55 protein-coding genes (2 of these 55 cut by a window edge) are annotated in these 55,033 nt (G+C 66.2%); 25 read left to right on the top strand and 30 right to left on the bottom strand.

The features are described 5' to 3' along the window. The 3 genes from tilS to glmM form a co-directional block, all read left to right on the top strand. Positions 1-930 carry the 3' portion of a tRNA lysidine(34) synthetase TilS gene (gene tilS / locus FQV39_RS25990; RefSeq protein WP_248313145.1) on the top strand. Its footprint begins 129 nt before the window's first position, so the window shows 930 of its 1,059 coding nt (coding positions 130-1,059); the start codon falls outside the window, past its left edge; its stop codon occupies positions 928-930. Positions 931-1,039: 109 nt separating this feature from the next. Continuing rightward, entirely contained in the window at positions 1,040-2,965 is a 1,926-nt protein-coding gene (ftsH, locus tag FQV39_RS25995; RefSeq protein WP_149132925.1) for an ATP-dependent zinc metalloprotease FtsH, read from the top strand. Between the two features lie 322 nt (positions 2,966-3,287). After that, positions 3,288-4,631 (top strand): phosphoglucosamine mutase, encoded by a 1,344-nt coding sequence (glmM, locus tag FQV39_RS26000; RefSeq protein WP_149132926.1) that lies wholly within the window; start codon positions 3,288-3,290, stop codon positions 4,629-4,631. Positions 4,632-4,751: 120 nt separating this feature from the next. Here the strand turns inward: glmM and FQV39_RS26005 are convergent, their stop codons facing one another. Then, a complete protein-coding gene (locus FQV39_RS26005; RefSeq protein ID WP_149132927.1) occupies positions 4,752-5,519 on the bottom strand; it encodes an SDR family NAD(P)-dependent oxidoreductase in 768 nt (255 codons plus the stop codon). A gap of 130 nt (positions 5,520-5,649) precedes the next feature. Here FQV39_RS26005 and FQV39_RS26010 point away from each other — a divergent pair, with 130 nt between their 5' ends. Next, positions 5,650-6,687 carry an L-idonate 5-dehydrogenase gene (locus FQV39_RS26010; RefSeq protein WP_149132928.1) on the top strand — a complete coding sequence of 346 codons (1,038 nt, stop codon included), beginning with the start codon at positions 5,650-5,652 and terminating at the stop codon, positions 6,685-6,687. A gap of 163 nt (positions 6,688-6,850) precedes the next feature. Here FQV39_RS26010 and FQV39_RS26015 read toward each other — a convergent pair whose 3' ends face one another. The 4 genes from FQV39_RS26015 to FQV39_RS26030 all read right to left on the bottom strand — a co-directional run bounded on the left by FQV39_RS26015 (position 6,851) and on the right by FQV39_RS26030 (position 11,476). Beyond that, positions 6,851-7,996: an alpha-D-ribose 1-methylphosphonate 5-triphosphate diphosphatase gene (locus tag FQV39_RS26015; RefSeq protein ID WP_149132929.1), complete on the bottom strand. Its 1,146-nt coding sequence runs from the start codon at positions 7,994-7,996 to the stop codon at positions 6,851-6,853. Positions 7,997-8,080: 84 nt separating this feature from the next. Beyond that, positions 8,081-9,754, bottom strand: coding sequence for a formate--tetrahydrofolate ligase (locus FQV39_RS26020; protein WP_149132930.1), 1,674 nt, complete (start codon positions 9,752-9,754; stop codon positions 8,081-8,083). Between the two features lie 266 nt (positions 9,755-10,020). Further along, positions 10,021-10,707: a glutathione S-transferase family protein gene (locus FQV39_RS26025; protein WP_149132931.1), complete on the bottom strand. Its 687-nt coding sequence runs from the start codon at positions 10,705-10,707 to the stop codon at positions 10,021-10,023. 19 nt (positions 10,708-10,726) lie between these two features. Then, positions 10,727-11,476 (bottom strand): haloacid dehalogenase type II, encoded by a 750-nt coding sequence (locus FQV39_RS26030; RefSeq protein WP_149132932.1) that lies wholly within the window; start codon positions 11,474-11,476, stop codon positions 10,727-10,729. A gap of 116 nt (positions 11,477-11,592) precedes the next feature. Here FQV39_RS26030 and gpmI point away from each other — a divergent pair, with 116 nt between their 5' ends. Beyond that, positions 11,593-13,107, top strand: coding sequence for a 2,3-bisphosphoglycerate-independent phosphoglycerate mutase (gene gpmI / locus FQV39_RS26035; RefSeq protein ID WP_210251143.1), 1,515 nt, complete (start codon positions 11,593-11,595; stop codon positions 13,105-13,107). Positions 13,108-13,327: 220 nt separating this feature from the next. On the opposite strand, the gene FQV39_RS26040 is transcribed toward gpmI, so the two are convergent. Beyond that, positions 13,328-14,176: an outer membrane protein gene (locus FQV39_RS26040; RefSeq protein ID WP_149132933.1), complete on the bottom strand. Its 849-nt coding sequence runs from the start codon at positions 14,174-14,176 to the stop codon at positions 13,328-13,330. A gap of 135 nt (positions 14,177-14,311) precedes the next feature. Here FQV39_RS26040 and FQV39_RS26045 point away from each other — a divergent pair, with 135 nt between their 5' ends. Beyond that, positions 14,312-14,674 (top strand): hypothetical protein, encoded by a 363-nt coding sequence (locus FQV39_RS26045; protein ID WP_149132934.1) that lies wholly within the window; start codon positions 14,312-14,314, stop codon positions 14,672-14,674. A gap of 130 nt (positions 14,675-14,804) precedes the next feature. Here FQV39_RS26045 and FQV39_RS26050 read toward each other — a convergent pair whose 3' ends face one another. The 7 genes from FQV39_RS26050 to FQV39_RS26080 form a co-directional block, all read right to left on the bottom strand. Continuing rightward, positions 14,805-15,233: a low affinity iron permease family protein gene (locus FQV39_RS26050; protein WP_149132935.1), complete on the bottom strand. Its 429-nt coding sequence runs from the start codon at positions 15,231-15,233 to the stop codon at positions 14,805-14,807. Positions 15,234-15,525: 292 nt separating this feature from the next. Then, positions 15,526-16,362, bottom strand: a complete 837-nt coding sequence (gene fghA, locus FQV39_RS26055) for an S-formylglutathione hydrolase (protein WP_149134047.1) — start codon at positions 16,360-16,362, stop codon at positions 15,526-15,528. Between the two features lie 208 nt (positions 16,363-16,570). After that, entirely contained in the window at positions 16,571-17,683 is a 1,113-nt protein-coding gene (locus FQV39_RS26060; protein WP_149132936.1) for an S-(hydroxymethyl)glutathione dehydrogenase/class III alcohol dehydrogenase, read from the bottom strand. Between the two features lie 25 nt (positions 17,684-17,708). Then, the gene (locus FQV39_RS26065; protein ID WP_149132937.1) at positions 17,709-17,993 is read right to left on the bottom strand and encodes a metal-sensing transcriptional repressor; all 285 of its coding nucleotides are present in this window, start codon (positions 17,991-17,993) and stop codon (positions 17,709-17,711) included. 249 nt (positions 17,994-18,242) lie between these two features. Further along, complete coding sequence (locus FQV39_RS26070; protein ID WP_149132938.1) at positions 18,243-19,142, bottom strand: hypothetical protein; 900 nt, start codon at positions 19,140-19,142, stop codon at positions 18,243-18,245. Positions 19,143-19,299: 157 nt separating this feature from the next. Next, complete coding sequence (locus FQV39_RS26075; RefSeq protein WP_149132939.1) at positions 19,300-19,860, bottom strand: NUDIX hydrolase; 561 nt, start codon at positions 19,858-19,860, stop codon at positions 19,300-19,302. A 5-nt stretch (positions 19,861-19,865) separates the two neighbouring features. Continuing rightward, on the bottom strand, positions 19,866-20,912 hold the full coding sequence (locus FQV39_RS26080; protein WP_149132940.1) for a DUF3616 domain-containing protein: 1,047 nt from the start codon (positions 20,910-20,912) through the stop codon (positions 19,866-19,868). 172 nt (positions 20,913-21,084) lie between these two features. On the opposite strand from FQV39_RS26080, the gene FQV39_RS26085 reads away from it, so the two are divergent. Genes FQV39_RS26085 through FQV39_RS33325 form a run of 3 tightly spaced genes read left to right on the top strand, consistent with a single transcriptional unit; the run spans position 21,085 to position 22,459 of the window. Next, entirely contained in the window at positions 21,085-21,297 is a 213-nt protein-coding gene (locus FQV39_RS26085) for a hypothetical protein (protein ID WP_149132941.1), read from the top strand. Positions 21,298-21,305: 8 nt separating this feature from the next. Beyond that, on the top strand, positions 21,306-22,250 hold the full coding sequence (locus tag FQV39_RS26090; RefSeq protein WP_149132942.1) for a dihydrodipicolinate synthase family protein: 945 nt from the start codon (positions 21,306-21,308) through the stop codon (positions 22,248-22,250). Positions 22,251-22,297: 47 nt separating this feature from the next. Continuing rightward, positions 22,298-22,459, top strand: a complete 162-nt coding sequence (locus FQV39_RS33325) for a hypothetical protein (protein ID WP_187640066.1) — start codon at positions 22,298-22,300, stop codon at positions 22,457-22,459. Between the two features lie 71 nt (positions 22,460-22,530). Here the strand turns inward: FQV39_RS33325 and aceB are convergent, their stop codons facing one another. Further along, on the bottom strand, positions 22,531-24,138 hold the full coding sequence (gene aceB / locus FQV39_RS26095) for a malate synthase A (RefSeq protein ID WP_149132943.1): 1,608 nt from the start codon (positions 24,136-24,138) through the stop codon (positions 22,531-22,533). 254 nt (positions 24,139-24,392) lie between these two features. Between aceB and FQV39_RS26100 the strand changes: the two genes are divergently transcribed. Next, positions 24,393-25,673: a TadE/TadG family type IV pilus assembly protein gene (locus FQV39_RS26100; protein ID WP_187640067.1), complete on the top strand. Its 1,281-nt coding sequence runs from the start codon at positions 24,393-24,395 to the stop codon at positions 25,671-25,673. Here the strand turns inward: FQV39_RS26100 and FQV39_RS26105 are convergent. The 3 genes from FQV39_RS26105 to ygfZ are packed head-to-tail and all read right to left on the bottom strand — an operon-like array spanning position 25,648 to position 27,814. Continuing rightward, entirely contained in the window at positions 25,648-26,274 is a 627-nt protein-coding gene (locus FQV39_RS26105) for a YfbR-like 5'-deoxynucleotidase (RefSeq protein ID WP_149132945.1), read from the bottom strand. The two genes, FQV39_RS26100 and FQV39_RS26105, sit on opposite strands and share 26 nt — an antisense overlap. Next, a complete protein-coding gene (locus tag FQV39_RS26110; RefSeq protein ID WP_149132946.1) occupies positions 26,274-26,918 on the bottom strand; it encodes a DNA-3-methyladenine glycosylase I in 645 nt (214 codons plus the stop codon). Before FQV39_RS26110 ends, FQV39_RS26105 begins: the two co-directional genes overlap by 1 nt. Next, a complete protein-coding gene (gene ygfZ, locus FQV39_RS26115; RefSeq protein ID WP_149132947.1) occupies positions 26,915-27,814 on the bottom strand; it encodes a CAF17-like 4Fe-4S cluster assembly/insertion protein YgfZ in 900 nt (299 codons plus the stop codon). Before ygfZ ends, FQV39_RS26110 begins: the two co-directional genes overlap by 4 nt. Positions 27,815-27,964: 150 nt before the next feature. Here ygfZ and FQV39_RS26120 point away from each other — a divergent pair, with 150 nt between their 5' ends. The 5 genes from FQV39_RS26120 (at position 27,965) to FQV39_RS26140 (ending at position 32,727) form a co-directional block, all read left to right on the top strand. Beyond that, on the top strand, positions 27,965-29,305 hold the full coding sequence (locus FQV39_RS26120) for a dihydroorotase (RefSeq protein WP_149132948.1): 1,341 nt from the start codon (positions 27,965-27,967) through the stop codon (positions 29,303-29,305). A gap of 130 nt (positions 29,306-29,435) precedes the next feature. Further along, on the top strand, positions 29,436-30,101 hold the full coding sequence (locus tag FQV39_RS26125; RefSeq protein ID WP_149132949.1) for a dihydrofolate reductase family protein: 666 nt from the start codon (positions 29,436-29,438) through the stop codon (positions 30,099-30,101). A 107-nt stretch (positions 30,102-30,208) separates the two neighbouring features. Next, a complete protein-coding gene (locus tag FQV39_RS26130) occupies positions 30,209-30,631 on the top strand; it encodes a YciI family protein (protein ID WP_149132950.1) in 423 nt (140 codons plus the stop codon). A 79-nt stretch (positions 30,632-30,710) separates the two neighbouring features. Next, positions 30,711-31,136 (top strand): YciI family protein, encoded by a 426-nt coding sequence (locus tag FQV39_RS26135; protein WP_149132951.1) that lies wholly within the window; start codon positions 30,711-30,713, stop codon positions 31,134-31,136. 319 nt (positions 31,137-31,455) lie between these two features. After that, positions 31,456-32,727, top strand: a complete 1,272-nt coding sequence (locus FQV39_RS26140) for an RNA polymerase sigma factor (RefSeq protein WP_149132952.1) — start codon at positions 31,456-31,458, stop codon at positions 32,725-32,727. Between the two features lie 291 nt (positions 32,728-33,018). Here FQV39_RS26140 and FQV39_RS26145 read toward each other — a convergent pair whose 3' ends face one another. From FQV39_RS26145 to pdxH, 5 genes are all read right to left on the bottom strand, one after another. Further along, the gene (locus tag FQV39_RS26145) at positions 33,019-33,288 is read right to left on the bottom strand and encodes a hypothetical protein (protein WP_248313146.1); all 270 of its coding nucleotides are present in this window, start codon (positions 33,286-33,288) and stop codon (positions 33,019-33,021) included. 183 nt (positions 33,289-33,471) lie between these two features. Then, the gene (locus FQV39_RS26150; RefSeq protein WP_149132953.1) at positions 33,472-33,915 is read right to left on the bottom strand and encodes a TIGR02301 family protein; all 444 of its coding nucleotides are present in this window, start codon (positions 33,913-33,915) and stop codon (positions 33,472-33,474) included. Further along, positions 33,912-34,391 (bottom strand): NUDIX hydrolase, encoded by a 480-nt coding sequence (locus FQV39_RS26155; RefSeq protein ID WP_149132954.1) that lies wholly within the window; start codon positions 34,389-34,391, stop codon positions 33,912-33,914. The genes FQV39_RS26150 and FQV39_RS26155 overlap by 4 nt, the downstream gene beginning before the upstream one ends. Positions 34,392-34,404: 13 nt before the next feature. Next, a complete protein-coding gene (locus tag FQV39_RS26160; RefSeq protein WP_472840609.1) occupies positions 34,405-35,181 on the bottom strand; it encodes an SDR family NAD(P)-dependent oxidoreductase in 777 nt (258 codons plus the stop codon). A 13-nt stretch (positions 35,182-35,194) separates the two neighbouring features. Then, complete coding sequence (pdxH, locus tag FQV39_RS26165) at positions 35,195-35,809, bottom strand: pyridoxamine 5'-phosphate oxidase (protein WP_149132955.1); 615 nt, start codon at positions 35,807-35,809, stop codon at positions 35,195-35,197. A 124-nt stretch (positions 35,810-35,933) separates the two neighbouring features. Here pdxH and FQV39_RS26170 point away from each other — a divergent pair, with 124 nt between their 5' ends. The 5 genes from FQV39_RS26170 to FQV39_RS26190 all read left to right on the top strand — a co-directional run bounded on the left by FQV39_RS26170 (position 35,934) and on the right by FQV39_RS26190 (position 39,542). Continuing rightward, the gene (locus tag FQV39_RS26170) at positions 35,934-36,389 is read left to right on the top strand and encodes an RT0821/Lpp0805 family surface protein (RefSeq protein WP_149132956.1); all 456 of its coding nucleotides are present in this window, start codon (positions 35,934-35,936) and stop codon (positions 36,387-36,389) included. Between the two features lie 415 nt (positions 36,390-36,804). Beyond that, complete coding sequence (locus FQV39_RS26175; RefSeq protein ID WP_149132957.1) at positions 36,805-37,740, top strand: DnaJ C-terminal domain-containing protein; 936 nt, start codon at positions 36,805-36,807, stop codon at positions 37,738-37,740. 316 nt (positions 37,741-38,056) lie between these two features. Further along, on the top strand, positions 38,057-38,896 hold the full coding sequence (gene fabI, locus FQV39_RS26180; RefSeq protein WP_149132958.1) for an enoyl-ACP reductase FabI: 840 nt from the start codon (positions 38,057-38,059) through the stop codon (positions 38,894-38,896). Between the two features lie 77 nt (positions 38,897-38,973). Beyond that, entirely contained in the window at positions 38,974-39,228 is a 255-nt protein-coding gene (locus FQV39_RS26185; RefSeq protein WP_149132959.1) for an AbrB/MazE/SpoVT family DNA-binding domain-containing protein, read from the top strand. Beyond that, positions 39,222-39,542 carry a type II toxin-antitoxin system PemK/MazF family toxin gene (locus FQV39_RS26190; RefSeq protein WP_149132960.1) on the top strand — a complete coding sequence of 107 codons (321 nt, stop codon included), beginning with the start codon at positions 39,222-39,224 and terminating at the stop codon, positions 39,540-39,542. Before FQV39_RS26185 ends, FQV39_RS26190 begins: the two co-directional genes overlap by 7 nt. A 9-nt stretch (positions 39,543-39,551) precedes the next feature. Here the strand turns inward: FQV39_RS26190 and folK are convergent, their stop codons facing one another. From folK to folP, 3 genes are read right to left on the bottom strand one after another with little or no spacing between them, the layout of a single operon-like run. Then, positions 39,552-40,067: a 2-amino-4-hydroxy-6-hydroxymethyldihydropteridine diphosphokinase gene (folK, locus tag FQV39_RS26195; protein WP_149132961.1), complete on the bottom strand. Its 516-nt coding sequence runs from the start codon at positions 40,065-40,067 to the stop codon at positions 39,552-39,554. Next, entirely contained in the window at positions 40,057-40,431 is a 375-nt protein-coding gene (gene folB, locus FQV39_RS26200; protein ID WP_149132962.1) for a dihydroneopterin aldolase, read from the bottom strand. The genes folK and folB overlap by 11 nt, the downstream gene beginning before the upstream one ends. Continuing rightward, positions 40,428-41,270, bottom strand: coding sequence for a dihydropteroate synthase (folP, locus tag FQV39_RS26205; protein ID WP_149132963.1), 843 nt, complete (start codon positions 41,268-41,270; stop codon positions 40,428-40,430). Before folP ends, folB begins: the two co-directional genes overlap by 4 nt. 151 nt (positions 41,271-41,421) lie before the next feature. On the opposite strand from folP, the gene FQV39_RS26210 reads away from it, so the two are divergent. Together FQV39_RS26210 and FQV39_RS26215 are read left to right on the top strand one after the other, a co-directional pair. Then, on the top strand, positions 41,422-42,018 hold the full coding sequence (locus FQV39_RS26210) for a histidine phosphatase family protein (RefSeq protein ID WP_149132964.1): 597 nt from the start codon (positions 41,422-41,424) through the stop codon (positions 42,016-42,018). Between the two features lie 243 nt (positions 42,019-42,261). Next, positions 42,262-46,281, top strand: coding sequence for a Pls/PosA family non-ribosomal peptide synthetase (locus FQV39_RS26215; protein ID WP_149132965.1), 4,020 nt, complete (start codon positions 42,262-42,264; stop codon positions 46,279-46,281). Between the two features lie 12 nt (positions 46,282-46,293). Here FQV39_RS26215 and FQV39_RS26220 read toward each other — a convergent pair whose 3' ends face one another. Beyond that, positions 46,294-47,082 carry a pseudouridine synthase gene (locus FQV39_RS26220; protein ID WP_149132966.1) on the bottom strand — a complete coding sequence of 263 codons (789 nt, stop codon included), beginning with the start codon at positions 47,080-47,082 and terminating at the stop codon, positions 46,294-46,296. 399 nt (positions 47,083-47,481) lie between these two features. Here FQV39_RS26220 and aroC point away from each other — a divergent pair, with 399 nt between their 5' ends. Together aroC and ribB are read left to right on the top strand one after the other, a co-directional pair. Next, positions 47,482-48,600, top strand: a complete 1,119-nt coding sequence (gene aroC, locus FQV39_RS26225; protein ID WP_149132967.1) for a chorismate synthase — start codon at positions 47,482-47,484, stop codon at positions 48,598-48,600. Between the two features lie 192 nt (positions 48,601-48,792). After that, the gene (gene ribB, locus FQV39_RS26230) at positions 48,793-50,070 is read left to right on the top strand and encodes a 3,4-dihydroxy-2-butanone-4-phosphate synthase (protein WP_149132968.1); all 1,278 of its coding nucleotides are present in this window, start codon (positions 48,793-48,795) and stop codon (positions 50,068-50,070) included. Between the two features lie 7 nt (positions 50,071-50,077). Here ribB and FQV39_RS26235 read toward each other — a convergent pair whose 3' ends face one another. Beyond that, positions 50,078-51,007 carry a histone deacetylase family protein gene (locus tag FQV39_RS26235; protein ID WP_149132969.1) on the bottom strand — a complete coding sequence of 310 codons (930 nt, stop codon included), beginning with the start codon at positions 51,005-51,007 and terminating at the stop codon, positions 50,078-50,080. A gap of 222 nt (positions 51,008-51,229) precedes the next feature. Here FQV39_RS26235 and FQV39_RS26240 point away from each other — a divergent pair, with 222 nt between their 5' ends. Continuing rightward, positions 51,230-51,826: a L,D-transpeptidase gene (locus FQV39_RS26240; RefSeq protein ID WP_149132970.1), complete on the top strand. Its 597-nt coding sequence runs from the start codon at positions 51,230-51,232 to the stop codon at positions 51,824-51,826. A gap of 135 nt (positions 51,827-51,961) precedes the next feature. On the opposite strand, the gene FQV39_RS26245 is transcribed toward FQV39_RS26240, so the two are convergent. The 3 genes from FQV39_RS26245 to FQV39_RS26255 form a co-directional block, all read right to left on the bottom strand. Continuing rightward, entirely contained in the window at positions 51,962-52,171 is a 210-nt protein-coding gene (locus FQV39_RS26245; protein WP_149132971.1) for a hypothetical protein, read from the bottom strand. Between the two features lie 206 nt (positions 52,172-52,377). After that, positions 52,378-53,754, bottom strand: a complete 1,377-nt coding sequence (locus FQV39_RS26250; RefSeq protein WP_149132972.1) for an aspartate aminotransferase family protein — start codon at positions 53,752-53,754, stop codon at positions 52,378-52,380. Positions 53,755-53,891: 137 nt separating this feature from the next. After that, positions 53,892-55,033, bottom strand: the 3' portion of a protein-coding gene (locus FQV39_RS26255; RefSeq protein ID WP_149132973.1) for an amidase. The gene runs 325 nt beyond the window's last position; only the last 1,142 of its 1,467 coding nucleotides appear in the window; its start codon lies beyond the right edge, outside the window; it ends in the stop codon at positions 53,892-53,894.

Genomic DNA, 55,033 nt, shown 5'->3' on the forward strand with positions numbered 1-55,033 from the left:
GCATTGCTGGGGCTGCTGGCCGATTGGGTGCGCACACCCGGCCGGCCGCTGCTCCATGCCGCGACCGTCGACCACGGCCTGAGGCCGGAAGCCGCCCAGGAGGCTGCCGCTGTCGCCGCACTCTGTGCGCGGCTCGGCGTGGCGCATGCGATCCTGCGCTGGGAAGGCGAGAAGCCGGCGAGGGGTATCCAGGCCGCGGCCCGGCACGCCCGTTACGCGCTGCTGGCGGGAGAGGCGAAGCGGCTCGGCGGCGCCGCGCTGGTGACTGCCCATACGCTCGACGATCAGGCCGAGACCATGCTGATGCGGCTCGCCCACGGCTCCGGCCCGTCCGGTCTCGTCGGGATGCGCGCGCGAACCGTGAAGGACGGTGTCGTGCTCCTGCGTCCTTTGCTCGGCATTCCGAAGGCACGGCTCGTTGCGACTGCCCGGGCGCGCGGACTTCCTTTTGTCAGCGATCCGAGCAATGCCGACCCACGCTTCGAGCGCGTTCGCTGGCGCGAGATCATGCCGGCTCTGGCGGAAGAGGGGCTGACGGCCGAGCGTTTCGGACGGATGGCGGAGCGTATGGCGCGTCTTGAAGACGCGGTGAGGCAGCGCGCGCTGGCCGTGTTTGCAGTGGTCGGCTTGCCGCGAGAGGTGGGTGAGGACCGGGTGCGGCTCGATTTTTCGGCGCTGATGGCTGAGCCGGACGAGATCGTTCTGCGCGTGGTCGGGCTGGCGCTTGACGCCGTTGCTGCCACCAGCGACCGCTATGCTCGGCTCGAACGGCTGGAGGATTGCGTGGCGGCGCTGCGTGTCGCTGCGAAGGCCGGATCTGCCTTGAGACGGACATTGTCCGGCTGCATGGTCAGGCTCGGAGGCGACGGCGTGCTGCTCCTCGAACGGGAGCCGCCACGTCGACGCGGCGTTCATCCTGCGACATCTTAGTGCCCTTGCGTCTTCTGTTTCCCTTGGCAAGGGCGAACGCCGCACCTAGATTAGTCGAGGAAACCCTTGGCCTTATCCGGTTGGTCCGGCAGGCCCGATCGGACTGGTGATGAATCCGAATTTTCGAAATTTCGCCCTCTGGGTGGTGATTTTCCTGCTTGTTCTGGCGCTGGTGACCCTGTTCCAGAGCCCGAGCCAGCGCGCCAGCAGCAACGAGATCCCCTATAGCCAGCTGATCAACGAGGCTGAAGCCGGGCGCGTCTCCAATGTCGTGGTCGCCGGACAGGAGATCTCCGGCAGCTTCTCCGACGGCCGCAATTTCGTGACCTATGCGCCGTACGGCGATCCCAACCTGCTGAAGACCATGGCGCAGAAGGGCGTGCAGGTGTCGGCCCGTGCACCGTCCGAAGGCACGCCCTGGTTCATGGCGCTGCTGGTCAACTCTCTGCCCTTCGTCATCTTCATCGGTCTGTGGATCTTCATGTCCCGCCAGATGCAGAACGGCGCCGGCCGGGCGATGGGCTTCGGCAAGTCGAAGGCCAAGCTGCTCACCGAGGCCCATGGCCGCGTCACCTTCGAGGATGTCGCGGGCATCGACGAAGCCAAGGAAGACCTGCAGGAGATCGTCGAATTCCTGCGCGATCCGCAGAAGTTCCAGCGGCTGGGCGGGCGCATCCCGCGCGGCGTGCTGCTCGTCGGCCCTCCGGGCACCGGCAAGACGCTGACGGCGCGCGCCGTCGCCGGCGAAGCGAACGTGCCGTTCTTCACCATCTCGGGCTCCGACTTCGTCGAGATGTTCGTCGGCGTCGGCGCGAGCCGTGTGCGCGACATGTTCGAGCAGGCCAAGAAGAATGCGCCCTGCATCATCTTCATCGACGAGATCGACGCGGTCGGCCGTCATCGCGGCGCCGGCCTCGGCGGCGGCAATGACGAGCGCGAGCAGACGCTGAACCAGCTCCTCGTCGAGATGGACGGCTTCGAGCCGAACGAGGGCGTGATCATCATCGCCGCGACCAACCGTCCGGACGTGCTCGACCCGGCGCTGCTGCGCCCGGGCCGTTTCGATCGCCAGATCGTCGTCCCGAACCCGGACGTCGCCGGCCGCGAGAAGATCCTGAAGGTCCATGTCCGCAAGGTGCCGATGGCGCCGGATGTCGACCTCAAGATCCTGGCCCGCGGCACGCCCGGCTTCTCCGGCGCCGACCTGATGAACCTCGTCAACGAGGCGGCGCTGCTGGCGGCCCGCCGCGGTAAGCGCATGGTGACCCATGCCGAGTTCGAGGACGCCAAGGACAAGGTCATGATGGGCGCCGAGCGCAAGTCGATGGCCATGTCCGAGGAGGAGAAGAAGCTGACCGCCTATCACGAGGCCGGTCACGCCATCGTCGGCCTGTATGTGCCGGCCGGCATCCCGGTCCACAAGGCGACGATCATCCCGCGCGGACGTGCGCTCGGCATGGTCAAGTTCCTGCCGGAGGGCGATCGTTACTCGATGAAGTTCAAGGAGTTCACCTCGCAGCTCGCGGTGGCCATGGGTGGTCGCGTGGCGGAGGAAATGACCTTCGGACGTGAGAACGTGACTTCGGGCGCCACCGGCGACATCCAGCAGGCGACCAAGATGGCCAAGGCCATGGTCACCCAGATGGGCTACTCCGACGAGCTCGGCATGGTCGCCTATGGCGACAATCAGGAAGAAGTCTTCCTCGGCATGTCGATGGGCCGCAGCCAGGCGGTCTCCGAGGCGACTGCCCAGAAGATCGACGCCGAGGTCAAGCGCCTCGTCGATCAGGGTTATGCCGACGCCAAGACGATCCTCACCGAGCACCACGACGAGTTCGTGCAGGTGGCCGAGGCGCTGCTCGAGTTCGAGACGCTGACGGGCGAGGAGATCCGCGATCTGATCGCGGGAAAACGCCCCTCGCGCGATCTCGACGACACGCCGCACGCCCCGCGCGGTTCGGCAGTGCCGAGCGCCGGCAAGGGCCGCAAGCGCGGCGAGCCGGATGCGGGCATGGAGCCGCAGCCGCAGGTGTGAGGCATCATCCGACAGAAAGCGAAAGGGCGGCCTCCGGGCCGCCCTTTTTCATGGGCCTGTCAGCCACGCCGTCATTGCGAGCGCAGCGAAGCAATCCAGGGGGACTGGGCTGAGCGTCTCACCCAGTCCCTCTGGATTGCTTCGTCGCTTCGCTCCTCGCAATGACGGCGTGGTTCGGAGCTGGAAGATCAGCGGCTGCCCTTGGGATCGGGCGCCACTGCCCACCTGTCACCTTCCGTCATAATTTGTGAGAAGGCGGAAAGGTTTTTTGGCTATAGAACGCGCATAATCGGGCGTTTCAGCCCCTCGGAATCAAAACGCAATGACGCGCAAATATTTTGGAACTGACGGCATTCGTGGGCGGGCGAACGGCGTCATTACGCCCGATCTTGCCTTGAAGGTCGGCCAGGCTACCGGCCTCGCCTTTCGCCGCGGCGAATATCGCCATCGGGTCGTGATCGGCAAGGATACCCGCCTCTCCGGCTACATGATCGAATATGCCTTGGTCGCCGGCTTCACCTCGGTCGGAATGGATGTGATGCTGCTCGGCCCGATGCCGACGCCGGCCGTCGCCATGCTGACGCGCTCGATGCGCGCCGATCTCGGCGTGATGATCTCGGCCTCGCACAACGCCTATGAGGACAACGGCATCAAGCTGTTCGGGCCCGATGGCTACAAGCTCAACGACGAGGTCGAGCGGGAGATCGAGGCGCTGATCGATGCCGATCTCGGCCCGCGCCTGTCGACTTCGCCGATGCTCGGCCGGGCCAAGCGCATCGACAGCGCCGATGCGCGCTATGTCGAGTTCGCCAAGCGGACGCTGCCGCGCAATTTGAGCCTTGAAGGCCTGCGCATCGTGCTCGATTGCGCCAATGGTGCCGCCTACAAGGTCGCGCCGCAGGCGCTCTGGGAGCTGGGCGCCGAAGTCATCACCATCGGCGTCGAGCCCGACGGCTTCAACATCAACCGCGAGATCGGCTCGACCCATCCTTCGACGCTGATCGAGAAGGTCAAGGAGCTGCGCGCCGATGTCGGCATCGCGCTCGATGGCGACGCCGACCGCGTGCTCGTCGTCGACGAGCACGGCCATATCGTCGATGGCGACCAGCTCATGGCCGTGATCGCGCGCAGCTGGATGGAAGACGGTCGTCTCTCGGCTCCCGGCATCGTCGCGACCGTGATGTCCAATCTCGGGCTGGAGCGTTATCTGGCGGGGCTCGGCCTGTCGCTGGCGCGCACGGCGGTCGGTGACCGCTATGTGCTGGAGCATATGCGCAACCACGGCTTCAACCTCGGCGGCGAGCAGTCCGGCCATATCATCCTGTCGGATTTCGGCACGACCGGCGACGGCCTCGTCGCGGCGCTGCAGCTGCTCGCAGTGGTCCAGCGGATGGACAAGCCGGTCTCGGAGGTCTGCCACTGCTTCGAGCCGCTGCCACAGATCCTCAAGAATGTGCGCTACAAGGCCGGCAAGCCGCTGGAGCAGCAGCCCGTCATCAGCGCCATCGAGGCGGCGAAGCAGTTGCTGGGCGACAGTGGCCGCCTGGTGATCCGCCCGTCGGGAACCGAGCCGGTGATCCGCGTCATGGCGGAGGGCGACGACCGCGACCTGGTCGAGCGCGCGGTGGACGATGTCGTCGAGGCGGTGACGAAGGCTGCGGCCTGACGGGCACCGTCATGCTCGGGCTCGCCCCGAGCATCTCCAGCCGGAAGAGGCTCCGCCACGATCCCGTCCAGAGATTCTCGGGTCAGCTGACGCTGCCCGAGAATGACGGCGGTGTGCTTCTCACACCACGGCGGTCAGGCCGCCATCGACCATCAGCAGGTGGCCGTTGACGTAGTCCGACGCCGCTGAGGACAGGAAGATCGCGGCGCCGACCAGCTCCTTGGTCTCGCCCCAGCGGTTGGCGGGCGTGCGGCTGCAGAGCCAGTTCGAAAAGGCCTCGTCCGCCATCAGGGCGGCGTTGAGCTCGGTGGCGAAGTAGCCGGGGCCGATGGCGTTGGCCTGGATGTTGTGCTTGCCGAGCTCGGCGGCCAAGCCCCGCGTCATCATCTTCACCGCGCCCTTCGAGGCGGTGTAGGGGATGATGGTGGCGCGGCCGAGCTCGCTCTGCACCGAGCCGATATTGATGATCTTGCCACGCTTGCGCGGCACCATCCGTTTCGCCACCGCCTGGGTGACGTAGAACACCGAATGCAGGTTGGTGTTCATCACCTCGTGCCAGCCCTCGACCGGAAATTCGGTGATCGGCGCGCGCTTCTGCATGCCGGCATTGTTGATCAGGATGTCGATCGGTCCGATGTCGGCCTCGATCGCCGCGACACCGGCCTCGACCGCCTTCTGGTCGGTGACATCGAAGGGAGCGATGGAGGCCTTGCGGCCGGCCGCAGTGAGCGCCTGCTGCGCCCGCTCGAGCTTGGCCTTGTCGCGGCCGTTCAGCACGACATGGGCGCCCGCGTCCGACAGGCCTTCCGCGAGTGCAAGCCCGATGCCCTGGCCGGAGCCGGTGACGAGCGCGATCTTGCCTTCGAGACTGAACAGCGACAGCGACATGGCGTATCCTCGCAGCGTTCTGGTGTGAGCAAATTCGGTTTGCGTAAAGCCTGCATCCTTGGGTAAGCAGGTTTCAATCGATTAGACAATGGCTGCGGGCAGGATTCCGCGGCTAAACCGGGAGCGAGAGATGCGGGCCGTCGTCATTCATGCCGAGAAGGATCTGCGTGTCGAGCCGACCACGGCGCCAGCGCTGGGACCACGCGACGTCCGCGTGCGGATCGAGGCCGGCGGCATCTGCGGCTCGGATCTGCACTATTATCTCCATGGCGGCTTCGGCACGATCCGCGTCCGCGAACCGATGATCCTCGGTCATGAGATAGCCGGCCGGGTCGAAGCGGTCGGCGGCGACGTTTCGCGGGTGAAGCCGGGCGACCGGGTTGCGGTCAATCCGAGCCGGGCCTGCGGCCATTGCCGCTATTGCCAGATGGGCCTGCAGCAGCACTGCTCGGACATGCTGTTCTACGGTTCGGCGATGCGCTTCCCGCATGTGCAGGGCGGCTTCCGCGACGTGCTCGTCGTCGAGGAGCGGCAGGCGGTGAAGGTGGCGCCTCATGTCACCGCCGCCGAGGCTGCCTTCGCCGAACCGCTCTCGGTCTGCCTGCACGCCGCCAAGCGCGCCGGCCCGCTGCTCGGCAAGCGCGTGCTGGTGACAGGGGCGGGGCCGATCGGTGCGCTCACCATCGTGGCGGCGAAGGCGGCGGGCGCCGCCGAGATCGTCGCGACCGATGTGGTCGACGGGCCGCTGCCGATTGCGCGCAGGATGGGCGCGACCGCGACCGTCAATGTCGCGGCCGAGCCCGAGCGGCTGAAAGATGATTACGGCGCGGAGAAGGGCGCCTTCGACGTGATGTTCGAGGCCTCCGGCAACCAGCATGCGCTGACCGGCGCCTTTGATGTGGTGCGGCCGGGCGGCGTCATCGTTCAGATCGGCGTCGGCGGGCAGTTCACGCTGCCGATGAATGTTCTGGTCGCCAAGGAATTCGACCTGCGCGGCTCCTTCCGCTTCCATGAGGAGTTCGATTGGGCGGTGGCGATGATCGGTTCGGGTAATATCGATCTCTCGCCGTTGCTGACGGCGACGATTCCGGTCGACCGCGCGGTCGAGGCCTTCGATCTGGCCGCAGACAAGTCGAGGGCGATCAAGGTGCAACTCGATTTTGCTTGAGTCCCGCGGCTCTTTTGTCTTGTTTGGAAACGCGCCGTCATTCCGGGCGGAGCGAAGCGGAGACCCGGAATCCATCATAGAGCGCGGAGCCTTACGATGGATTCCGGATCGGCGCAGCTTCGCCGCTTGTCCGGAATGACGGGCGTAGTTCTGCCCGAATGCCTCAGCCAGCGAGCAGGTCCGGATCGGCGAGATGGACGAGCCGACCGCCTGCGATCGTTGCCATCACGCGCGGCGTGGGCTCCGGCCTGACGATGACGAGGTCGGCCCTCAAGCCCGACGCGATCCGGCCGCGGTCGGTCAATCCCAGCGCTGTCGCCGGGTTCTCCGAGACCAGTTTCCAAGTTGCGGCGAAGGAGGCGGTGCCGCGCTCGGTGAGCAGGAAGGGCGCGAGCGGCAGCGCCGGATAGTAGTAGTCGGAGGCCAGGATGGTGCAGAGCCCCTGCCGCACCATCTCCTCGGCGGCCGGGCAGCCCGTATGCGAGCCGCCCCGCACCACGTTCGGTGCGCCGAAGACGACCGCTTCCCCAACTGAGGCCGCTTCGTGCGCCGTCGCCTCATTGATCGGGAACTCGGCGATGGCGATGCCGAGCGCGCGGTGTTCTCGCCGCATCTCAGGGCTCATATCGTCATGGGATAGGGTCGGCACGCCGGCCTTGCGCGCCGCCTCGGCCAGCCGCGCGATCGAGCCCGCGACCTCGCCCTTGCGGGCATAGACGCGATCGACCAGTTCCATGAACGCGTCGTGGCTCAGGCCGGTACGCTCGACCATCTTGCCGATCTTGTCCGGCCGGTGGCGGGATTTCAGCGTGCCTTCGGTGTGATCGTTGAAGGCGAGGACACCGATGCGCCCCTCGATCAGCCATGCGGCGATCTCTTCCTCGGCATCGAGGTTGAAGGTCTCGTGGCGCATGTGGAAGCGGGTATCGGCGCCCAGCTCCGGCTTGAGCGCAGCGATGCGCTCGACCAGCCGGCGGGCATTCTCCGCGCCGCGCAGGCCCGGCTCCCAGGACCAGGTGACGCCGTGGAAGGCGGTGGTGATGCCGCTCGCCAGCAGGGCGCGGTCGGCGTCGCGTAGCGCCAGGTCGATATCAAAGGCAACGCCCGGACGCGGCATGATGTGACGCTCGAAGGCGTCGCCATGGCAGTCGACGATACCCGGCAGGACCAAGCAGCCTTCGGCGTGGAGCACAAGATTCGCCGTCTGCGAGGCTCCGCCCAGCGAGGCGATCCGGCCTCCTTCGATCGAGACGTCCGTCGCTACGAGTTCGTCGAGGAGCGCCTGGGCGCCCGTGATCTTCGTGCTCATCTTCGCCGTCCCGCTGTCGATACCGAGGCGGGGCGCTTCGGTGAGTCATGTGACGAAGGCGTGACGGCTCCCATGGGTGGGCCGTCAGAACAACCCTTCGATCCGCCCCTGCGCGTCGATATGGATGCGCTCGGCAGCCGGCTGGCGCGGCAGGCCGGGCATCGTCATGATGTCCCCGCAGATCGCGACGACGAAGCCGGCGCCGGCCGAAAGCCTGAGCTCGCGCAGCGGCACGATGTGGCCGGAAGGCGCGCCTCGCAGCGCCGGGTCGGCCGAGAAGGAATATTGGGTCTTGGCGACGCAGACCGGCAGGTTACCGAAGCCGGCCGCCTCCAGCTCGGCGAAACGGTCGCGCAGCCTGACGTCGACGCTGACGCCAGCCGCCCCGTAGATCTCGCGGGCGATTGTCTCCAGCTTCTCGCGCAGCGGCATCTCGTCGGGGTAGAGCGGGGCGAAATCGGCCTCGTCCTCGTCGGTCAGCGCGGCAACCTTGCGGGCGAGTTCCTCTGCGCCGGCGCCTCCTTGGGCCCAGTGCCGGCAGATGATCGCCTCGGCGCCGAGATGGTTGCGGCAGTAGTGGCGGATGAGATCGTGCTCGGCCGCGGTATCGGTGGCGAAGTGGTTGATCGCGACGATCGGCGGCACGCCGAATTTGCGGATGTTTTCGACATGGCGCGCGAGGTTGGCCATGCCAGCTTCCAGCGCCTTGAGGTTCTCCTGGCTGAGCTGGTCCTTGGCGACGCCACCATGCATCTTGAGGGCGCGCACCGTAGCGACGACGACAGCCGCGGCGGGCTTGAGCCCGGCCTTGCGGCATTTGATGTCGAAGAACTTCTCGGCGCCGAGATCGGCGCCGAAGCCGGCCTCGGTGACGACGTAGTCGGCGAGTTTCAGCGCCGCGCGCGTTGCGATCACCGAATTGCAGCCATGGGCGATGTTGGCGAAGGGGCCGCCATGGACGAAGGCCGGCGTCCCCTCCAGCGTCTGCACCAGGTTCGGCATCAGCGCGTCCTTGAGCAGGACGCTCATCGCGCCGGTCGCCTTGAGGTCTGCCGCGGTGATCAGGCGTTTGTCGCGCGTGCGGCCGACGACGATACCGCCGAGACGCTCCTCGATATCGATCGCATCGTGCGCCAGGCAGAAGATCGCCATCACTTCGGAGGCAACGGTGATGTCGAAGCCGTCCTCGCGCGGAAAGCCATTGCCGGGGCCGCCGAGCGACGAGACCGTCGCGCGTAGCGCCCGGTCGTTCATGTCGAGCACGCGGCGCCAGGCGATGTGACGGGTGTCGAATTCCAGCCCGTTGCCCCAGTAGACATGGTTGTCGACCATGGCTGCGAGCAGGTTGTGGGCGCTGGTGATGGCGTGGAAGTCGCCGGTGAAGTGCAGATTGATCTGCTCCATCGGCACGACCTGGGCATAGCCGCCTCCCGCCGCGCCGCCCTTGACGCCGAAGCAGGGCCCGAGAGAGGGCTCGCGCAGCGCGATCATGGCGCGCTTGCCGATGCGGGAAAGGCCGTCTCCAAGACCGACGGTCGTCGTGGTCTTGCCTTCGCCAGCCGGTGTCGGGCTGATCGCGGTGACGAGGATCAGCTTGCCGTCCGGCCGCGTTTCGAAGTCGGGGATCGCCTGCGTGTCGATCTTGGCGATATGCTTGCCGTAGGGATTGAGCGCCTCCGAGGGAATGCCCGCCTGCTCGGCAATGGCGGCGATCGGTTGAAGCGTCGCGGCGCGCGCGATCTCGATATCGGTCGGCATCCGTCCTCTCGGAGACTGTGCTCGCTCCGCGCCTCCCCGGGGGCAGAGCCGCGGCGACACTGGCGCGAAACGCCCGTCGCCGCCAGCGCTTTTGCCGCGGTGGCAGCCATGATGCACAGGCGGTGCGGTGCTGCCGAGCACAACGCACCGTCATTCTCTGGCGGCCACAGGGAGACCCGAGAATCTCCAGCCGGAAAGGCACCGGAGGCTCCGTGTCCGGAGATGCTCGGGTCGAGCCCGAGCATGACGGAGAGCCCGAGCCGCCTTCAGGCGACGAGGTGGGCGTTCTGCGGGAACAGGTACTTGAATGCTTCCGCGTCGAAATCGGCCTTGAAGGCGAACTGGTCCTTGAGCGCGACCGCGCGCTGCGCTGCAGGGCGCTCCGAGATCTCGTCGAGATGGCGCTTCACATGCGGGAACATCTCGGGCCAGGCATCGCCCACCGCGAAGGAGAGGCGGGTCGCCCAGCCCCAGACCGACATGTCGACCAGCGTGTAGACGTCCCCGAGCATGTAGCGGCGCCGGGCGAGGAGATCGTTGATGATGCCCCAGTGCCGCTCTGCCTCACGGGAATAGCGGTTGATGGCGTAGGGAATCTTCTCCGGTGCGAAGCGGCCGAAATGCACGGCCTGGCCGCAATAGGGGCCGATGCCGGTGGCGACGAACATCAGCCAGGACAGCATCTCGCCGCGCGCCTTCGGCGTGTTCTCGGGCAGGAACTGCCCGGTCTTCTCGGCGAGGTAGAGCAGGATCGCGTTCGAGTCGAAGACAGTCACGTCGCCATCGGTGAGGGCCGGAGTCTTGGCGTTGGGGTTGATGGCGAGGAATTCCGGTTTGAACTGGTCGCCTTTGCGCGTGTCGACCGGCACCATCTCGTAGGGCAGGCCGGCTTCCTCGAGGAAGAGCGCGATCTTCGCCGGGTTTGGGGAGGGGTGGTAGTAGAGCTTGATCATGGGGCTCCTCGGCGGTGCTTCAGGCCTGTCTCAGTGCGGCGACATAGGAGACGAGATCGGTCAGCGCCGCAATGGTCACGTCGGCCTGAAAGCCGAGCTGTTCGGGCTGCATCCTAAGGGCCTTGAACATCAGGGCGGGGTCGATCGTCGCGGCCGTTTCCAGCTCGCTGCGCAGCCTGCTGGCCGGCACGCGCTCGATGCGGGCGACGTGGAAGCCATGCGACTTGGCACCGGCGATGTCGAAGCCGTTGGAGGAGATGAAGAGGATTTCGTCGCGCGTCAGGCCGAGCCGCTTCTCGACATAAGCGTAGCCGCGCGGGTCGGGCTTGTAGACGCCGATCTCGTCGACGCTGATCACGGTTTCCAGCAATTCGCCGATGCCGGCATGGGCGACGAGCCGCTTCAGCATCGCCGGGCTGCCGTTCGAGAAGATGGCGAGCCGGTGGGAGGCTAGTCCTTCCAGCGCCGACCGCGCCTCCGGATAGAGGGCAAGCGCATCATAGGCCTCGGCAATCTGCCAAACGAGATCCGGCGGCGCCGAGAGGCCGAGCGTCCGCAAGGTGAAATCGAGCGAGTCGCGGGTGACGGTCCAGAAGTCCTCGTAGCGGTCCATCAGGGCGCGCAGCCAGGTGTATTCGAGCTGCTTCAGCCGCCAGATCTGGGTGATCGCCGCACCGTGCCCCGGAAATGCCCTGTCGGTGACGCCTGCGACGGACTGCACATCGAACAGCGTGCCATAGGCATCGAAAACCAGCGCCTTGATCGTCATCGCTGCCTCCCATCGGGGCTTCGCCGCGGTTCCGCCGCTTTCTTAGCACTCGCATAGGCGAGGTGGTGCGTGATATCCGCACAAGCACCTTTCACAGATGCCGACAGGTCAAGCCGATGCCGCCTCGCCCCGTGATGCTGATGATCCTCGATGGTTGGGGCTGGCGCGAAGCGAGCGAGAACAACGCGGTCCGTCTGGCGAAGACGCCGAATTTCGATCGTTTCTGGGCCGCGAACCCGCATGCCTTCCTGCGCACGTCAGGGCTCGATGTCGGGTTGCCCGAGGGCCAGATGGGCAATTCCGAGGTCGGGCATCTCAATCTCGGCGCCGGCCGGGTGGTGATGCAGGACCTGCCGCGGATCAACCAGGCGATCGCCGACGGCTCGATCGAAACGGCACTCGCCGCCTCCGGTCTCGTCGCGGAGCTCAAGGCGAATGGCGGCGCCTGCCATCTGCTCGGCCTGGTCTCGCCGGGCGGCGTCCATGCCCATCAGGACCATGCGGTGGCGCTTGCCCATATCCTGGCAAAGCAGGGCATCCCGGTTCGCGTCCATGTCTTCACCGACGGGCGCGATACGCCGCCGCAATCGGCTGCGGAATACGTCAAGGCCTTTGCCGCCGCACTGCCGGCGGGAGCGACCATCGCCAGCGTCTGCGGCCGTTATTACGCGATGGACCGCGATAATCGCTGGGAGCGGGTCGAGAAGGCCTGGCGCGCGATGGTGCTGGGAGAGGGCGAGGCCTTCGCCACGGCCGATGCGGCGATCGCGGCTGCCTATGCCGGCAAGGTCACCGATGAGTTCATCCTGCCGGCGGTGATCGGCGGCTATGCCGGGATGAAGGATGGCGACGGGCTGCTCAGCTTCAACTTCCGTTCGGACCGCATCCGCGAGATCCTGAACGCGGTGCTGGAGCCGGACTTCACCGGTTTCGCGCGCCCGCGCCGGCCGCAGCTCGTCAAGGCGGTCAGCATGACCTCCTACAGCGCCGAGCTCGACAAGATCATGCCGGCGCTCTTCCCGCCGCAGACGCTCGCCAACGGTCTGGGCGAGACGGTTGCGAAGGCGGGCCGGACACAGATCCGCATGGCGGAGACGGAGAAGTATCCGCACGTCACCTATTTCTTCAACGGCGGCGAAGAGACGCCCTATGCCGGCGAGGAGCGGGTGATGGTGCCCTCGCCCAAGGTGGCGACCTATGACCTGCAGCCGGAGATGTCGGCGCCGGAATTGACCGCCAAGGCGGTCGAGGCGATCGGGTCCGGCCGCTATGACCTCGTCGTGCTCAACTTCGCCAATCCCGACATGGTCGGCCATACCGGCGTGCTGGCCGCGGCGATCAAGGCGGTCGAGACGGTCGATGCGGGCTTGGGCGCGATCGCCGAGGCGGTGCAGCGGCAGGGCGGGGCGCTGCTCGTCACGGCCGATCACGGTAATGCGGAATTGATGGTCGATCCGCAGACCGGCAAGCCGCATACGGCGCACACGACCAATGTCGTGCCGCTGATCCTCATTGGCGGACAGGCCAAGGCGCTGGCGGACGGACGCCTCGCGGATATTTCGCCGACCTTGCTGGCATTGATGGGGCTGGAGCAGCCGGCGGAGATGACCGGGCAGTCGCTGCTGCGCTGAGGCTGCCGCAGAACTCATTGTTCGTCGTCATCCCGGACAAGCGGCGAAGCCGCGCCGATCCGGGATCCATCGTAGAGCGCCGGAGCCCTATGATGGATCCCGGATCTCCGCTTCGCTGCGTCCGGGATGACGCGCATGTAGGCCGGCGCGAGGGGAGCGGAATAGCAAAACGGCGCGGAGATGATCCGCGCCGTTTTGTTTTGCAGTCGTTGGGTCAGTCTCAGTACTTGCGCACCACCGGCGGCGGCGCATAGGCGACCGGGGTAGGACCGCAGCAGTTCGGATCGCCGAAGTTCCAGCGCATGCCGATGCGGAAGTCGTGGCTGTCGATGTCTTTGGCCTTGAGCGGGCCGTAGTTCTCAGCGAGGAACGCGTTCTGGATGCGGCCCGACTGGCCGTCGCCGAGGTTGAGGTAGCGATAGCCGAGTTCGAGGGTGAGATTCTTGTTCACCTCGTAGCCGACGCCGGCCATGAGCGCCCATGCGACATTGGTCTTGGTGCCGTTGTTCGCATAGCCCAGCGTCGGGAAGCCGGCGACGGAGCCTTGGTCGGTCAGGCCGCTGATGCGGTTCTGCGTGAAGCCGATGCCGGCGCCGATATAGGGCGTCAGGCAGTTCCAGGTGCCGAGGTCGATGTAACCGTTGAAGAGTGTGACCAGCGAGGACAGGTTGGCCTTGTAGGTGTTGCTCTGGAAGTCGTTGATGAAGGGGTTGAAGACGATGTCGTTCACCCCGATCGACGAAGAACCGCGATATTCGCCGGTGACGTCGAAGCGAAGCCAGTTGTTGAAGCGGTAACCGATGCCGAGGCCGGCGAAGAAGGCCGAATTGTCGGTCTTGCCGAAGAAGTTTCCGCCGAACTGGACGACATCGTCCTGATGAAACTTGCTCACGGTCTGGACGCCGACGCCGACATCGCCGCGCAGATAGAAGCCGCTGGAGATCGTGCCCTTGAGGCCGAGGGGCTCGGGCGGGGGAGGCGGGGCGTAGGCCAGATCGGCTGCGTGCGCCGCGACGGAGGCGCCGAGGGCCAGGCCGCCCGCCAGTGCGAGAGTTTTCAGGCTGCCCATGGCAGTGTCCTTCGCGTTTGCGCGGCGCAAGAACGCAGCCCGCGCGAGTTACCAACGGGAAGGAATCTGGCAGATATTTCTTAAATGACCCTTAACCCTAACTGCTAACCTTACTTTTGCCTGAAGATTGCCCGGATGCTTAACGAAATCTTGTTCGTTCGGGAGTTGATCGAGATCCGGAGCGGGGGCAACAGCAGGGAAATTGCCTGGTCACTGGCAGGGCAGAGTCGCATTCAGCTTGCTGCAGATGATCGGCAGCGACAGGCTTCTGAAGAAGCTGTGAAAGCGTTGGGGCGCCCGAAAGGCGAGGCGGTTGCCGTCCTGCCAGACTGGGACGACCGTGCCGTTGAGACGCGCGGTCATCGCAGCAAGCCGCATTCTGTCGATTGCGGCCTCCTGCGCCACGCGGGACTGCGCGCCGAAGGAGCTTTCGACCGGAACGATCACAAAGAAGTCGCCCCGCTCATTCAGGTGAGCGATCCGCACATCCATCATTGATAGGCCGCACCCGTGACCCTCTGGGCATAGTTGGCCTTAAAGAGCGTTAAGCGGCATCCTTCATTTGGATGAATTGCGCGCATGACAGTCGATTTGAGCGGCCCAAGCCCGTCTTCGCGACGTCTGCGGGTCAGGCTGGAGCGGACAGTCGGCTTTCTGTGCCGCGGGCAGTTTTGCGCGCCTTGGCCGCCATATCCTCGAATTCGCTACGGATCTTTTCGATCTTTTCTTCGTCGAGCTCCTCGAGGTCGAGCAGTTCCTCGCGTGCGCCCTCGAGCTTGCAGATCAACTCGTCGAGCTTGATCTGCATCGCGGCCGTATCGCGATTCTGGCTGTTCTGGATGATGAACACCATCAGGAAGGTGACGATGGTCGTCGAGGTGTTGATGACGAGCTGCCAGCTGTCATTGAAGCCGAAGAACGGCCCTGAGAGCGCCCAGACCACGATCAGCGCGGCGGCGCCGAAGAAGGTCTGGGGCTTGCCGGTCCAATGCGCAACGCCCTGCGAAAGCCGGGTGAAAAAGGAGCGATCGCTCTGCGGCAATCGGCGCTTGGCCATGGCGTGTTCCCGGGTCGAACAAGGCTGTGCTGACAGCTTCAACGCGGCCGGGGGGCTGTCGTTCCGCTGCGGTGCCTAGAGCACGCGCCGATCTGACTGCAACACAGTCAGATCGGAGAACGCATTCTCTCACTTAAGTTGAGAGACGGATTCACCGATCAGGTTGTTTCAACCTGATCGGATCCGGCTCTATAGCATCGGACCGAAAAGTGGAATCCACTTTTCGGAAAAATCCGATGCGATAACAATTACATAGATCACCGTTACCGCGTCCGATAGGACGCGCGGCGATCTAGGCGAACAGCCGCTCGGCGTGCCAGGCAATGTGCTGCGCCATGAAGGTCGAGACGAAATTGTAGGAATGGTCGTAGCCGTCCCGCATCGTCAGCTGCAGCGGGATGCCGGCCGTGGCGCAGGCGATCTCGAGCAATTGCGGGCGCAGGCCCTCATCGAGAAAGCCGTCGGCGGTACCCTGATCCACCAGCAGGTCCGGGATGCGATGCCCGTCCGCGATCAGCAGGGTGGAATCATAGGCGCGCCAGCTCCTCTCGTCGGGGCCGAGATATTTCTCGAAGGCGGGCCGGGACCAGCCTGCCGTCGAGGGCTGGGTGATCGGCGCGAAGGCGGAAACTGAAGCGTAGCGCCCGGGATTCTTGAGCGCGAGCGTGATCGCCCCATGCCCACCCATGGAGTGGCCGAAGATGCCCTGCCGGCTCATGTCGAGCGGAAAGTTCTTGCTGACCAGCGCGGGCAGCTCGTCGCGGATATAGCTCTCCATCCGGTAGTTGCGGGCGTAGGGCTCCTGCGTGGCGTCGAGGTAGAAGCCGGCCCCCGAGCCGAATTGCCAGTTGTCGGGTTCATCCGGCACGGCTTCGCCGCGCGGGCTGGTGTCGGGGCAGATGATGGCGATGCCGTTGGCGGCGGCTGCAGCGCGATATTCGCCCTTGTCCACCGCGTTCTGATGGGTGCAGGTCAAGCCCGAAAGATACCAGAGCACCGGAACCGGCCCATCCTCGATCTGGTGCGGCAGATAGATCGCGAAGGTCATCGGGCAGGCGCAGGCCGCGCTCTCGTGACGGTAGACGCGCTGGGAGCCGCCGAAGGCCTTGGAGGAGGAGAGGAGTTCCATATGGGGGCCTTTCTTGTGGCGCGCGACCTTTGTCATTCCGGGGCGATCCGCCAGGATTGAACCCGGAACCCACGACCGGGCGAGCCCTTGCCCGATCGGCTTATCCAAGCGTTGTGCCCAGCCGTGGGTTCCGGGTTCAGCGCTCCGTGCTGCCCCGGAATGACGGAGGATGTCTACTGCCCACCCTATGAGGCGGTAAGACGGCGGCTCAATAGACCACGACGCTGCGGATCGACTTGCCCTCATGCATCAGGTCGAAGCCGTGATTGATCTCCTCCAGCGTGAGCTTGTGGGTGATCAGGTCGTCGATGTTGATCTTTCCTTCCATATACCAGTCGACGATCTTCGGCACGTCGGTGCGCCCGCGCGCGCCGCCGAAGGCGGTGCCTTTCCAGACGCGGCCGGTGACGAGCTGGAACGGGCGGGTGGCGATTTCCTTGCCGGCCTCGGCGACGCCGATGATGATCGACTCGCCCCAGCCGCGATGGCAGCATTCCAGCGCCTGGCGCATCACGTTGGTGTTGCCGGTCGCGTCGAAGGAGAAGTCGGCGCCGCCGCCGGTGAGATCGACGATCGCCTGGACGACCTTGTCGTTGCCGATCTCGGCCGGGTTGATGAAGTCGGTCATGCCGAACTTCTCGGCCATGGCGCGCTTGGCGGGGTTGATATCGACGCCGATGATCTTGTCGGCGCCGACCATGCGGGCACCCTGGATGACGTTGAGGCCGATGCCGCCGAGCCCGAAGACCACGACATTCGCGCCGGGCCAGACCTTGGCCGTGTAGATCACCGCGCCGATACCGGTCGTCACACCGCAGCCGATGTAGCAGATCTTGTCGAAGGGCGCGTCCTCACGGACCTTGGCGAGGGCGATCTCGGGCAGGACCGTGAAGTTCGCGAAGGTCGAGCAGCCCATATAGTGGAAGACCTCGCCGCCGTCGCAGGAGAAGCGGCTCGTTCCATCGGGCATGAGGCCTTGCCCCTGGGTGGAGCGGATCGCCGTGCAGAGATTGGTGCGGCGCGACAGGCAGGACTTACAGCTGCGGCATTCCGGTGTGTAGAGCGGGATGACATGGTCGCCGGGCTTCAGCGTCGTCACGCCGGTGCCGACCTCGCGGACGATGCCGGCGCCCTCGTGGCCGAGGATCGCCGGAAACTTGCCCTCGGAATCCAGGCCCGAGAGCGTGTAGGCGTCGGTGTGGCAGATGCCGGTCGCCATGACCTCGACGAGAACCTCGCCGGCCTTCGGCCCGCCGATCTCGATGGTTTCGATGGTGAGCGGCTTGCCGGCTTCCCAGGCGACGGCGGCACGTGTCTTCATCGGGTGTTTCCTTCCTTGCGAACGGTCATTTCAGATAGGGGCGGATGACCCGGATGATCGCGGCGATCTCGTCGCTATCGTCGGGCGGTGTCTTTGCTGGTCCGGCGGTGCCGTGCAGGGTTTCGCGCAGATGGCTCTCCAGCACTTCCGCCATCAGCCCGGTCGCGGCGCCGCGCAGCGCGGCGAGCTGCTGGAGCAGGGCGCCGCATTCCTCGCCGCGTTCCACGGCGGCGATGAGGGCGTCGGCCTGCCCCCTGATCCGGCGCAGCCGCGTGACGGCGCGCTTCTTCTCTTCCGGCGTATGGGGCATGGGAACGTGTCGAGCTTCGATCCGCCGATTACGCTATGGTACTCGGGGGGAGTATGTCAACGCAGGCGGCTTGCCGACATGAAAAAGGGCGGCAGCGTTGCCGCTGCCGCCCATTAGAGCATGCTGGATTTTCACGGAAACGGTGCCGTCATTCCGGACAAGCCGCGACAGCGGCGCCGATCCGGAATCCATCATAGGGCTTAATTCCGGGGCAAGCCCGGAATGATGGCGCGGTCAGAAAGCTCTCGCTCAGAAGCTGTAGCCCAGCTTCACCTTGACGAGATGCTGGCTGAAATTGGCCAGATCGAGGTCTCCGGGCTGGCCCTTGGCCTTGCCGGCGACCTGGATGTTGTAGGCGGCCGAGAGGGCGAGCTGCTTCGTCGCCTGCCAGAAGACGCCGGGGCCGGCGAAAGTGGCGTAGCCCGCCTCGTTGCCGAAGCCGAGATCGTTATGGGCGCGCATATGGCGGACCTCGCCGCTGAGATAGAGCCCGTCGGAGACCTGCCAGGAGAGCGAGCCGCTGACCGTGAAGGTCGAGGAGCGCTGATAGGGCGAAGGGCCGGTCCAGGTCAGGTCCTGAGAGAGGTTGAGCGCCGCATAGAGCGTGTTCGGGATCAGCGTCTTGTCGGCGAAGAGGCGGATGCCGGTGTTGTAGGTGGTGAAGCGGCCGGCGCCGTCCGGGTCGGCACGGTTGAAGCTGGGGTCGATGACCAGGGTCAGGCCGAGCCCATGCATGTCGCGTCCGAGCAGCTTGTATTTCATTTCGACGCCGGCGCCGAAAGCGCGCTCGTCGGCGCTGATGCCGCCGGCCGAGGCATTGGTGAAGGAGCCAAGCACATAGGGGCCGATCTCGAAGCAGGGGAAGAGGCCGTAGGAGCCCTGCAGGGTGAGCCCATGCCCATTCGAGGAGCCGACGCGCGTGCCGAACCCGCCATTATAGGTGAGGCTGGGGCCGAAGGAGCCCTTTTCCGCGACATCCGAGCCGGTGGTGAAGCCGAATGCGTCGGTCGGGATGCCTTCGCTCTCGGTACAGGCCGAAACCACGGGCGCAGGTGCGGGAACTCCCTTGCGGGATGGCAGGTCGGCGGCAACGGCAGGGATCGACGCAGCGGCAGTGAACAGGGCGAGAGCGAAGGCTTTCGAAGACATCGAGAACTCCGGGAGGTCGCGGATTTATATGCTATTGCAAATCGTTTGCAATACCTAATTCATCCTCGCATTGAGCATGCCGCCCGCCCCGGCTCGGCGCGATAAAAGAGCCATAGGCGTTTCTGCAATTCACCCCGATGTTGTTGCGCTGCAACAGTCAGGGTGTCGGCAGGCGCGAAAGCCGTTCCAGGGCGCGCGGCGCGATTTCGGCCAAGGCGGCGATCGGCTTCCAGGCCGCGGCATGGACCTCCTCGACCTGCGCGACGAGCGGCAGGGCGGGATCGGCGAGGAAGAGATATTGCAGGTCGTGATGGATATGATCGGGCTCGCCGCGCGCCGGCTTGCCCGGTACGTCGTGGCTGTCGATGGTGAAGGGCACGTCGTCGCCGGCATGCCAGGGATGCAGCGTCAGGCCTTGGACGCCGGTCTCCTCTTCGGCTTCGCGCGCTGCCGAAAGATGGAAGCGTTCCGCTTCCTCCCAATGGCCGCCGGGCTGGAGCCAGCGGCCGATCACGACATGGTCGATCAGCAGGACCTGCGCATGGTCAGGGGAGAGCACGAAGGCGCTGGTTGTGAGATGGCCGGGAAAGGTGTCGCGGCGGTCGAGCGCATGGCCCTCAACCATCTGCCAGCGCAGCAGCGAGAGATGCTCGCGCGGGCCGGCGACCTCGGCACGGTAGCGCGCGACGGCGCGGGAGAGGCGGGAGCGGAAATCCATGGCGATCAGCGCGTCCCGGTCGGCAAAGGCAGGCGGTAGGATTCGAAATGGCCGTTCTTGCGGCCGTCATAGCCGATCAGGACGGTGAGCGCGCCGCGGCTCTCCGCCAGGACGGTCAGGGATTCCGCCTTGCCTTCGCCGCGGTCGGGCAATTCGCCGAGGGGCGCGACTGCCTCAGGCCGGGCCGTATCGACCAGCATCAGGGAATAGGGCAGCGATTGGTCCTGCGCCGGGCCGAGGAGCGCGAGCAGGCGGCCATCGGGCAGGGGGGCGAGGTCCCGGATGCCGCGATCGCGGCCGGCGGGCAGCGCGATCAGCTTAGGGGTCTCGGTTGCTGTGGCGTGGCCGGGCGCGAAGAGCGCCGCGAGCGAGGCGCCGACGAGGAAGCTGCGATTGCCGAGCGATGGCGCGCGCAGGCCGGCCCAGAGCGTATCGCCGATGACGGCGATGCCTTCGACATTGAGCCCGTTGTCATCCATCAGGCTTTTGCCGAAGAAGGCGCCGGCCTCACCGGCCCGGCGCAGCATGTCGCTCAGGCGATAGGTCAGCTCGACCCGCCCGGTCGGCGCGCCTTCGGCATCGACCTTGATCCGGGCGAGATGGAAGGCGGAGAGGCGGAACTCGCCCTTGTTGCGCGAGCAGCCATGCGAGCCGGCCAGATAAAACGCACCATCGGCATAGGCGACCGCCTCGCCGTCGAGCTCAGCGAAGCGGCCCGGCGTCCGGCAGATGCCCTGTGGCGGCTGGCCGAGCGTGTCGGGCGAGGCGTCCGGGCCGATGATCGGCAGGGGGCTGCCCGGGGTGATCCGGTTCTCGGCGATCCGGGCGAACTGGGCGAAGGAGCCCTCGTCGTTGATGAGCAGGCAGCGCTGGGCGCCGTTCGCCACCGGCATGCAGGCGAGGCCGCTGACATCGCGTGCCGGCTTGCCGGGCTTGCGGCCCGAGAAGTCAGCCAGCGTCCTGAAACGCTGTTCGGGGGCGAGTGTCGCGGCCTGGACGAAGGAGGCGCCGAGCAGGGCTGCGGCGAGGAGGGGCAGGAGGCGGGGGCGCATGCGACGAATCCAGACGAGACGGGCGGATTGAGCGCGAGCGGCTGGCGGAAGTCAAAGGCGGCGTCGCGGTCTTTATGCATCGTTGATGTTATCGCCCTCTGCCCCGTCTCGAACGGCTATGGCGGCGAAAATACCTTGTCCGGGCGGTCTGGAAGACCGTTCGGGAAACAGGATGATGTTCAGTATCCCTCGCAAATCCTTCGGCGGTCCGCTCCAGTTTCTGGTCGGGCGCGACGTTGACGGCCATTGGCTGGCCGTCGAGACCCATGGCCGCGGCGGCGGCATCTTCGCCGATCGCGGCACCGCGCTGCGCTATGCCGTCTTCGAGACCGGCCACCGCCCGCGCGCGGTCCGCATGACGGCGAAGACGCTCAGGCTGCTCTGAGGCGCGCCATGAACCACTGGCTTCACGGCATGTTCACCGCGCTGGTCACGCCCTTCGACGAGGACGCGATCGACTATGGCGCGCTGGAACGCCTCATTCACTGGCAGATCGCGCAAGGCGCCGACGGCATCGTGGTCGGCACCGCCGCGGGCGAAAGCCCGACGCTGAGCGAGGCGGAGCACCAGCAACTCTGCGCCGCCGCCCGCCGCATCGCCGGCCGGCATTTCCCGGTGATCGCGGCCGTTGGCAGCTACGCCACGGCCGAGACGATCGCCGAGATCGCCGCCGCCGAGAAGGCCGGTGCTTCGGCGCTGCTGCTGCGCATGCCCTATTACAACCGGCCGACACAGGCGGGTCTCGCGGCCCATGCAATGGCGGCAGCGCAGGCGACAGGTCTCGAGATCATCCTCGACAATGATCCGGACCGCTGCGGCGTCGAGATCGCGCCAGAAACACTGGAGCGGCTGGAAGGTGCTGCGAATGTCGTCGGTATCCTGGAGCGGCGGGGCGATCTCGTCCGCTGCGACCGGATCGCCCGGCTGCGCGATCGCCGCTTCATGCGGCTGACCGGCGCGGCCGAAACCATTCCGGCCTATTTGCTTGCAGGCGGGTGCGGGGCTGTCACCAGCGTCGGCAATCTCGCGCCGCATTGGCTGGCGCGGCTGGAGAGCGCGGCGCGCTCCGAACTCTACGGGCAGGCGCAGATCCTGCAGCGGCGCTTGGTGCCGCTGCTCGACCTGCTCGCTCGGGAGCCCGATCCGGTGCTCGTCAAGCTCGCCCTGTCGATGCTGCATCCGGAGGTCGGGGCTGCCTGCCGTGCGCCGCTCGCCCCCGCTCGCCCGGAACTCGCAACCCTCATGCGCGACGCGATCGAGGACCTGCCGCGCCCGCTCGCCGGCACGGCGATGGCGGCAACGCGGAGCAGTGCGGTGGGGACGCCCTGCCGCGCCTGAGCCGTCGCGGGCGCTGAAGCGCCTGCAATGATTGGATGGAGGCTTCAATGACCACGATCGGCACTTATCGTCGCCGCCGGGAGGCGATCTACCAGCATGTCCGCGGCTCATCGGCCGGCGGCTGGAAGGCCGACCTGCTGCATCTCTTCGGGTCGGTGATCCTGCTCACCGTCATCATCGGCGGGCGCGTCTGGTGGCAGCTGCACTGACCGGCGCAAAGCAAAGAGGCGCCGCTTGATGGCGGCGCCTCTCGATAGATCGGCTGGAGCAGGCGTTCAGCTCAGCTCAGCTTGGCGTAGGCCGGCACCGTGAGGAAGTCCTCGAAGTTCGGCGCCAGCGAGAGCTTCTCGAAGAGTGCGATCGCTTCCGGAAAACGGCCCTTGGCATAGACGTCCGCCCCGAGCTCGCCCTTCACCCGCTCCATCTCCTCGGGCAGGCAGCGCTTGAACAGGTCGGCATCGGCCTTCACTCCGCCTTCGAGTTCGACGCCATACTGGACGAACTGCCAGATCTGGGCGCGGCTGATCTCAGCGGTCGCAGCGTCTTCCATCATGTTGTAGATCGGCACCGCGCCGCGGCCGCGCAGCCAGGCCTCAATGTACTGGACGCCGACGCGGATGTTCTCGCGGAAGCCTTCCTCGGTGCGCGTGCCCTGATGGACCTCGAGCAGATCCGTCGTGCCGATGTTTACGTCGTCGCGCGTCTTGCCGAGCTGGTTTGCCTGCGGCATCAGCCGGTCGAACACCTCCATGGCGACCGGGACGAGGTCGGGATGGGCGACCCAGGTGCCGTCATGCCCGTCGCCGGCCTCGCGCTCCTTGTCGGCCCTGACCTTGGCGAAGGCGGCGGCGTTGGCCTCGGGGTTGTTCTTGACCGGGATCTGCGCCGCCATGCCGCCCATCGCGAAGGCGCCGCGCTTGTGGCAGGTCTTGATCAGCAGCAGCGAGTAGGCACGCAGGAAGGCCTTCGACATCACGACCTGCGAGCGATCCGGCAGGACATAGGCCTTGTTGCGGGCGAGCTTCTTGATGAAGGAGAAGATGTAGTCCCAGCGGCCGCAGTTCAGCCCGGCCATATGCTCGCGCAATTCGTAGAGGATCTCGTCCATCTCGAAGGCCGCCGGCAGGGTCTCGATCAGGACGGTCGCCTTGATCGTGCCGTTCTTGAGGCCGAGCGCCGACTGCGCGGCAACGAAGACATCGTTCCAGAGCCGGGCTTCGAGATGGCTCTCCAGCTTCGGCAGGTAGAAATAAGGGCCGGAGCCGGCGGCCAGCGCAGCCTTGGCGTTGTGGAAGACATAGAGCCCGAAATCGACCAGGGAGCCGGAGGCCTCCTCGCCGTCGATCTCGATGTGGCGCTCCGGCAGATGCCAGCCGCGCGGGCGGATGATCAGCACGGCCGGCTTGGCGCCGAGCTTGTAGTCCTTGCCGCTCGCCGGATCGGTGAAGTCGATCCTGTTGGCCCAGCGATCCCTGAGGTTGATCTGGCCCTCGACCATATTGGTCCAGACCGGGGAGGAGGCGTCCTCGAAATCGGCCATGAAGACCTTCGCGCCGGAGTTCAGGGCGTTGATGATCATCTTGCGGTCGACGGGGCCGGTGATCTCGACACGGCGGTCCTGCAGATCGGCCGGGATCGGCGCGACGCTCCAGTCGCCTTCGCGGATGTGCCTGGTCTCGGCCAGGAAATCCGGCGTCTCGCCGGCGTCGAAGCGCTTCTGGCGCTCGGCGCGAACCGCAAGCAGCCGCTTGCGCGTCTCGTTGAAGCGGCGATGCAGCTCAGCGACGAAGGCGAGCGCTTCCGGGGTGAGAATCTCGTCGAAGCGCGGTTGCACGGCGCCCTTGATGGCGACGCCCGGCGGCAGGGAGAGAGCGGGGATGTCCGACATGGCTGCTCCTTTGGTGATCTAAACGCATTGTCCTGCGAAATGATTATTTTCAGAATGGAGAAAAGTGATCATCACTTGTTCTGAATAAGGAATAATAGTTGGTGCGCAGGAGGCGAGATTACGCAACGGCACTTCCTTTCGTTACAAAATGTGCAGATAGGGCCGAGTTCCGCGAATCGGTTTTAGCAATTTGTAAGCTCCGGGCCTCAACCCTCATTCGGCTCAATGCGGCAATCCGGCCCAGGATGAGATTTATGGTCAAGCTCGCTTTCGTTTCGGAAATGATGCGGCGGTTCCGCCGCGACCAGCGTGGCAACGTGCTGGTCATGGCTGGCTTCCTGACCGTTCCGGTGATCGGCATCGTCGGCGTCACCGTCGATTACTCCCGCGCCAGCAACGCCCGCCAGGCGCTGAGTTCGGCGATCGACTCCGCCTCGCTGATGGCGGCGCGCGACGCACAGAAGCTGACCGACGCGCAACTCAGGGATCGCATCGATTCCTGGATCCGTGACAACCTTCCGGCGAGCGCGAAGAAAGAGTTCACCGGCGCGTCCGTGGTGATCGACCGCACGGCGCGGACGATCAAGATTTCGGCGAACGCCAATGTCGAGACGACGGTCGGGCGAGTAGTCGGCTCTCAGTACATCCCCGTCGCCAGCAACAGCCAATCGACCTGGGGAACCAACAAGATCGAGCTCGCGCTCGTGCTCGACAATACCGGGTCGATGTCAAATTCAGAAAAGATGACCAATCTGAAGGCGGCGTCCAAAGATCTGATCAACATCATGAAGGATGCTGCAATCGAGACGGACCAGATCAGGATCTCGATTGTTCCGTTTAATACGCAGGTTCGCATTGCGAGGACCTTCAAGGACCAAGAGTGGATTCGATATGGGCTGACGCGCAGGGTCAACTGCGACAAGTGGGGCAACAACTGCACGACCCAGACCATGACCAAGACGACTTGGGCGCAGTCGGCTCAGGGCTGCATCGCCGATCGCGATCAGAACTACGACACCACAGATGGCGGCTCGTACGCGGCGAGCGCGCAGCAATATCCCGCCTTCTGGTGCAGCCAGTCGACACTCGCAGAGACCCTGCCGCTGACTTCCGACTGGACCGCGCTGACCAATCGCATCGATGCCATGACCCCGGTGGGCAATACGAACGTCACGATCGGCGCCGTCTGGGGCTGGGCGACATTGTCGCCAAGCGCTCCGTTCATGGAAGCGAAGCCAGCAACAGAGCCGCGTCTGAAGAAGTATATGATCCTGTTGACCGATGGCGACAATACGCAAAATCGCTTCACTACGACTCAAAGCGAGATCGACAGCCGCACGAGACTCGCTTGTCAAAATATCAAGGGAGCCGGCATCAATCTCTATACGATCCGTGTGATTGACGGTAACGCGGCGCTGCTCAAGGAATGCGCCAGCAAGCCGGAGATGTACTACGAGGTGACGAGCGCCTCGCAGCTCAGCCCGATCTTCAAGACGATCGCCAACGAGATCAGCGCGGTGCGTCTGACGCACTGAGCCCGCTGCCGAGTTCGGCGAAGCGCGTCAGGAAGCGCGCTTGCGCCGTCTCGGTGTCGAGCGGTTCCAGCCAGGCGAGGACCTCGGCCGGCAGCGCCTGCGGCCGGCCGAAGAATTTCAGCGCCTCCGCGCGGGCGAAACCGGCGAGTTGCGTCGCCTCGAAGAAGGCGGCGATGGTGTCGGCCTCCTTCGTCTTGCGCTTCAGCATGGCCGGTGTCGTCGCAGGCAAGCCGAAGCGTAGATGGATAGCTGTGAGCAGGCGCAATTCCACGCTCTTGTAGGCGTCGCCCATCACCACCTTGAAGGGCGAGATCATGTCGCCGATGACGTATTCCGGCGCATCGTGCAGCAGCGCCATCAGACGCCAGGCAGCGCCCCAGTCCGGATTCAGGAAGCCTGCGATCGCCTCGACCAGCAGGCAATGCTGCGCCACCGAAAAGGAATGAGCGCCGTGAGTCTGCCCGTTCCAGCGGGCGACGCGGGCGAGGCCATGCGCGATGTCCTCGATCTCGATGTCGAGCGGAGAGGGGTCGAGCAGGTCGAGCCGGCGGCCCGAGAGCATGCGCTGCCAGGCGCGTGGCGGTTCAGGCTTGCGGGCCATCAGGCGGCAGGGCGGGAGTCGCGCGCCAATTCAGCGCATTCCGTGTAGCGGAAGCAGCCGGTGAGGTGGTCGTTGACCAGCCCGCAGGCCTGCATGAAAGCATAGACGATGGTCGGGCCGCAGAAGGTGAATCCCGCCTTCTTCAATTCCTTCGACATCGCCTGCGAGACCTTGGTCTCGGCCGGCACCTCGCCCTGGGTGCGGAAACTGTTCTGCAGCACGCGCCCGTCGAGATGCTTCCAGAGGAAATCGGCGAAGGGCTCGCGCTCGCTGATGTTCAGATAGGCCCGGGCGTTGCGAATCGTGCCTTCGATCTTGCCGCGATGGCGGATGATCCCGGGATCGGCGAGCAGGCGCAGGACCTCGGCTTCGCCGAAACGCGCGACCATCTCCGGCTCGAAATCGGCGAAGCCGGCGCGGAAGGCATCGCGCTTGCGCAGGATCGTGATCCAGGAGAGGCCGGCCTGGAAGCCGTCGAGGATCAGCTTTTCCCAGAGCGCGCGGGAATCATATTCCGGCACGCCCCATTCGGTGTCGTGATAGGCGAGATAGAGCGGGTCCGTGCCCGGCCAGCGGCAGCGGAACTTGCCGTCCGGCCCTTCGATCGCGATGCGTTCCTCGCTCAAGATACTTGCCTCGCTCATAGGGCGACCTCTGCGGCGGCTCCGAAGCCCGGCTCGCCGGGGAAGGGGAAGCGGATGAAGGCGGGCTTCTCGGCGAGATGGAAGGCAAGCCCGCCGCCGAGCGGCGCGGTGCCGGCGGCAAGCGCATCCGCCAGCCGGTCGAGGCGGAGCATGGCGAGGGCCCGGCCGTTCGCGCCGGAGCCGATGCTGCCGAGCGACTTGCCGCCTGCCGTTGCCTCAACGCCGGTCTCGGAGACGATGCCGTTGTCAAAGACGATGGGCACGACGCGGGTGCGGGCGGTGCCGCGATGCTGCATGCGGGAAACGACCTCCTGGCCGATATAGCAGCCCTTCTTGAAGGAGACGCCGCCGAGCTGGTCGAGCAGCGCCTCGTGCGGGAAGGTGTCGCCATAAGGGAAATCACGGCCGCCTGCGGGCACGCCGAGCGCGATGCGGCGGGCGTGGTAGGCATCGGGCGTTGCCGTGACGAGATCGTCGATGCCCTCGGCATCGGCGATGGCCCGCTGACCAAGCGCAGGCAGGCGCGGGTCGTCATAGATGAAGCCGGCATGCTCCGGCAGCGGTGCGCCATCCGCGGAAGCGAGCACTACGCTCTTCTCGGTGAGGTCTTCCAGAGCGACCTTGGCGCGCAGCTTGTAGAGCTTCAGGCGTTTCATCAGATCCGCGGTCTGGAGGAGAGGCGCGTCGAGCAGGAAGCCACCGCCGTCTTCCGCCGGCAGGGCGATGATGAAGAAATCGCAGATGATCTTGCCTTGTGGCGTCAGCAGTGCGCCATAGCCGGCCCGTTCCGGCGTCACCTCGTCCATCTCATTGGTGACGATGTTCTGCAGGAAGTCGCGGGCGTTCTCGCCGCTGACGCGGATGACACCGCGATCGATCAATCGGGTTGCGGACATAAGCAGCCGTTCCAGTTCTGATTCCGTGCCGGGCTCGTGCGGCCGAAAGGGGGCATTGCGCCACCCGAAAGCTGTTTCCGCTTTCGGGACGGCGAGTCTGCCGATAGGTAGGCCGCATCGGCCCTTTGCTCAACCGCCCGGAGAACCGCCATGCCCCAGACCTATGACGTCATCCTCAAGGGCGGCACGGTGGTGAACCAGGATGGTCGCGTCGCGCGGGACATCGGCATCACCGGCGGCAAGATCATGGCTCTGGGCGATCTCTCGCGGGCCTCGGCCGGTGAGGTGGTCGACTGCACCGGCCTGCACATCCTGCCCGGCGTGATCGACAGCCAGGTGCATTTCCGCGAGCCGGGGCTCGATCACAAGGAAGATCTGGAGACGGGCTCGCGCGCTGCTGCGCTCGGCGGTGTGACCTGCGTCTTCGAGATGCCGAACACGATTCCACAGACGACGACGCCGGAGGCACTGGCCGACAAGATCAGGCGCGGCCGCCACCGCATGCATTGCGATTTCGCCTTCTGGGTCGGTGGCACGCACGAGAACGCGGCCGATGTGCCGGAGCTGGAGCGCCTGCCGGGCGCAGCCGGCATCAAGGTCTTCATGGGCTCCTCGACCGGCGACCTCCTCGTCGAGGACGACAAGGGAGTCGCCGAGATCCTGAAGCGCACGCGCCGTCGCGCTGCCTTCCACTCGGAAGACGAGATGATGCTGCGCGAGCGCATGGGGCTGCGTGTCGAGGGCGACCCGTCGAGCCATCCGGTCTGGCGCTCGCCCGAGGTGGCGCTGACCTGCACGACGCGGCTGGTGCGGATCGCGCGGGAGACCGGGGCGCGGGTGCACATCCTGCACATCTCGACCGGGGACGAGATGCTGTTCCTGAAGGACCATAAGGATGTCGCGACCGTCGAGGTGCTGCCGAACCATCTGACCCTCGTTGCGCCGGATTGCTACGAGCGGCTCGGCACCTACGCCCAGATGAATCCGCCGATCCGCGACGACAGCCATCGCCAGCGCATCTGGTGGGGCGTTGAGCAAGGCATCGTCGACGTGCTCGGCTCGGATCACGCGCCGCATACCCATGAGGAGAAGCACCATGCCTATCCGGCGAGCCATTCCGGCATGCCGGGCGTGCAGACGCTGGTGCCGATCATGCTGGATCATGTGAATGCCGGCCGGCTTTCGCTGGAGCGCTTCGTCGACCTGACCAGCGCTGGCCCGCAGCGCATCTTCGGGCTCGAAGGCAAGGGGCGGATCGCGGTGGGCTATGACGCCGACCTTACCATCGTCGACCTCAAGCGCAGACAGACGATCACCAATGACTGGATCGCCTCGAAATGCGGCTGGACTCCCTATGACGGCGTCACTGTCACCGGCTGGCCGGTCGGCACCTTCGTGCGCGGCCTCAAGGTGATGTGGGAGGGTGAATTGACAACCCCGTCGCAGGGCGAGCCGGCCCGCTTCCTGGAGGCGCTGCCACGCGGCGCCTGAGGGTCTGCGACGCGACTTGAAAAATTTTTCGGCGGGATGTCGAAACCCGCCGCACTCGTTCGACGTGTTTGCAGGAAGAGATGTTGGTGGCGGATGATCCGCCGCCCGCTCCCCGCCATGGAGAAACGAGATGAGAGAGATCGTTGCCGCGACCTTCCTGTCGCTCGACGGCGTCATGCAGGCGCCGGGCGGACCGGACGAAGACACGACCGGCGGGTTCAAGCTCGGCGGCTGGATCGTCAATTACGGGGACGAGGTCACCCACCAGGCGGTCATGGAAAGCTTCGCCGAGCCTTTCGACCTGCTGCTCGGGCGCAAGACCTACGAGATCTTCGCCGCGCATTGGCCTTTCACCGGGGATGACGGCCCGATCGCGGAGGCCTTCAACCGCGTCACCAAATATGTCGCGTCCCGTTCCGGGATTGCGCTCGACTGGCAGAACTCGGTTTCGCTCGGCGACGACGTCGTGGCGCGGCTGACAGCGCTGAAGCGCGAGGACGGGCCGCGGCTCCTGATCCAGGGCAGCGCCGATCTGATCCAGACCCTGCTCCGGCACGATCTGATCGATGAGATGAAGCTCATGATCTTTCCGCTTGTGCTGGGCAAGGGCAAGCGACTCTTCGGCGAAGGGGCGATGCCGGCGGCGATGCGCGTCATCGACAGCAAGGTGTCGCCGACCGGGGTCATGATCGGCCGCTATCGCCGCGACGGCGCGGTCAAGCCGGGCTCCTTCGCGATGGCGCAGCCGTCGCAGGCCGAGATCGCGCGTCGCCAGAAATGGGCGGCGGAAGGCTGAGACAAAAATTTTTCCGGTCGTTGTCGATTTCGGCACTCGCCGTTCGACGTGAGGATGAAGGCAAGAGATCGCCTTCGATCGCAAAGACAGCACAAGGGAGAAGACCAATGCGTGTGATGGTTCTGGTCAAGGCCGACAAGGACAGCGAAGCCGGCATCATGCCGAGCGAAGAGCTTCTCACCCGGATGGGAGCCTATAACGAGGAGCTGGTGAAGGCCGGCATCATGCTGGCCGGCGATGGTCTGCACCCGAGCTCGAAGGGCATCCGCATGCGCTTCTCGGGCAGCGAGCGGACGATCACGGACGGCCCCTTCGCCGAGACCAAGGAGCTGCTCTGCGGCTTCTGGATCTGGCAGGTGAAGTCCTTCGACGAGGCGGTCGAGTGGCTGAAGCGCGCGCCCTTCGACGGCGGCACCGAGATCGAACTGCGCCGCGTCTTCGAGATGGAGGATTTCGGCGAGGCGCTGACGCCGGAGCTGCGCGCGCAGGAAGAGCGCATTCAGGCCGGCGCGGCGAAGCTCGCCGGCTGAGCGGCGGAACTCTCGAAATCCAATCCCCGGAAGGCGCGGGGCAAAAGCCGCCGGCGCTTCCACTCAAAGGAGAAAACCGATGCGTTTCATGGTGATGGTCAAGGCGACCAAGGACAGCGAAGCCGGCGCGCCGCCGACCCGCGAGCTGCTCGATGCGATGATGGCTTACAACGAAGAACTGGTGAAAGCCGGCATCATGAAGGGTGGCGACGGGCTGCAGCCGAGCGCGAAGGGCGTGCGCGTGCAGTTCGACGGCACCAAGCGCTCCGTCGTCGACGGGCCCTTCGCCGAGACCAAGGAGCTCGTCGCCGGCTACTGGCTGTGGGAGTGCCAGTCGCTCGACGAGGCGATCGCCTGGGTCAAGCGCTGTCCGAACCCGATGCCAGGCCCGTCCGAGATCGAGATTCGGCCGCTCTTCGAGCTTGCCGATTTCGGCGATGTCGTCACGCCGGACGCCGCGGCGAAGTGGGACCGCCTCAAGAACGAGGTCGGCGGCCAGGGCTGAACGACAAAACGACCTGCTGATTTCCGACGAAACCACGCCGTCATTCCGGGGCGGGCCGCAGGCCCGAACCCGGAACCCATGAACATCGGCTTGGCCGTCATGCTCGGGCTTGACCCGAGCATCTCCTGCAAGAGATTCTCGGGTCTACGCTTCGCTTCGCCCGAGAATGACGATCCGCCGTGTTCATGGGTTCCGGGCTCTTCGCTGACGCGAAGCCCCGGAATGACGGCATGGTTCCGTCGAAATCCAACAAACTCCCGGCTGAATGAAGCTCGGGGCCGCTTGCCAGCCGATGCGCTGATGGTGTGTATCGCTTCTCATGTTGGGCAGCGATGCACACCGCACCGTCGAAACGGTCTGGCGCATGGAGGCGCCGAAGCTGATCGCGGGGCTTGCGCGATTGACGCGGGATGTCGGCCGCGCCGAGGAGTTGGCGCAGGACGCTCTCGTCGCGGCGCTGAAGCAATGGCCCGAGGAGGGCGTACCGCGCAATCCGGCGGCCTGGCTGATGCAGGTCGCCAAGCACCGCGCAGCCGACGCCGCCCGCCACGAGATCATGGCCCGGCGCAAGCAGGACGAAATCGGTCGCGACATCGAAAGCGAAGGGCCGGCGATGCCCGATCTCGATGAGGCGCTCGACGACGAGGTCGGCGACGACCTCTTGCGGTTGATCTTCACCGCCTGCCACCCGGTCCTGCCCAAGGAAGCACGGCTTGCATTGACCTTGCGGCTGCTCGGCGGGCTGACGACCGAGGAGATCGCCCGCGCCTTCCTGGTGCCGGAGCCGACGATGGCGCAACGCATCGTGCGGGCGAAGAAGACGCTGAGCGAAGCGAAGGTTCCCTATGACGTTCCGGCCGGCGCCGAGCTTGGAGAGCGGCTCGCCTCGGTGCTGGAGGTGATCTACCTGATCTTCAACGAGGGCTATGCCGCGACCGCCGGGCAGGACTGGGTGCGGCCGGCGCTATGCGAGGAGGCGCTGAGGCTGGGGCGTATCCTGGCAGCGCGGGCTCCGGAGGAGCCGGAGGTGCATGGTCTGGTCGCGCTGATGGAATTGCAGGCCTCGCGGCTCCGAGCGCGTGTCGGTCCCGAGGGTGAGCCGATTCTGCTGCTCGACCAGAATCGCGCACGCTGGGACCGGTTGCTGATCGGGCGTGGGCTTGCCGCGCTGGAGCGGGCGCAGCGGCTCGCCGGCACTTCGCCGGGGCCTTACCTGCTGCAGGCCGCACTGGCCGCCTGCCATGCGCGCGCTCGGACGGCGGAGGAGACCGACTGGCAGCGAATCGCGGCGCTCTATGCGGTACTCGGCCGGGTGATGCCGTCCCCGATCGTCGAGCTCAACCGGGCCGTGGCGGTCGGCATGGCGGAAGGGCCGGCAGCGGGGCTGGAACTGGTCGAGGCGCTAGGCACGGAACCGGCGCTCAAGCGCTATCATCTGCTGCCGAGCGTGCGCGGCGACCTGTTGTCCAAGCTCGGCCGGCATCGGGAAGCGGCGGAGGCGTTCGAGGAGGCCGTCGCGCTGACTGGTAACGTCAAGGAACGGGTGCTGATGGAGGAGCGGGCGGCGGCGGCGCGGGCCGCGATGGAATAGAGTGTTTTCCGATCAGGTTGGATCGCAGAAGCCGTCATTGCGAGGAGCGAAGCGACGAAGCAATCCAGGGGCGGCAGAGCTCTACGTCCCCCTGGATTGCTTCGCTTCGCTCGCAATGACGGTTCAGACTGATCGAGAAATGCTCCAGGCAGTGTCCATCTTAAATCGGGCACATCATTCCGGCCTTGAGCCGGAATCCATCACAAAGCGAGTCGCGCTACGATGGATTCCGGGTCGGCGTCGCCTGTGGCGACTTGCCCGGAATGACGAGGGAGGGGAAGCGCGCGAAAGTCAGTGCCGGGTGCCGCTGGTGAAGGCGCCGCAGCGCACTTTCTCCGGCAGGGACTCGGTGAAGATGGCGGTGGCTTCCTCGCCATAGGTCTCGACCAAGGTGCGCAGCGCCGCAAACAGCGCGGCATGGGCGAGCGCATCCGAATCGAGCCCGTCCTGCTGGGCTTCGGCGAAGGCGTCCTCGACATAGCCGTAGGCGACGCGGCGCGCATCGCCATGGTCTTCGGCGAGATTCGGGTCGAGCATCGTGTCTTCGGGCTGGATCGGCATCGAAATGGGACTCTGCGGCCTTCTATCTGATGCGAATCGCGCCGGTTGTGACCCGGATCGCGACGGTTGGGCGATGCTCAAGTCATAAGCCGTGCCAGAGCGGCACGCTACCGCGGCGTTTAAGAAAGGTTAACGCGACCGGAAGAATTCCACCGAAGATCGCATTCCAGCAACAGCTGTTGCCTATCCGCCATAACGGCTGGCCAGCGCCCGCGACAGGGCCTCGCCTTCGGCCGCGAGGCGCGCGGAGGCTTCCTGGCTGGCATCGGTACAGGAACGGTGGGTCAGCGAATAGGCCTTGAAGCCGCGGTTGAAAGCGGCGGTCAGGCGGTCGCGCCGTTGCGGGGTGCGTCCTTCGGCCTCGATCAGGGCCGCCATGCGGGCGCGCCAATCCTGGGCCTCCTTGCCGCCGCAGAGCGTGCGCAGATAGGCGAGCGAGCCCATGATCTCGGCGAGCTGGAGCAGCTGCGGCTCATAGGGCGGGCCGTCCGGCTCCTGGACGGGCGGTTCGGCAGGCTTGGCTGCGGGCGGCTTTACCGGCTGCGGTGTGCGCTGCTGGGCTTGTGAAACCATCGGCGCGAGCAGGACAAGGGCCAGAACGGCCGAAGCGCGAGCGCCGCGCCTCATGCCGCACCACTCGCCGCAAAGAGGCTGTGAGCCCGGCGCAGAACGTCGCCAAGCTCGCGCGTCGTCGCGAGTCCGCCGAGCTTCAGCGGATCGGCCCACATCACGGCGCCGGCCTCCGGGCCCGGTTGCGGTTCGCCGGACAGCCATTCGCCGACGAAGGAGGCGACGACGAAGTGATGCGTCACGGCGCCCTTGGCATCGCGGCCGAAGATCTCGACATGGCGGTTGAAGCCGAGGATGCGGGCGGTGACGCCGACCTCCTCCTCCAGTTCGCGCAAGGCCGCCTGCTCGAGCGTCTCACCGGCCTCGACCTTGCCGCCGGGCAACGACCAGAGTTGATCGGCCGGCGGCTTGGTGCGGGTCGCCAGCAGCACCTTGCCGTCGCGGAAGACCGCGACCGAGGCCGCGAGCACAGGCCGGGCCGCCGCGCGGCCCGCGGCCGGGAAGCGGATGACCTGGCCGCTATCGGCCGTCATGCTGCACCTCGTATCAAACGTGCTGTCCGCCGTTGATGTGCAATTCCGAGCCAGTGACGTAGCTCGAAGCGTCCGTGCAGAGGAAATAGATCGCCTTGGCGACCTCGTCCGTCTTGCCGAGCCGCTTCATCGGCAGGGTGGCGACGATCTTCTCCGTGCCCGGCGACAGGATCGCCGTGTCGATCTCGCCCGGCGAGATCGCGTTGACCCGGATGCCGAGCGGGCCGAAATCGGCGGCCATCTCGCGGGTGAGGCTCGCGAGCGCGGCCTTGGAGGTGGCATAGGCCGCTCCCGCGAAGGGATGGACGCGCGAGCCCGCGATCGAGGTGACGTTGACGATCGCGCCCTTGGCGGCGGTCAACTCGTCGAGCAGGCCGCGCGCCAGCATGATCGGCGCGAAGAAATTGACCTGGAAGACCTTGTGCCAGTCGTTGAAGGAGGTGGTGGCGGCTCCGAGCCGCTCGCCCTTGGGACCCTTCGGCGAGATGCCGGCATTGTTGACGAGCGCATGCAGCTTGCCGCCCTCGGTGACGAGGCGTTTCTTGATTTCGGCGATGCCGCGCATCGTGTCCTCGGGATCGCCGAGGTCGATCTGGACATGGTCGTCGGCGCCCGAGGGCCAGGGGCATTTCTCGGAGAAGCCCTGGCGCGAGCAGGACAGGATGCGCCAGCCCGCCATGGCGAATTGCATCACCGTGGCGTGGCCGATGCCGCGGCTTGCCCCGGTCAGCAGCATGACCGGGCGCTTGCCAGCTTCAGTCTTCGGAAAATCGAATTTCGGCATCGCCATGGGGCTGGAGTCCTTAAGGATAGAAGCGTGTCTTGGTCCAGGGCTCACCGGCCGAACCGCGGCGGAAGACGATGCGGTCGTGCAGGCGGAAGGCGCCGTCGCGCCAGAACTCGATATAGACCGGGGTGATGCGAAAGCCACGCCAATAGGGCGGGCGCGGGATCTCGCCGATGCCGAACTTCAGCGCATAGGTCGCGACGGCTTTCTCCAGCGCGAAACGGCTCTCCAGCGGGCGCGACTGCTGCGAGGCCCAGGCGCCGATCCGGCTGTCGCGCGGGCGCGACTGGAAATAGGCGTCCGATTCGGCGTCGCTGACGAGGGTGACGGTGCCGCGGATGCGGATTTGCCGGCGCAGGCTCTTCCAGTGGAAGAGCGCGGCGGCCTTGGGCTGGCCGAGCAGCTCCACGCCCTTCTGGCTTTCGGTGTTGGTGTAGAAGACGAATCCGTCCGGCCCGTGGTCCTTCAGCAGCACCATGCGGCTGTTGGGCATGCCGTCGGCGTCGACAGTGGACAGCGCCATCCCGGTAGGGTCGTTCGGCTCGGACTTGGTCGCTTCGTCCAACCACTTCTGGAACAAGGCGAAAGGCTCGTTTTCCTCAGTGAAGTCACCGCTCGTTAACGGTTGCACGTTCTAATCCTCGGTCAGTGAAGGTTGGGCGTTGGGCGAGCGCAAAGTGATCCGGTTTCGGGCGATTGGTTTATATAGGGCAGGGGCCGGAGCGTTCCAAAGCCTTCCTGATCGCGCAGCCCCCATGCGCCCGCTGATGGCGGCAGCCATGCTGGCGCTGTTTTCCGCCGGCTGTTCGGTCTCCTTTCCGATTCTCGGCCTGTCGAGCAAGAGCGAGGACGAGGTCGCGACCACCTCCGCGATCCTGCCCTCGCGCGGCGGCGACCGGCCGGCGGCGCTCGCCAGCCTCCAGGCCGAACTCGGCCCCGAGGACATGCGCCGCGCCGATGGCGCGATGAGCGTCGCTCTCGACCCGCAGGGCAATGGCGCTGCGGTATCCTGGGACAACCCCCAGAGCGGCATCAAGGGTTCGTTCATTCCGGTCGGTGGGCCGTTCCTGCGCTCGGACGAGATCTGCCGCGCCTTCATCGCCAGCGTCCAGACGCAAGCCCGGCCCGTGAAGCTGCAAGGCACCGCCTGCCGTCCCTCCGGCGGCGAGTGGGCGGTCAAGGATGTCGCCCCCTGGAAGGGCGTGAGCTGAGCGCTTAGAACATGCTGCTCTTAGGTTGAACCGCCACGCTGATGATGTGCGCTCTTCCCCTCCCCCTGGTGGGGAGGGGATAGGGGTGGGGGGCGAACGACTGGGTGATCGGCTGGACGTTGAGTGCCGTTGCAGCACCGCTGAGGTCATCTCCCGATCGATCGCTCTTGCTTTCCGCCCCCCACCCCTGCCCCTCCCCACAAGGGGAAGGGGTTTGCGTCGCGCCAGCCCGAGCCTCACGATTCCAGCTCAAAGCACAATGCTCTAGCTATTGACTTGCCTTGAGTTTGCGGCAGGTGCAGAAGGGCGCCCGGAGGGTGTTGCGTCGGCGCCACACCATCCCCAGATTAGGTAAAGCGGACGGCTGGCAGCTTGGGCGCCGGCCGTTCGACTTTCCGTGGAAACGAGGTTTTGGATGCGCGATCCCTATCAGGTTCTGGGCGTCGCCCGCGGCGCGAGCGATGCGGAGATCAAGAAGGCCTTCCGTCGCCGCGCCAAGGAGCTGCACCCGGACCGCAACCGGGAGGATCCGAAGGCGCAGGACAAGTTCGCCGAGCTGAACACGGCCTATGAAGTGTTGGGCGACGAGACCAAGCGCAAGCAGTTCGACCGCGGCGAGATCGACGCGGAGGGCAAGCCGAAGTTCCAGGGCTTCGAGGGCATGGGCGCTGGCCGCGGTGGGCGCAGCGGTGGCTTCGAGTTCCATTTCGGCCAGGGCGGCAATCCCTTTGGCGGGCGCGCCGGCAGCGCAGGCGGTAGCGGCGGCGACCCCGGCTTCGACCCGTCCGACATCTTCTCCTCGCTCTTCGGCGAGGCGAGCCGGCGCTCGCGCGGCCGGCCCGAGCCGCAGAAGCCGCCGGAGCAGAGCTTCACCCTGGAAGTCACGCTGGCGCAGGCCGTGACCGGCGGCGCACGCCGGGTCAAGCTGCCGACCGGGCGCGAGGTCGAGATCACCATCCCCGAGGGCGTCACCGACGGCAAGGTGATGCGCCTGCGCGGCCTCGGTCAGACCGATCCGTTCTCCGGCGAGACCGGCGACGTGATGATGACGATTAAGATCAAGCCGGACCCGCGCTTCACGGTCGACGGCAAGGATCTGCGCACCCGCGTCGCGGTGCCGCTGGCCAAGGCGGTGCTCGGCGGGCCGCTGCACGTGCCGACGCTGACCGGCGCCGTCGAGATGAACATTCCGCCGCTGACCGGCACGACCAGGCAGTTCCGTCTGCGCGGCAAGGGGCTCAAGGGCGAAAAGGGCGCGGTTGGAGACCTCTTCGTCACGATCGATATCGAGATGCCGGCAAGCGATGCCGAGCTGACTGCGCTGATGAAGGCGCGCAGCGAGACCGGCTGACCCTTTAGAACCTGCTGGGTTTACACGGAACCACCCCCGTCATTCCGGACAAGCCGCGATAGCGGCGCCGATCCGGAATCCATCGAAGGGCGTCTCGCTCTACGATGGATTCCGGATCTGCGCTTCGCTTCGCCCGGAATGACGGGGGTGGTTTAGGCATGATGCGATGAGCCTCTGCCGGCCCCAATAAGAGGAAAAATACCTCCGATCGGGGCCGGATGCGCGATTCAGCCGTGGAGGCCGGCGTCAAAAGCGGTTCCCACTTCCCTGCGACTGTTCTAAGAGACCTGCTCCTCGTTCACCCTGCGGGTTTCCCATGCCTGATTCCAACGCCGTTTCGCCGACCGCCAATCTCCTCAAGGGCAAGCGCGGGCTCGTGATGGGCGTCGCGAACAACCGCTCCATCGCCTGGGGCATTGCCAAGGCGGCGGCCGAAGCCGGTGCGGAACTCGCCTTCACCTATCAGGGCGATGCGCTGAAGAAGCGCGTGGAGCCGCTGGCCAAGGAACTCGGTGGCCATGTCGTCGGCCATTGCGACGTTACCGACGGTGCGACCATCGACGCGGTCTTCGCCGAGATCGAGAGGCTCTGGGGCAAGCTCGATTTCGTCGTCCACTGCATCGCCTTCTCGGACAAGGACGAGCTGACCGGCCGCTACGTCGATACCAGCGAGGCGAACTTCTCCAAGTCGCTGCTGATCTCCTGCTATTCTTTCACGGCGATCACCCAGCGCGCCGAGAAGCTGATGCCCGATGGTGGTTCGCTGCTGACGCTGACCTATTACGGCGCCGAGAAGTGGATGCCGCACTACAACGTCATGGGCGTCGCCAAGGCGGCGCTGGAATCGAGCGTGCAGTATCTCGCCGCCGATCTCGGCCCCTCGAAGATCCGCGTCAACGCCATCTCGGCCGGGCCGATCAAGACGCTGGCCGCCTCCGGCATCGGTGACTTCCGCTACATCCTGCGCTGGAACGAGTACAACTCGCCGCTGCGCCGCACCGTCACCATCGAGGAGGTCGGCGAGACGGCGGTGTTCCTCGTCTCCGACATGTCGCGCGGCATCACCGGCGAGATCATGCATGTCGATGCGGGCTACCATGTCGTCGGCATGAAGGTGCCGACCGCGCCGGACATCTCCCTCGACAAGGGCGAGTGAGCTAACCCGATTTAGTTATAACATTGTTGTAACGGCGCGGGATTGTGCCTATGCTGGTTCCCTCGATGGAGGGAGCCATGCGCAGTGCCGTCAAGAAAATCGGCAATTCAGCGGGCATCGTTATCCCGAAGCCCCTTCTGGCGGAAATCGGTGCGAAGGCGGGTGACGGTGTCGAGCTCACCGTGGAGCAAGGCCGCATCGTGATCCAGCGCATCCAAGGACAGGCGCGCGAGGGCTGGGCCGAGGATGCCAAGCGTCTCGCGGAGGCGGAAGACGACGCGCTGGCTTGGCCGGAGTTCGGCAATGCCGAAGACGCCGAGCTGACATGGTGAAGCGCGGCGACATCTGGCTCGCAGCCCTCGATCCGACGGTCGGCAGCGAAATCCAGAAGACGCGACCCTGCCTCATCATCTCGCCGGCCGAGATCCATGATCATCTGCGTACGGTCATCGTCGCGCCCATGACCTCGAAAAGCCATCCGGCAGGCTTCAGGGTGCCGATTTCCTTTCAGGGCACGGATGGGCTGATCCTGCTCGAGCAGAGCAGGGCACTCGACAAGAGGAGGTTGCTCAAGCAGCTCGGCTCGGCCCCGCCGGCAACACTCAGCCGCGCCTTGGCCGTTTTGCGTGAGCTCTATGAGGATTGAGCAGCTGAACTAACCCGCCAGCAAGACCTTCAATCGATCCGTCGCGGCATCGTCGCGGCGGATCGTTTCGTCTGCGGCGGCTGCCAGCAGATCGGCCACCGTCCGCCCGCCGATCAGGCGCTGCGGCAGGATCTCCGCCAGCGGCGTCAGCACGAAGGCCCGCTCGGAAATGCGCGGGTGCGGAATCTGCAACCGCGCCTGGTCGATGACCGCGTCGCCATAGGTCAGGATGTCGATGTCGAGCGTGCGCGGTCCCCAGCGCTCGCGCCGTTCGCGGCCGCCGGCCCGCTCCAGCTCGAGGCAGAAGGCGAGCAGATCCTGCGGGGGGAGGGAGGTCTCGATCAAAGCCGCCATGTTGAGAAATTCCGGCTGATCGGTCTTCCCCCAGGGCGGTGTGCGATAGATCGAGGACAGCCGGCCGAGCGCGATGGCCGGGTGGTCGCGCAATCCCTGCAAGGCTGCCGCGAAGGCGGCGACGGGATCGCCGAGATTGCCGCCGAAGGCGAGCGCGGCTTCAACCTTCACGCTGGAATCTCAACTGGATGCCGACCGAGCCGAGCGTCGCCGGGATCGGCGGGGCCGGCTTGCGGAGCGTGACTTCCATTGCCGTGACCGATGGAAAGGCGTCGAGGATCGCCACGGCCACGGCATGTGCCGCGCCTTCCAGCAGGTGGTAGCGGCGCGCGGTGAAGGCGTCGTTCACGATGGCGACGGCACGCCCGTAATCGACCGTGTCAGCCAGGCGGTCGCTGGCGGCGGCGGCGCGCAGGTCGACGTCGAGAACGAGGTCGAGGAGGAAGCGCTGGCCGAGCCGCTCTTCCTCGGAGAAGAAGCCGTGATAGGCGTAGATATCGAGCTTCTCGATCAGGATGCGGCCGGTTTCGCTCACGGGTCTGCCTTCGTGCTGTCCTCGATCGCGGCCCAGGTCTTCAGCGCATCGATATGCGGCGCGACGTCATGGGTGCGGATGATGGCGGCGCCGCGGCTGGCGCCATAGAGATGGGCGGCGATGCTGGCCGCGAGCCGCTCGGCCGGGATCGTGCGGCCGGTGATATGCCCGAGCGTCGATTTGCGCGAGGCACCGAGCAGGATCGGGCAGCCGAGCTCGCCCAACCGGTCGAGATGGTGGATCAGGTCGAGGTTCTGGCGCACGGTCTTGCCGAAGCCGATGCCGGGATCGACGACAATCTGGCCGCGCGGGACGCCGGCCTGCGTCGCGATCGCGATCGAGCGTTCGAGGAAGCGCAGGACTTCGTCGAAGATGTCGAGCGTGGCGTCGACGGTCTCGCGGTTGTGCATCAGGATGATCGGGGCGCCGGCGCTGGCTGCGACCGCGGCGATGCGTGGGTCACGCTGGGCGCCCCAGACATCATTGACGATCGAGGCGCCCGCGGCGAGCGCCGCTTCGGCCACCTCGGCCTTGTAGCTGTCGATCGAGATCGGGGTGGCGATCCGCGCCCTCAGCTCGGCGATCACCGGCAGCACGCGCGCCTTCTCGGTCTCGGCATCGACGGCGGCATGGCCGGGCCGGGTCGACTCGCCGCCGACATCGACGATGGCCGCGCCCTCGGCGACGAGGCGTTCACCGTGCGACACCGCAGCCTCGATGCCCAAGTGCAGGCCGCCATCCGAGAAGGAGTCGGGTGTGACGTTGACAATGCCCATGACCAGCGGCTGCGCGTTGAGCGCGAGGCTGCGGCCATCAGGCAAGGCGAGAGAGAAGGGCATGCGGTTCCGCCAGTGACAGGGCAAGGGCGCTATACACAGCCCGTGTGCAATCGGCCACAGAAAGCGGCCGATTGTCGCTATGGGCGGGATGCATAGGCTCCCGCCAGCTTCGGCTTTTGACGCGAGCAGTGCCAGCGTGCAGAAGCCCGGCATGATACCGCTTTCGCTTTCGCATCGGCTCATCCTCGTCCGCCATGGCGAGACCGACTGGAATCGCGAGGGACGGCTGCAGGGCGGGCAGGACATCCCGCTCAACGAACTCGGCCGCAAACAGGCGGCTGAGGCCGCCGGCCGTCTCAAGACGCTGGAGCCGGCCTATGCCGAACTCGATTATATCGCGTCGCCGATGGAGCGGGCGCGCGAGACGATGGACATCCTCCGGAGCAAACTCGCCCTGCCGGAAGGCGGCTATGCCGTCGACGCGCGGCTGCGGGAGCTGACCTTCGGCGAATGGGAAGGCTTTACCTGGCGCGATGTCCGCAAGGCCGAGCGCGAGCAGGCGCATCTGCGCGAACGCGACAAATGGGGCTTCGTGCCGCCAGGCGGCGAGAGTTATCGCATGCTGGCCGAGCGGGTGCGTCCGGTGCTCGAAGGTCTGCGGCGCGAGACGGTGATTGTCAGCCATGGCGGGGTTGCGCGCGCCGTGCTGGCACTGGTCGGTGCGGTTGCGCCAGGCGACGCCGCCAGGGTCGAGATCTGGCAGGGCAAGCTGCTCGTCGTCACCGGGAGCAAGGCCGACTGGCTCTGAGTCGCGCGGGCTGGACCGGTGGCGCCATGGCATTCATCACCGGTTCACGCGTGATTTGGCAGGAGGAATATGCTAGCAGAGCGTCGTGAGGCGGAGGCCTGCCCGGCTGGGCGGCTCATGCGGATGTCGCGGCGCAAGCGACGATTCCGGTTTTCTTCATAGGGTGCGTGGCAAGGTACCGCACAGCCGACGGCATGAGCCGCCTCGGTGATAGCGACGGGCCTTTGAGCGCAGCGGGGCGCGATGAACGATATGACGAAGCTGTTGGCGGCGTCTGATGCGGCCGGCGCAAACCTCCTTGCCATGCTGGCCGGCGAGAAGCGCCCCGAGCTGATCCGCGACGAGGTGCTGGCCGAGATCTTTGCGGCGACCGTCGCTGCTCGCCCCGACCATCCCGCTCTCGTCGATCGCGACCGTCGTCTCAGCTATGCCGAGGTCTGGGCCCAGGCCGGGCGGCAGGCGCGGGGCTTGCAGCTTGCCGGCGTTGGACCGGGCGACATGGTCGGCCTGTGGATGCCGCGCGGCATCGATCTCCTCGTCGCGCAGATCGCGATCACGCGCGCGGGGGCGGCCTGGGTGCCCTTCGACGCGGAGGCGCCTGTCGAGCGCATCGCGACTTGCCTCAATGACGCCGAGGCCAAGGGCATCGTCACTTGTGCCGGCTGGGTTGCCCGGGCCGAGGAGACGGAGCGCAAGGTCTGGACCCCCGAAGTTCTCGCCGCCGCGCCGGACGGCCATGAGCCGCCGGCGCGCCCGGCCGGGCTGACCAAGGACCACCCGGCCTATCTGATCTACACCTCCGGCTCGACGGGCACGCCGAAGGCGATCGTCATCAGCCACCGCAACATCTGCCATTTCCTGCGCTCCGGGAACGCGCTCTACGGGATCGGACCCGACGACGTCGTGTTTCAGGGCGCCTCGGTCGCCTTCGACCTGTCGATGGAGGAGATCTGGACGCCCTATCTCGTCGGGGCGACGCTCTTCGTCGCCTCGCCCGAGATGATGGGCGATGCCGAGAAGCTGCCAGCCATCCTCGACGAGGTCGGCGTCACCGTCATCGACACCGTGCCGACCCTGCTCGGCATCCTGCCGGCCGACGTGCCTTCGCTGAAGCTGATCCTGCTCGGCGGCGAGGCGCTGCCGCCGGCGATCGTGCAGAAATGGTCGAAACCGGGCCGGCGCATCCTCAACACCTACGGCCCGACCGAGGCGACGGTCGTGGCGACCGCTGCCGAGGTCGTCCCCGGTGAGACCGTCACCATCGGCAAGCCGATCCCGAACTACACGGCCTATGTCGTCGGCGAGGATCTGCGCCTGGTTCACCCGGGCGAACAGGGCGAGCTCCTGATCGGCGGACCAGGCGTCGCCAAGGGCTATCATGGACGCCCCGAACTGACGGCCGAGAAGTTCATCGCCAACCCGTTCTCCGGGCTGGCGGGCGAGGGCGACCCGGTGCTCTACCGCTCGGGCGACGCGGTCAGCCTCGATGACAACGGCAATATCGTCTTTCACGGCCGCATCGACGACCAGATCAAGATCCGCGGCTTCCGCGTCGAGCTCGGGGAGATCGAATCGAAGCTCGCCGACGAGCCGGGCGTGGCGCAGGCGGCCGTCGTGCTGCGCATGGATGACGGCATCGAGCGGCTCGTCGCCTTCGTCGTGGCCGAGCCGGGCGTGGCGGTGGATGGGGCTGCGCTCAGGGCAGCGCTGCGCGAGAAGCTGCCGCCCTATATGGTTCCGGCGCATTTCGAGGCGGTCGGCTCGTTGCCGCGCATGGTTTCCGGCAAGGTCGACCGCAAGATGCTGAAGGCGGCGCCGCTGACGGCGCCGAGCGCCGAGGGCGAACAGGAGCCGCCGCGCAACGAAACCGAAGCCGCCCTGCTGGACGCCGCCAAGCGCGTGCTCGGTGCGGCGAGCCTGCCGCTGGAAGCCGATTTCTTCATCGATCTCGGCGGCCATTCGCTGCTCGCGGCGCGCTTCATCTCGATCGTGCGCGAGACGCCGGCTTATGCCGGCATCACGCTGCAGGATGTCTATGGCGCCCGTACGCTGCGCGCGATGGCGGAGCTGCTCGACGAGCGCGGTGCGGCGACGGCGGAGGACCTCTCCTTCACGCCTCCACCCTTCATGCGGCGCTTCCTGTGCGGGTTGGCGCAGGCCGCGGTTCTGCCGGTCATCATCGGCCTGTCGACGGCGCAGTGGCTTGGCGTCTTCGTCACCTACATGATCATCTCGGGCGAGGACCTGCCGCTGCTCGGCCAGATCGGTGCTCTGCTCGGCGTCTACATCATGATCATCGTCGCAACCGGCCTCATTGCCGTTGCGCTGAAATGGATCGTACTCGGCAGGACCAAGCCCGGCGCCTACCCGCTCTGGGGCGTCTATTATTTCCGCTGGTGGTTCGCGGCGCGCGTCGCCGGCCTCGTTCATATCAAATGGCTGCAAGGCACGCCGGTGATGCGCTTCTACTGGCGCCTGCTCGGCGCCAAGGTCGGGCGCGACGTGATCATCTCCGACTACGAAGCCGGTGCCATCGACCTGATCGAGATCGGCGACGGGGCGAGCTTCGGCTCCAAGACCACCTTCGCCAATGGCGAGGCGATCGGCGACAAGCTGATCATCGGCCGGATCAAGATCGGCAAGGACGTCTCGGCCGGCGCCTCGGTCGTGCTCGGCCATGGCTCGGTGATCGGCGACCACGCCGAGATCGGCGACCTCACCGCCATTCCGCCCGGCATCCATGTCGGCGAGGGCGAGATCTGGGACGGCACGCCCGGCCGCAAGATCGGCATGGTCGATCTCGCCGCCCTGCCGCCGCAGGCTGAGGCCTCGCCCGGGCGCCGGGTGCTGATGACCGCTTTCCACATCCTGATGCTGATCGTGCTGCCGCCGGTCAGCCTGCTGCCGATCTTCCCGGCCTTCTGGCTGTTCGACAAGATCGATGACTTCATCGCCGGCTGGACCGAGATCAGCTATCTCTGGTTCCTGCCGATCCTGACCTGGCCGACCGCGATCGGCCTCATCGCCTTCACGGTGCTGCTGATGGCGGGGCTGCGCTGGGCGATCCTGCCCCGCGTCACCTCAGGCTCCTATTCGATCCATTCCGGCTTCTATGCGCGCAAATGGACGGTGGCGCTGGCGACCGAAGTGACGCTGGAGACGCTCTCCTCGCTCTTCGCCACCATCTACATGCGGGCCTGGTACCGGCTGATGGGCGCGCGGATCGGCAAGGGCGCGGAGATCTCGACCAATCTTTCCGGCCGCTACGATCTCACCGGCATCGGCTCGGGCAACTTCATCGCCGACGAGGTCGTCTTCGGCGACGAGGACATGCGCCGCGGCTATATGCGCCTCGACGCAACGCGCACCGGCGAGCAGGTCTTCGTCGGCAATGACGCGGTGGTGCCGCCCGGTGCCGTCATTCCCGACCGTGTGCTGATCGGCATCAAGTCGAAGCCGCCGGCCAATGACCGGATGCAACCCGGCGACACCTGGTTCGGTTCGCCGCCGATCAAGCTGCCGACCCGGCAGAAAGTCGATCTCGGTGCCGACTGGACCTACAAGCCCTCCTTCGCCAAGCAGTTCGGACGCGGCGTCTTCGAGGCGCTGCACACCTCCTTCCCCTCGATGCTGTTCATCACCTTCGGCACGCTCGCGGTCGATCTCGTGCTGCAGCAGAAGATCAACGAGGGCGACTGGCTCGGGCTCGCGCTGTCCTTCATGGGGGTCGCCGTGGCGATCGCCATCGTGCAGGCGCTGATCTGCGCGGGGGTCAAATGGCTGATGATGGGCGTCTACAAGCCGGTGATGAAGCCGATGTGGTCGTGGTGGGCGATGCGCACCGAGGCCGTGGCGGTGATGTACTGGGGTCTCGGCGGCAAGGTGCTGTTCGACTATCTGCGCGGTACGCCGTTCCTGCCCTGGTCTCTGATGCTGTTCGGCGCCAAGTACGGCAAGGGCGTCTGGCTCGACTCGACCGACATCACCGAATTCGACTGCATCAAGGTCGGCGATTTCTGCACGGTCAATGCCCATTCGGCGCTGCAGACGCATCTCTACGAGGACCGTGTCATGAAGGTCGGCCGGGTGCGGCTGGGCAAGGGCGTCTGCGTCGGGGCGGGCGCGACGGTGCTCTATGACACCCATGTCGGCGACTACGCCCAGGTCGGGCTTTTGACCGTGATCATGAAGGGCGAGAACCTGCCGGCGCATACGCGCTGGGAGGGCGCGCCGGCCGTGCCGGCGAAGGCGCCGGCGCACTGAAGCTGCGGCGGTTCAGCGCGCCGGACCCCAGGTCTTTCCTGCGGGATCGGCGCGGCCTGCCAGCGGCAGCGCCCTTTCCATGCTGCCGAGCTCACGGACTGCGCCCTTGGGCAGGTCTCCGAGCTCGAGTTCGCCGATCCTGACCCGGATGAGGCGCAGGACTTCGGCCCCGGCGGCTTCCACGATCCGCCTGATCTGCCGGTTGCGGCCTTCGTCGATCACCATCTCGACCCAGGCATTGCGTTGACCATGGCGCAGCAGCGTGGCCGCGCGGGTCGTCAGGATCTCGCCATCGTCTACAGCTCCTGCCTGCAGACGCGTCATGAAGGCTTCGTCCGGCACCCGGTCGATCTGGACGTGATAGGTCTTCTCGACGCCGGAAGTGGGATCGAGGATCTGCTGCGCCCAGCGGGTGTCATTGCTCATGAGCAGCAGTCCCTCGCTCGCCATGTCGAGCCGCCCGACCGGAGCCAGGAAGGGCAGGTCGAGACCGTCCAGACAGGCATAGACTGTCTGGCGACCGTCGGGGTCGCTGGTCGTGGTCACCGCGCCGCGCGGTTTGTTGAGCATCAGATAGACACGCCGTGCGGCGGAAACGGCTTGGCCATCGACCCGCAGACGCGCCCGCTGCGGGTCGATGCGCAATTCCGGATGGAGGGCACGGCGGCCGTCGACTTCGACACGCCCTTCCCGGATCAGCCTCTCGGCCTGGGTGCGCGAGCAATAGCCGAGCTTGGAGAGGGCGCGGGCAAGGCTGACGCCTGCCGCTGTCCCCGGGGGACGCCTGCGGAAAGGTTGCATGGTGAGCCTGAGGGTCGATCGCACGGCAGACCCGGCTGGCCGGAAGGGCTCCCGCGACAGCGGTGCGGCCGTTTGGCCCGCACGCGCCGCAGAGCTCGTCGTCGAGACCGGGCAATGGCGATGATGGGTGATCTGGTTATCTGTGGCTTGGCGCCGCAAATGCGCTGGCAGGCTCAAGCCGGCTCAACCCCGAAACCGCGATCAGGCGGCTCGGGGCTAGAATCCCGCGATGATGGGGCTCCCGGGGCGCCAGGAGCGCGAGGGGCAGGGCGACGGGCGGCTCATGATGGCGCTTGAAGCGGGCGAGGCTCTGCCTTGTCAATGGGCGCGCGCAGCCGGGCGGGGTTTCGCCGCGAACCGATCCGGCTTAAGAGCCGATACGCAACCCATCGGGCTCCCATGTCGCACAACAGCTTCGGCCATCTCTTCCGCGTCACCACCTTCGGCGAGAGCCACGGCCCGGCCATCGGCTGCGTCGTCGACGGCTGCCCGCCGCTGATCCCGCTGACGGAAGCCGACATTCAGGGCGATCTCGACCGGCGCCGTCCCGGCCAGTCGCGCTTCACGACGCAGCGCCAGGAGCCGGATCAGGTCCGCATCGTCTCCGGCGTCTTCGCCCGGGAGAGCGACGGCGTGCAGGTGACGACCGGCACCTCGATCGGGCTCCTGATCGACAATGTCGACCAGCGCTCGAAGGACTATTCCGACATCAAGGACAAGTACCGGCCCGGCCATGCCGATTTCACCTATGACGTGAAATACGGCATCCGCGACTATCGCGGCGGCGGGAGGTCTTCGGCGCGCGAGACGGCGATGCGCGTCGCCGCCGGCGCCATCGCCCGCAAGGTCGTGCCGGGCATGGTGGTGCGCGGCGCGCTCGTCCAGATGGGCCCACACAAGATCGACCGCGCCAACTGGGATTGGGAGGAGGTCGGCCGCAACCCCTTCTTCTGCCCGGATGCGAAGGCCGCGGCCTTCTTCGCCGATTATCTCGATGGCGTCCGCAAGGCCGGCTCCTCGATCGGTGCGGTGCTCGAAATCGTCGCCGAGGGCGTGCCGGCGGGGCTGGGCGCGCCGATCTATGGCAAGCTCGATGCCGAGATCGCTGCGGCGCTGATGAGCATCAACGCCGTCAAGGGCGTGGAAATCGGCGAGGGCTTCGGCGCGGCCGAGCTTTCCGGCGAGGAGAACGCCGACGAGATGCGTGCCGGCAATGACGGGCGCCCGCTCTTTCTCTCCAACCATGCCGGCGGCATCCTCGGCGGTATCTCGACCGGCCAGCCGATCGTCGCCCGTTTCGCGGTGAAGCCGACCTCCTCGATCCTGGCGACGCGCGCGACCGTGACGCGAACGGGTGGCGAGGCGGAGATGTTCACCAAGGGACGCCACGACCCCTGTGTGGGCATCCGCGCCGTGCCGGTCGGCGAGGCGATGGTCGCCTGCGTGCTGGCGGACCAGTATCTGCGCCATCGGGGGCAGGTGGGTGTGGTGGAGCCGCGCTGGCCGTTTCAAGAGTAAGCTGCGTCATTCTCGGGCCGCGCAGCGGACCCGACAATCTCTTGCCGGAGGGGCTGCGGGTCAGAGAGCTTCCTTGTCAGGACATGCTCGGGTCAAGCCCGAGTATGACGCCTTGGATCATGCATTTCAGCAATACTGAAAATGCGCCTGTGCTTCATTGCGGATGAAGGGCAGCCGTATTAGCTTGTCGGCATGAAGCTCGACGTCTGGCTCCGGCAGAACAAGATCGCGCGCAGCGCCTTCGCCAAGCAGGTTGGCCTGTCGCCGGCCAGCGTGACCGCGCTGTGCAACGATCCGGCCGCCTGGATCTCCCGCGAAAGCGCCGAGCGCATCGCCGCTGCCACCGGCGGCGCCGTCACCCCCAATGATTTCCTCGGCCTGTCAGGGCCGCGTGAGGCTGCCATGAACAAAGTCGCCGAGACCATCGAAGCCTTCGCTCGCGGCGAGATCGTCATCGTCACCGATGACGACGATCGCGAGAACGAGGGCGATCTCATCGTCGCCGCTTCGCTCTGCACGCCGGAGAAGATGGCGTTCATCATCCGCAACACCTGCGGCATCGTCTGCGCGCCGCTGACGGCCGCCGAGGCCCGGCGCCTGCGGCTCGACCCGATGGTGTCCTCGAACGACGCTCCGCTCGGCACGGCCTTCACCATCACCGTCGACGTCAAGCACGGGCTCACCACCGGCATTTCGGCCGAGCAGCGCACCAACACCGTGCGCGCCCTCGCCAACGGCAATATGGGCGCGGCCGATTTCGTGCGGCCGGGCCATGTCTTCCCGCTGATCGCCAAGGATGGCGGCGTGCTGATGCGCTCCGGGCATACGGAAGCCGCCGTCGACCTGTGCAAGCTCGCCGACCTGCCGCCGGTCGGCGTCATCTGCGAGCTCGCCAACGATGATGGCACCGTGATGAAGGGCGCGCAGATCACCGCTTTCGCCGAGAAGCACGGGCTGAAGCAGATCACCGTCGCCGACCTGATCGCCTATCGCCAGTTGCGCGAGAAGCTGGTCGAGCGGGTGCATTCCTTCCCGGTCAAGACCGAGTTCGGCGAGATGACCGGCCATGTCTACATCACGCCCTTCGACAACACCCAGCATTTCGCCTTCGTCATGGGCAAGCTCGGCGACGGCGAGAAGGTGCCGGCCAGGCTGCATCGCGCCGATGTCGTCGCCGACGTGCTCCGCGGCGCCGGCTCGATCCAATGCGCGCTGCGGCGCTTCCAGCAGGAAGGCCGGGGTGTCTTGGTTTATCTGCGCGACGGCAGCGCCGGCGTGCCGATCAAGAGCGTCGAGGACGAGAACTCCGATGCGCTGCGCAGCCAGCAATGGCGCGAAGTCGGGCTCGGCGCGCAGATCCTGCGTGACCTCGGTGTCAGCTCGATCGTCAACCTCGCCTCCTCGCCGCGCTCCTTCGTGGGGCTCGGCGGCTTCGGCATCGAGATCGCGGAGACGGCGCCGCTGGAGTGAGGTGCGGTCAGGCGCCCATCAGCGCTCCGACATGGGCGGCCGTCGATCTCGCCAACGCGTCGAGATCGTAGCCGCCCTCGAGCACGGAGACGATGCGGCCGCCGGCGTGCTTGTCGGCGATGTCCATCAGTTTCTGCGTCGCCCAGGCGAAATCGGTTTCGCGTAGGTTGAGACTGGCGAGCGGATCGCGCCAATGCGCGTCGAAGCCGGCCGAGATCACGACGAGATCGGGGCGGAAGGCATCAAGGCGAGGCAGGATCGCGATCTCGAAGGCCTCGCGGAATTCATCCGATCCCTCCCCGGGGCGCAGGGGAGCATTCACGATCGTGCCGTGCGCGCCGCGCTCCGAGGCCGCGCCGGTGCCGGGATAGAGCGGCATCTCGTGGGTGGAGGCGTAGAGGACGCTCGCATCCTCCCAGAAGATATCCTGCGTACCGTTGCCGTGATGGACGTCCCAATCGACGATGGCGACGCGCGCGGCGCCGTGGGCCTTCTGCGCATGGCGGGCGGCAATCGCGGCGTGGTTGAAGAAGCAGAAGCCCATGGCGCGGTCGCGCTCGGCATGGTGGCCGGGCGGGCGCATGGCGACGAAGGCATTGCGGGCGGTGCCGCCCATAACCTCGTCCACGGCAGCGGTTGCGCCGCCGACGGCACGCATCACGGCTTCGACCGTGCCGGGGGACATGAAGGTGTCGCCATCGACCTGGACGAAGCCGGAAGCCGGGCTCGAATCGATCAGCGCCTGGGCGTAGGAGGCGGGGTGGCAGAGCGTCACCTGTTCGAGCGTGCCGAGCGGCGCCTCGACCCGAATCAGTGCCGCGAAACGCTCCGCTTCCAGAGCCTGGTCGACGGCTTTCAGTCGCTCGGCACGCTCGGGGTGGCCGGGCGGCATGGCATGGCCGAAGCCGGCCGGATGGGTGATCAAAAGCGTGGTCAAGCGAGGTTATCCAAGCGATTGCGGTCAAAGTGACGCAAAGCGTGACCGCTTTGCCACGCCTGCGCACCATCCGAGCGTCACAAAGGGAACTCGATTGCGCCATGCCGGTTTGGGGCCTAGTGCTTCGCCAGACCGTCGCCCCGCGGTTATGGCTTGGGCGATACGAAGCGTTAACTTTTGATTCATCATAAAGGCTGCCTTCGGGTCGCTCTGGTGGAGACTATGAAGAAGACCGTTTTCGTTGCCTTGGCGCTGTCGTCCCTTCTGGGCGCCTGCCAGTATAAGAGCGTGGCCGCTCCGGAGCTGTCAGCCCGCGACGCGGAATATATCGCGCTCGTCCCCAAGTTCGATACTTACCTGCCTTATCTTCCGTATGAGATTGCCGATCCGACCGGCCAGCCGCCCGGCACGATCTACATCGATACGAAGGAGAAGTTCCTCTATCTCGTCCTGCCGAACAAGAAGGCGATCCGCTACGGCGTCGCCACCGGCGAGGAAGCCTATGGCTGGACCGGCGAGGCCGTGGTGCAACGCAAGGCCGAATGGCCGCGCTGGACGCCGCCGGCCGAGATGGTCAAGCGCTGGCCGCATCTGAAGCCGGTCGCCGGCGGCCTCGCGGGAGGCCCCGACAACCCGCTCGGCGCGCGTGCTCTCTACCTCTACCAGAATGGTCAGGATACGCTCTATCGCATCCACGGCACCAACGAGCCGGAGACGATCGGCCGCTCGGCTTCGTCCGGCTGCATCCGGATGCGCAACATCGACGTGATCGACCTCTTCAACCGCGTTCCCGCAGGGGCGAAGGTCGTTGTCATCTGAGCTTCGACGGTAGACTTCAGGTATTCGAGCGGGCGGCCTTCGGGTCGCCCGTTTTCGTTACGGGTGGCCGGCACGAAAAAGGCCGGTGGGAGCAGGGCTCCGCACCGGCCAGTTTAGGGTCTCGAAGGGGAGGCTTCAGTCGTCGAAACCGTGGCGGAGCACGCCGGGGAGTTCGATCCTGCGTGCCTCGCCGTGTTTCCTCAACGCGCCCGACAGCTGCCTGGTTCCCGCAGCGACCGCCTGAATCGCGATCGGGCGGAAATGTGCGGTGTAGGTCTTGCGTGCCGTGGCATCGTGAAAACCCTCGCGCATCTGCATCTGGGGACGGGCGTCGTGTTGAAACATGGCTCCTGACTCTCTGATGACCTGACGCCGGGGCTCACGCCGCCGACCGCTCGAAACTGCCCATGGATCAGGACGAGGCCGGGGCGCGTCTGTGATTTGTTCGTGGCGATCTCGGGCCGGGAGCGGTTTCGGCCACATTGATGAACGAAAGCAAAAAGGCCGGGCGATCGCCGCCCGGCCTTCCAAATCTCTCACATGCCGTGATCTCAGGCGAACAGGCCTTCCGCCTTGGCCCAGTCGAGGGTCTTGTCGAGGGCGCGCTCGCAGCGGCTGAACATTTCCTCGGTCTCGGCTTCGCTGATGACCAGCGGCGGGCAGAAGGCGAGGCGATCGCCCATGGCGCGGGTGACGAGACCCTCCTGCAGCGCGAAGGCGACAGCCTTGGCGCCGACGCCCTTCTTGACCTCGAAGGGAGCCTTCGTCGCCTTGTCCTTGACCAGCTCGGCGCCACCGATGAGACCGACGCCGCGCGCCTCGCCGACGAGCGGATGCTCGGCGAGCTTCTCGAGGCGGCGGATGAAGGTCGGTGAGACCTTGTTGACGTGATCGACGATCTTGTCGCGCTGATAGATCTCCAGCGTCTTCACCGCGACGGCGCAGCCGACGGGGTGGCCGGCATAGGTATTGCCGTGGCCGAAGGTGCCGATCTTGCGGCTCTGATCGACCAGAACCTCATAGACCTTCTCGTTCATCATCATCGCGCTGAGCGGGAAATAGGCCGAGGTGATCTGCTTGGCGAGCGAGATCGTGTCGGCGTTCATGCCGTAGGTCTCGGTGCCGAACATCTTGCCGGTGCGGGCGAAGCCGGTGATGACCTCGTCGGAGATGAAGAGAATGTCGTATTTGGCGAGGACGGCGTTGATCTTCTCGAAATAGCCCTCCGGCGGCGTGATCGCGCCGCCCGCACCCATCACCGGCTCGGCGATGAAGGCGGCGACCGTGTCCGGCCCCTCGCGCAGGATCATCTCCTCGAGCTCGGCGGCAAGACGCGTCGAGTAGTCCTGCTCGCTCTCGCCCGGCTCGGCGAAGCGGTAATGGTGCGGGCAGGAGGTATGCAGGATGCCGGGCAGCGGCAGATCGAAGTCGATGTGATTATTCGGCAGGCCGGTCAGCGAGGCGGAGGCGACGGTGACGCCGTGATAGCCCTTCAGCCGCGAGATGATCTTCTTCTTCTGCGGCCGGCCGAGCGCATTGTTCATGTACCAGACGATCTTGACCTGGGTGTCGTTGGCGTCGGAGCCGGAGGCGCCATAGAACACCTTCGAGATCGGAACCGGGGCGATCTCCTTGAGCTTCTCGGCGAGCTCGATCGCCGGGTCGTGGCTGCGCCCACCGAAGATGTGGGTGAAGGGCAGCTTCTTCATCTGCTCATAGGCGGTCTCGATCAGCTCCTGGTTGGAGTAACCGAGCGAGGCGCACCAGAGCCCCGCCATGCCTTCGATGTACTCCTTGCCGGTGGAATCGTAGACATAGACGCCCTTGCCGCTTTCCATCACCAGCGGCCCGTTCTGCCGGTGGGTGGCGAGGTTCGTGTAAGGATGGACGAGGGTCTCGATATCCCTGACGGCGAGATTCGACAGCATGATCGGTTTCCGCTCCCTGTTAAAGATTCTTGCCACCTTAAGCTGAACTGCCCGCAAATGTTGAGCGATTTAGACGCAGGGGGTGGCAGACTCTGGCGCAATGCTCCGGAAAATCGAAGACCTGGGCGGAGTGTAGCTCAGAATGAGCTTACAGGCGGCGGGACGAAGCGGCTTCCGGCCTCTTCCAGCATGGCGCCCACCGCGATCGCCGTGCGGTCTTCGCCGAAGGGCGCGATGATCTGGACGCCGAGCGGCAGTCCGTCGCGGGAGCGCATGATCGGTGCGCACAGCGCCGGCAAGTCGGCGCCGGTCGCAGGCGCGGCCCAGAGCAGGAAATCGAGATAGGGGCACGGCTCGCCATTCACGATGAGGCGGCGGCCGTGGATATCCGGGCCATGGTCGTGCGGGATCGCGGCGACCGGAGCCGGCGGGCAAAGCACGACGTCGTAGCGTTCGAAGAAGCGTGCCCATTGCCGCTTCTGGGCGAGGCGGCGATGGGCAAGCTGCTGATAGAGACCGGGCGTCATCCGGGCGCCACGCGCCTGCAGCGCCTGATGCGACAGATCGTTCGGGCTGTAGCGCGAGGCCTGCGCCTGGATGCGGGCGCGCACCTTCGGCGGCAGGCCATAGGCCACGACGGCGTGGTTCAGCAGCGCATAGACCTCGAAGGCATCGGCGAAGCTCACCGAGGGGCGGGCTGTCTCGTCGACGCTGGCGCCGGCTTCGGCGAGGCGGCGGGCCGCCTCGCGAACGGCGTCCGCCACCTCCCGGTCGACCGGAGCGAAGGGGTCGTCCGCCCAGAGCGCGACGCGTAGCCCTTTCGCCGTTCGGGTGCGCGGCTCCGGTAACGAGGCGGGGGCGAGCGCGAAATCGCGAGGGCCGGCGATGATCGGCAGGATGAGGTCGAGGTCCTCGGCGGCGCGGGTGATCGGGCCGGCGACCATCAGATCGACGTTGCGGGGCGTGCGGCGTTCCGGCGGCGGCGGGATCGCGCCCCAGGTCGAGACCAGTCCCCAGCTCGTCTTGAGGCCGAAGACCCCGCAGGCATGCGCCGGCCAGCGGATCGAGCTGCCGAGGTCGGAGCCGAGCTCGAAGGCACTCATGCCGGTCGCGACAGCGACAGCAGCCCCGCCGGAGGAGCCGCCCGGAGAACGGGTTTCGTCCCAGGGGTTGTTGGTCACGCCATGAGCGGGGTTGTAGCTCTGGAAATCGCCGGAGAAGACCGGAACGTTCGTCTTGCCGATGATGACCGCTCCGGCAGCGCGCAACCTCGCGACCG

The sequence above is a fragment of the Bosea sp. F3-2 genome (assembly GCF_008253865.1).
Classification (GTDB): domain Bacteria; phylum Pseudomonadota; class Alphaproteobacteria; order Rhizobiales; family Beijerinckiaceae; genus Allobosea.

Excerpts from the sequence above, each read along its gene's own strand:
- FQV39_RS26150 (WP_149132953.1), bottom strand. The coding sequence starts at position 33,915 with ATGAGGCGCGGCGCTCGCGCTTCGGCCGTTCTGGCCCTTGTCCTGCTC.
- FQV39_RS26075 (WP_149132939.1), bottom strand. The coding sequence starts at position 19,860 with ATGGATTTCCGCTCCCGCCTCTCCCGCGCCGTCGCGCGCTACCGTGCC.
- ribB (WP_149132968.1), top strand. The coding sequence starts at position 48,793 with ATGAAGCTCGACGTCTGGCTCCGGCAGAACAAGATCGCGCGCAGCGCC.
- FQV39_RS26025 (WP_149132931.1), bottom strand. The coding sequence starts at position 10,707 with ATGATCAAGCTCTACTACCACCCCTCCCCAAACCCGGCGAAGATCGCG.
- FQV39_RS26085 (WP_149132941.1), top strand. The coding sequence starts at position 21,085 with ATGATGTTCAGTATCCCTCGCAAATCCTTCGGCGGTCCGCTCCAGTTT.
- FQV39_RS26250 (WP_149132972.1), bottom strand. The coding sequence starts at position 53,754 with ATGCTGTCGAATCTCGCCGTCAGGGATATCGAGACCCTCGTCCATCCT.
- FQV39_RS26145 (WP_248313146.1), bottom strand. The coding sequence starts at position 33,288 with ATGCCGATCCAGCCCGAAGACACGATGCTCGACCCGAATCTCGCCGAA.
- FQV39_RS26080 (WP_149132940.1), bottom strand. The coding sequence starts at position 20,912 with ATGCGCCCCCGCCTCCTGCCCCTCCTCGCCGCAGCCCTGCTCGGCGCC.
- FQV39_RS26135 (WP_149132951.1), top strand. The coding sequence starts at position 30,711 with ATGCGTTTCATGGTGATGGTCAAGGCGACCAAGGACAGCGAAGCCGGC.
- FQV39_RS26010 (WP_149132928.1), top strand. The coding sequence starts at position 5,650 with ATGCGGGCCGTCGTCATTCATGCCGAGAAGGATCTGCGTGTCGAGCCG.
- FQV39_RS26140 (WP_149132952.1), top strand. The coding sequence starts at position 31,456 with ATGTTGGGCAGCGATGCACACCGCACCGTCGAAACGGTCTGGCGCATG.
- FQV39_RS26170 (WP_149132956.1), top strand. The coding sequence starts at position 35,934 with ATGCGCCCGCTGATGGCGGCAGCCATGCTGGCGCTGTTTTCCGCCGGC.
- FQV39_RS26190 (WP_149132960.1), top strand. The coding sequence starts at position 39,222 with ATGGTGAAGCGCGGCGACATCTGGCTCGCAGCCCTCGATCCGACGGTC.
- FQV39_RS26105 (WP_149132945.1), bottom strand. The coding sequence starts at position 26,274 with ATGGCCCGCAAGCCTGAACCGCCACGCGCCTGGCAGCGCATGCTCTCG.
- fabI (WP_149132958.1), top strand. The coding sequence starts at position 38,057 with ATGCCTGATTCCAACGCCGTTTCGCCGACCGCCAATCTCCTCAAGGGC.
- FQV39_RS26110 (WP_149132946.1), bottom strand. The coding sequence starts at position 26,918 with ATGAGCGAGGCAAGTATCTTGAGCGAGGAACGCATCGCGATCGAAGGG.
- FQV39_RS26100 (WP_187640067.1), top strand. The coding sequence starts at position 24,393 with ATGGTCAAGCTCGCTTTCGTTTCGGAAATGATGCGGCGGTTCCGCCGC.
- folP (WP_149132963.1), bottom strand. The coding sequence starts at position 41,270 with ATGCCCTTCTCTCTCGCCTTGCCTGATGGCCGCAGCCTCGCGCTCAAC.
- ygfZ (WP_149132947.1), bottom strand. The coding sequence starts at position 27,814 with ATGTCCGCAACCCGATTGATCGATCGCGGTGTCATCCGCGTCAGCGGC.
- FQV39_RS26155 (WP_149132954.1), bottom strand. The coding sequence starts at position 34,391 with ATGACGGCCGATAGCGGCCAGGTCATCCGCTTCCCGGCCGCGGGCCGC.
- FQV39_RS26220 (WP_149132966.1), bottom strand. The coding sequence starts at position 47,082 with ATGCAACCTTTCCGCAGGCGTCCCCCGGGGACAGCGGCAGGCGTCAGC.
- fghA (WP_149134047.1), bottom strand. The coding sequence starts at position 16,362 with ATGGAACTCCTCTCCTCCTCCAAGGCCTTCGGCGGCTCCCAGCGCGTC.
- FQV39_RS26015 (WP_149132929.1), bottom strand. The coding sequence starts at position 7,996 with ATGAGCACGAAGATCACGGGCGCCCAGGCGCTCCTCGACGAACTCGTA.
- FQV39_RS26050 (WP_149132935.1), bottom strand. The coding sequence starts at position 15,233 with ATGGCCAAGCGCCGATTGCCGCAGAGCGATCGCTCCTTTTTCACCCGG.
- FQV39_RS26125 (WP_149132949.1), top strand. The coding sequence starts at position 29,436 with ATGAGAGAGATCGTTGCCGCGACCTTCCTGTCGCTCGACGGCGTCATG.
- glmM (WP_149132926.1), top strand. The coding sequence starts at position 3,288 with ATGACGCGCAAATATTTTGGAACTGACGGCATTCGTGGGCGGGCGAAC.
- FQV39_RS26210 (WP_149132964.1), top strand. The coding sequence starts at position 41,422 with ATGATACCGCTTTCGCTTTCGCATCGGCTCATCCTCGTCCGCCATGGC.
- FQV39_RS26070 (WP_149132938.1), bottom strand. The coding sequence starts at position 19,142 with ATGTCTTCGAAAGCCTTCGCTCTCGCCCTGTTCACTGCCGCTGCGTCG.
- FQV39_RS33325 (WP_187640066.1), top strand. The coding sequence starts at position 22,298 with ATGACCACGATCGGCACTTATCGTCGCCGCCGGGAGGCGATCTACCAG.
- FQV39_RS26215 (WP_149132965.1), top strand. The coding sequence starts at position 42,262 with ATGAACGATATGACGAAGCTGTTGGCGGCGTCTGATGCGGCCGGCGCA.
- FQV39_RS26160 (WP_472840609.1), bottom strand. The coding sequence starts at position 35,181 with ATGGCGATGCCGAAATTCGATTTTCCGAAGACTGAAGCTGGCAAGCGC.
- FQV39_RS26005 (WP_149132927.1), bottom strand. The coding sequence starts at position 5,519 with ATGTCGCTGTCGCTGTTCAGTCTCGAAGGCAAGATCGCGCTCGTCACC.
- FQV39_RS26130 (WP_149132950.1), top strand. The coding sequence starts at position 30,209 with ATGCGTGTGATGGTTCTGGTCAAGGCCGACAAGGACAGCGAAGCCGGC.
- FQV39_RS26240 (WP_149132970.1), top strand. The coding sequence starts at position 51,230 with ATGAAGAAGACCGTTTTCGTTGCCTTGGCGCTGTCGTCCCTTCTGGGC.
- FQV39_RS26020 (WP_149132930.1), bottom strand. The coding sequence starts at position 9,754 with ATGCCGACCGATATCGAGATCGCGCGCGCCGCGACGCTTCAACCGATC.
- FQV39_RS26090 (WP_149132942.1), top strand. The coding sequence starts at position 21,306 with ATGAACCACTGGCTTCACGGCATGTTCACCGCGCTGGTCACGCCCTTC.
- FQV39_RS26175 (WP_149132957.1), top strand. The coding sequence starts at position 36,805 with ATGCGCGATCCCTATCAGGTTCTGGGCGTCGCCCGCGGCGCGAGCGAT.
- FQV39_RS26185 (WP_149132959.1), top strand. The coding sequence starts at position 38,974 with ATGCGCAGTGCCGTCAAGAAAATCGGCAATTCAGCGGGCATCGTTATC.
- FQV39_RS26030 (WP_149132932.1), bottom strand. The coding sequence starts at position 11,476 with ATGACGATCAAGGCGCTGGTTTTCGATGCCTATGGCACGCTGTTCGAT.
- gpmI (WP_210251143.1), top strand. The coding sequence starts at position 11,593 with ATGCCGCCTCGCCCCGTGATGCTGATGATCCTCGATGGTTGGGGCTGG.
- FQV39_RS26065 (WP_149132937.1), bottom strand. The coding sequence starts at position 17,993 with ATGCCCCATACGCCGGAAGAGAAGAAGCGCGCCGTCACGCGGCTGCGC.
- aceB (WP_149132943.1), bottom strand. The coding sequence starts at position 24,138 with ATGTCGGACATCCCCGCTCTCTCCCTGCCGCCGGGCGTCGCCATCAAG.
- FQV39_RS26245 (WP_149132971.1), bottom strand. The coding sequence starts at position 52,171 with ATGTTTCAACACGACGCCCGTCCCCAGATGCAGATGCGCGAGGGTTTT.
- ftsH (WP_149132925.1), top strand. The coding sequence starts at position 1,040 with ATGAATCCGAATTTTCGAAATTTCGCCCTCTGGGTGGTGATTTTCCTG.
- FQV39_RS26045 (WP_149132934.1), top strand. The coding sequence starts at position 14,312 with ATGCTTAACGAAATCTTGTTCGTTCGGGAGTTGATCGAGATCCGGAGC.
- aroC (WP_149132967.1), top strand. The coding sequence starts at position 47,482 with ATGTCGCACAACAGCTTCGGCCATCTCTTCCGCGTCACCACCTTCGGC.
- FQV39_RS26120 (WP_149132948.1), top strand. The coding sequence starts at position 27,965 with ATGCCCCAGACCTATGACGTCATCCTCAAGGGCGGCACGGTGGTGAAC.
- FQV39_RS26040 (WP_149132933.1), bottom strand. The coding sequence starts at position 14,176 with ATGGGCAGCCTGAAAACTCTCGCACTGGCGGGCGGCCTGGCCCTCGGC.
- FQV39_RS26060 (WP_149132936.1), bottom strand. The coding sequence starts at position 17,683 with ATGAAGACACGTGCCGCCGTCGCCTGGGAAGCCGGCAAGCCGCTCACC.